Origin of the sequence: Cumulibacter manganitolerans, from assembly GCF_009602465.1 — a bacterium.
Lineage (GTDB): Bacteria > Actinomycetota > Actinomycetes > Mycobacteriales > Antricoccaceae > Cumulibacter > Cumulibacter manganitolerans.
Genome location: NZ_WBKP01000012.1, coordinates 1 through 55999 on the forward strand (window position 1 = coordinate 1; position 55999 = coordinate 55999).

55 protein-coding genes (1 of these 55 cut by a window edge) are annotated in these 55999 nt (G+C 72.2%); 38 read left to right on the forward strand and 17 right to left on the reverse strand.

Features of this window, described 5'->3' with window-relative positions:
- The coding region (locus F8A92_RS06495) for an AAA-type ATPase lid domain-containing protein (RefSeq protein ID WP_323368426.1) at positions 1 to 874 on the forward strand (874 nt) is incomplete at its 5' end.
- 332 nt (positions 875 to 1206) lie between these two features.
- Positions 1207 to 1602 carry a RidA family protein gene (locus F8A92_RS06500; RefSeq protein WP_153504350.1) on the forward strand — a complete coding sequence of 132 codons (396 nt, stop codon included), beginning with the start codon at positions 1207 to 1209 and terminating at the stop codon, positions 1600 to 1602.
- 34 nt (positions 1603 to 1636) lie between these two features.
- Here F8A92_RS06500 and F8A92_RS06505 read toward each other — a convergent pair whose 3' ends face one another.
- Genes F8A92_RS06505 through F8A92_RS06515 form a run of 3 tightly spaced genes read right to left on the reverse strand, consistent with a single transcriptional unit; the run spans position 1637 to position 3953 of the window.
- On the reverse strand, positions 1637 to 2737 hold the full coding sequence (locus tag F8A92_RS06505) for a DNA glycosylase AlkZ-like family protein (protein WP_153504351.1): 1101 nt from the start codon (positions 2735 to 2737) through the stop codon (positions 1637 to 1639).
- Between the two features lie 20 nt (positions 2738 to 2757).
- Positions 2758 to 3051 (reverse strand): AzlD domain-containing protein, encoded by a 294-nt coding sequence (locus F8A92_RS06510; RefSeq protein ID WP_228389260.1) that lies wholly within the window; start codon positions 3049 to 3051, stop codon positions 2758 to 2760.
- 11 nt (positions 3052 to 3062) lie between these two features.
- Positions 3063 to 3953 (reverse strand): AzlC family ABC transporter permease, encoded by an 891-nt coding sequence (locus F8A92_RS06515; RefSeq protein WP_228389261.1) that lies wholly within the window; start codon positions 3951 to 3953, stop codon positions 3063 to 3065.
- A gap of 308 nt (positions 3954 to 4261) precedes the next feature.
- Here F8A92_RS06515 and F8A92_RS06520 point away from each other — a divergent pair, with 308 nt between their 5' ends.
- A complete protein-coding gene (locus F8A92_RS06520; protein WP_153504353.1) occupies positions 4262 to 5794 on the forward strand; it encodes an ABC transporter substrate-binding protein in 1533 nt (510 codons plus the stop codon).
- A gap of 159 nt (positions 5795 to 5953) precedes the next feature.
- Here F8A92_RS06520 and F8A92_RS06525 read toward each other — a convergent pair whose 3' ends face one another.
- Positions 5954 to 6667 carry a trimeric intracellular cation channel family protein gene (locus F8A92_RS06525; RefSeq protein WP_153504354.1) on the reverse strand — a complete coding sequence of 238 codons (714 nt, stop codon included), beginning with the start codon at positions 6665 to 6667 and terminating at the stop codon, positions 5954 to 5956.
- A gap of 100 nt (positions 6668 to 6767) precedes the next feature.
- On the opposite strand from F8A92_RS06525, the gene bluB reads away from it, so the two are divergent.
- The 8 genes from bluB to F8A92_RS06565 all read left to right on the forward strand — a co-directional run bounded on the left by bluB (position 6768) and on the right by F8A92_RS06565 (position 13624).
- Positions 6768 to 7409 (forward strand): 5,6-dimethylbenzimidazole synthase, encoded by a 642-nt coding sequence (bluB, locus tag F8A92_RS06530; RefSeq protein WP_153504355.1) that lies wholly within the window; start codon positions 6768 to 6770, stop codon positions 7407 to 7409.
- 64 nt (positions 7410 to 7473) lie between these two features.
- Positions 7474 to 8406 carry a lipoyl(octanoyl) transferase LipB gene (gene lipB, locus F8A92_RS06535; protein ID WP_228389262.1) on the forward strand — a complete coding sequence of 311 codons (933 nt, stop codon included), beginning with the start codon at positions 7474 to 7476 and terminating at the stop codon, positions 8404 to 8406.
- A 41-nt stretch (positions 8407 to 8447) separates the two neighbouring features.
- Entirely contained in the window at positions 8448 to 9383 is a 936-nt protein-coding gene (lipA, locus tag F8A92_RS06540; protein WP_153504356.1) for a lipoyl synthase, read from the forward strand.
- A gap of 76 nt (positions 9384 to 9459) precedes the next feature.
- Positions 9460 to 9654: a DUF5302 domain-containing protein gene (locus F8A92_RS06545; RefSeq protein WP_153504357.1), complete on the forward strand. Its 195-nt coding sequence runs from the start codon at positions 9460 to 9462 to the stop codon at positions 9652 to 9654.
- 119 nt (positions 9655 to 9773) lie between these two features.
- Positions 9774 to 10721 (forward strand): ABC transporter permease, encoded by a 948-nt coding sequence (locus tag F8A92_RS06550; RefSeq protein WP_153504358.1) that lies wholly within the window; start codon positions 9774 to 9776, stop codon positions 10719 to 10721.
- On the forward strand, positions 10718 to 11572 hold the full coding sequence (locus tag F8A92_RS06555; protein ID WP_153504359.1) for an ABC transporter permease: 855 nt from the start codon (positions 10718 to 10720) through the stop codon (positions 11570 to 11572). Before F8A92_RS06550 ends, F8A92_RS06555 begins: the two co-directional genes overlap by 4 nt.
- Positions 11569 to 12636, forward strand: a complete 1068-nt coding sequence (locus tag F8A92_RS06560; protein ID WP_153504360.1) for an ABC transporter ATP-binding protein — start codon at positions 11569 to 11571, stop codon at positions 12634 to 12636. Before F8A92_RS06555 ends, F8A92_RS06560 begins: the two co-directional genes overlap by 4 nt.
- Positions 12637 to 12787: 151 nt before the next feature.
- A complete protein-coding gene (locus tag F8A92_RS06565) occupies positions 12788 to 13624 on the forward strand; it encodes an ATP-binding cassette domain-containing protein (protein ID WP_228389263.1) in 837 nt (278 codons plus the stop codon).
- A gap of 111 nt (positions 13625 to 13735) precedes the next feature.
- Here F8A92_RS06565 and F8A92_RS06570 read toward each other — a convergent pair whose 3' ends face one another.
- From F8A92_RS06570 to F8A92_RS06585, 4 genes are read right to left on the reverse strand one after another with little or no spacing between them, the layout of a single operon-like run.
- A complete protein-coding gene (locus tag F8A92_RS06570) occupies positions 13736 to 14890 on the reverse strand; it encodes an acyl-CoA dehydrogenase family protein (RefSeq protein WP_153504361.1) in 1155 nt (384 codons plus the stop codon).
- A 26-nt stretch (positions 14891 to 14916) separates the two neighbouring features.
- Positions 14917 to 15693, reverse strand: a complete 777-nt coding sequence (locus tag F8A92_RS06575) for an enoyl-CoA hydratase-related protein (RefSeq protein WP_153504362.1) — start codon at positions 15691 to 15693, stop codon at positions 14917 to 14919.
- Between the two features lie 34 nt (positions 15694 to 15727).
- Positions 15728 to 17404, reverse strand: a complete 1677-nt coding sequence (locus tag F8A92_RS06580; RefSeq protein WP_153504363.1) for a long-chain-fatty-acid--CoA ligase — start codon at positions 17402 to 17404, stop codon at positions 15728 to 15730.
- Positions 17405 to 17408: 4 nt separating this feature from the next.
- The gene (locus F8A92_RS06585; RefSeq protein ID WP_153504364.1) at positions 17409 to 18578 is read right to left on the reverse strand and encodes a thiolase family protein; all 1170 of its coding nucleotides are present in this window, start codon (positions 18576 to 18578) and stop codon (positions 17409 to 17411) included.
- A 78-nt stretch (positions 18579 to 18656) separates the two neighbouring features.
- Here F8A92_RS06585 and F8A92_RS06590 point away from each other — a divergent pair, with 78 nt between their 5' ends.
- The 6 genes from F8A92_RS06590 (at position 18657) to F8A92_RS06615 (ending at position 23743) form a co-directional block, all read left to right on the forward strand.
- Entirely contained in the window at positions 18657 to 19232 is a 576-nt protein-coding gene (locus tag F8A92_RS06590) for a TetR/AcrR family transcriptional regulator (RefSeq protein WP_153504365.1), read from the forward strand.
- Positions 19233 to 19371: 139 nt separating this feature from the next.
- Positions 19372 to 20586 carry a M20 family metallopeptidase gene (locus tag F8A92_RS06595; RefSeq protein WP_153504366.1) on the forward strand — a complete coding sequence of 405 codons (1215 nt, stop codon included), beginning with the start codon at positions 19372 to 19374 and terminating at the stop codon, positions 20584 to 20586.
- Positions 20586 to 22028, forward strand: coding sequence for an aldehyde dehydrogenase family protein (locus tag F8A92_RS06600; protein WP_153504367.1), 1443 nt, complete (start codon positions 20586 to 20588; stop codon positions 22026 to 22028). The genes F8A92_RS06595 and F8A92_RS06600 overlap by 1 nt, the downstream gene beginning before the upstream one ends.
- A 41-nt stretch (positions 22029 to 22069) precedes the next feature.
- Positions 22070 to 22399 carry an ArsR/SmtB family transcription factor gene (locus F8A92_RS06605; protein ID WP_228389264.1) on the forward strand — a complete coding sequence of 110 codons (330 nt, stop codon included), beginning with the start codon at positions 22070 to 22072 and terminating at the stop codon, positions 22397 to 22399.
- Positions 22400 to 22403: 4 nt separating this feature from the next.
- Positions 22404 to 22934, forward strand: a complete 531-nt coding sequence (locus F8A92_RS06610) for an SRPBCC family protein (RefSeq protein ID WP_153504368.1) — start codon at positions 22404 to 22406, stop codon at positions 22932 to 22934.
- A gap of 128 nt (positions 22935 to 23062) precedes the next feature.
- Positions 23063 to 23743 (forward strand): alpha/beta hydrolase, encoded by a 681-nt coding sequence (locus F8A92_RS06615; protein ID WP_153504369.1) that lies wholly within the window; start codon positions 23063 to 23065, stop codon positions 23741 to 23743.
- Between the two features lie 58 nt (positions 23744 to 23801).
- On the opposite strand, the gene F8A92_RS06620 is transcribed toward F8A92_RS06615, so the two are convergent.
- On the reverse strand, positions 23802 to 24983 hold the full coding sequence (locus tag F8A92_RS06620) for a M4 family metallopeptidase (RefSeq protein ID WP_153504370.1): 1182 nt from the start codon (positions 24981 to 24983) through the stop codon (positions 23802 to 23804).
- 60 nt (positions 24984 to 25043) lie between these two features.
- Positions 25044 to 26591, reverse strand: coding sequence for an acyl-CoA dehydrogenase family protein (locus tag F8A92_RS06625; protein WP_194291386.1), 1548 nt, complete (start codon positions 26589 to 26591; stop codon positions 25044 to 25046).
- 121 nt (positions 26592 to 26712) lie between these two features.
- On the opposite strand from F8A92_RS06625, the gene F8A92_RS06630 reads away from it, so the two are divergent.
- The 6 genes from F8A92_RS06630 to F8A92_RS06655 all read left to right on the forward strand — a co-directional run bounded on the left by F8A92_RS06630 (position 26713) and on the right by F8A92_RS06655 (position 31769).
- Positions 26713 to 27516: a class I SAM-dependent methyltransferase gene (locus tag F8A92_RS06630; RefSeq protein WP_153504372.1), complete on the forward strand. Its 804-nt coding sequence runs from the start codon at positions 26713 to 26715 to the stop codon at positions 27514 to 27516.
- Positions 27517 to 27630: 114 nt separating this feature from the next.
- Positions 27631 to 28809, forward strand: a complete 1179-nt coding sequence (locus F8A92_RS06635) for a winged helix DNA-binding domain-containing protein (RefSeq protein ID WP_153504373.1) — start codon at positions 27631 to 27633, stop codon at positions 28807 to 28809.
- A 93-nt stretch (positions 28810 to 28902) separates the two neighbouring features.
- Positions 28903 to 29826, forward strand: coding sequence for a homoserine O-acetyltransferase MetA (gene metA, locus F8A92_RS06640; protein ID WP_153504374.1), 924 nt, complete (start codon positions 28903 to 28905; stop codon positions 29824 to 29826).
- 49 nt (positions 29827 to 29875) lie between these two features.
- The gene (locus F8A92_RS06645) at positions 29876 to 30670 is read left to right on the forward strand and encodes an SDR family NAD(P)-dependent oxidoreductase (protein WP_153504375.1); all 795 of its coding nucleotides are present in this window, start codon (positions 29876 to 29878) and stop codon (positions 30668 to 30670) included.
- Between the two features lie 109 nt (positions 30671 to 30779).
- Positions 30780 to 31445: a GNAT family N-acetyltransferase gene (locus tag F8A92_RS06650; RefSeq protein WP_153504376.1), complete on the forward strand. Its 666-nt coding sequence runs from the start codon at positions 30780 to 30782 to the stop codon at positions 31443 to 31445.
- Between the two features lie 9 nt (positions 31446 to 31454).
- On the forward strand, positions 31455 to 31769 hold the full coding sequence (locus F8A92_RS06655; protein ID WP_153504377.1) for a hypothetical protein: 315 nt from the start codon (positions 31455 to 31457) through the stop codon (positions 31767 to 31769).
- Positions 31770 to 31819: 50 nt separating this feature from the next.
- Here the strand turns inward: F8A92_RS06655 and F8A92_RS06660 are convergent, their stop codons facing one another.
- Positions 31820 to 32533: a PaaI family thioesterase gene (locus F8A92_RS06660; RefSeq protein ID WP_153504378.1), complete on the reverse strand. Its 714-nt coding sequence runs from the start codon at positions 32531 to 32533 to the stop codon at positions 31820 to 31822.
- A gap of 90 nt (positions 32534 to 32623) precedes the next feature.
- Between F8A92_RS06660 and F8A92_RS06665 the strand changes: the two genes are divergently transcribed.
- Positions 32624 to 34879, forward strand: a complete 2256-nt coding sequence (locus F8A92_RS06665; protein WP_153504379.1) for a molybdopterin-dependent oxidoreductase — start codon at positions 32624 to 32626, stop codon at positions 34877 to 34879.
- Here F8A92_RS06665 and F8A92_RS06670 read toward each other — a convergent pair.
- Positions 34876 to 35769, reverse strand: coding sequence for a MerR family transcriptional regulator (locus tag F8A92_RS06670; protein ID WP_153504380.1), 894 nt, complete (start codon positions 35767 to 35769; stop codon positions 34876 to 34878). The two genes, F8A92_RS06665 and F8A92_RS06670, sit on opposite strands and share 4 nt — an antisense overlap.
- A 217-nt stretch (positions 35770 to 35986) precedes the next feature.
- Here F8A92_RS06670 and F8A92_RS06675 point away from each other — a divergent pair, with 217 nt between their 5' ends.
- The 6 genes from F8A92_RS06675 to F8A92_RS06700 are packed head-to-tail and all read left to right on the forward strand — an operon-like array spanning position 35987 to position 42326.
- Positions 35987 to 37261 (forward strand): NAD(P)/FAD-dependent oxidoreductase, encoded by a 1275-nt coding sequence (locus tag F8A92_RS06675; protein WP_153504381.1) that lies wholly within the window; start codon positions 35987 to 35989, stop codon positions 37259 to 37261.
- 11 nt (positions 37262 to 37272) lie between these two features.
- Positions 37273 to 38010 carry a DUF1365 domain-containing protein gene (locus tag F8A92_RS06680; protein WP_228389265.1) on the forward strand — a complete coding sequence of 246 codons (738 nt, stop codon included), beginning with the start codon at positions 37273 to 37275 and terminating at the stop codon, positions 38008 to 38010.
- On the forward strand, positions 38007 to 38771 hold the full coding sequence (locus F8A92_RS06685) for an SDR family NAD(P)-dependent oxidoreductase (protein WP_153504383.1): 765 nt from the start codon (positions 38007 to 38009) through the stop codon (positions 38769 to 38771). The genes F8A92_RS06680 and F8A92_RS06685 overlap by 4 nt, the downstream gene beginning before the upstream one ends.
- Positions 38768 to 40111 carry a cryptochrome/photolyase family protein gene (locus F8A92_RS06690; protein ID WP_153504384.1) on the forward strand — a complete coding sequence of 448 codons (1344 nt, stop codon included), beginning with the start codon at positions 38768 to 38770 and terminating at the stop codon, positions 40109 to 40111. Before F8A92_RS06685 ends, F8A92_RS06690 begins: the two co-directional genes overlap by 4 nt.
- Positions 40108 to 40833: a CPBP family intramembrane glutamic endopeptidase gene (locus tag F8A92_RS06695; RefSeq protein WP_153504385.1), complete on the forward strand. Its 726-nt coding sequence runs from the start codon at positions 40108 to 40110 to the stop codon at positions 40831 to 40833. Before F8A92_RS06690 ends, F8A92_RS06695 begins: the two co-directional genes overlap by 4 nt.
- Before the next feature lie 5 nt (positions 40834 to 40838).
- Positions 40839 to 42326, forward strand: coding sequence for a tryptophan-rich sensory protein (locus tag F8A92_RS06700; protein WP_153504386.1), 1488 nt, complete (start codon positions 40839 to 40841; stop codon positions 42324 to 42326).
- On the opposite strand, the gene F8A92_RS06705 is transcribed toward F8A92_RS06700, so the two are convergent.
- From F8A92_RS06705 to F8A92_RS06715, 3 genes are all read right to left on the reverse strand, one after another.
- Positions 42304 to 42753 carry a YsnF/AvaK domain-containing protein gene (locus F8A92_RS06705; RefSeq protein ID WP_153504387.1) on the reverse strand — a complete coding sequence of 150 codons (450 nt, stop codon included), beginning with the start codon at positions 42751 to 42753 and terminating at the stop codon, positions 42304 to 42306. The genes F8A92_RS06700 and F8A92_RS06705 overlap by 23 nt on opposite strands.
- An 81-nt stretch (positions 42754 to 42834) precedes the next feature.
- Complete coding sequence (locus F8A92_RS06710) at positions 42835 to 43659, reverse strand: DUF2382 domain-containing protein (RefSeq protein ID WP_153504388.1); 825 nt, start codon at positions 43657 to 43659, stop codon at positions 42835 to 42837.
- Between the two features lie 351 nt (positions 43660 to 44010).
- Positions 44011 to 44628 (reverse strand): YqgE/AlgH family protein, encoded by a 618-nt coding sequence (locus F8A92_RS06715; protein ID WP_194291387.1) that lies wholly within the window; start codon positions 44626 to 44628, stop codon positions 44011 to 44013.
- Between the two features lie 128 nt (positions 44629 to 44756).
- Between F8A92_RS06715 and F8A92_RS06720 the strand changes: the two genes are divergently transcribed.
- On the forward strand, positions 44757 to 46094 hold the full coding sequence (locus F8A92_RS06720; protein WP_194291388.1) for an MFS transporter: 1338 nt from the start codon (positions 44757 to 44759) through the stop codon (positions 46092 to 46094).
- A 78-nt stretch (positions 46095 to 46172) separates the two neighbouring features.
- On the opposite strand, the gene F8A92_RS06725 is transcribed toward F8A92_RS06720, so the two are convergent.
- Positions 46173 to 47606 carry a CCA tRNA nucleotidyltransferase gene (locus tag F8A92_RS06725; protein WP_153504391.1) on the reverse strand — a complete coding sequence of 478 codons (1434 nt, stop codon included), beginning with the start codon at positions 47604 to 47606 and terminating at the stop codon, positions 46173 to 46175.
- Positions 47606 to 48175 (reverse strand): hypothetical protein, encoded by a 570-nt coding sequence (locus F8A92_RS06730; RefSeq protein WP_153504392.1) that lies wholly within the window; start codon positions 48173 to 48175, stop codon positions 47606 to 47608. The genes F8A92_RS06725 and F8A92_RS06730 overlap by 1 nt, the downstream gene beginning before the upstream one ends.
- A 142-nt stretch (positions 48176 to 48317) precedes the next feature.
- On the opposite strand from F8A92_RS06730, the gene F8A92_RS06735 reads away from it, so the two are divergent.
- The 7 genes from F8A92_RS06735 to trxB form a co-directional block, all read left to right on the forward strand.
- Positions 48318 to 48920: an NUDIX hydrolase gene (locus F8A92_RS06735; protein WP_153504393.1), complete on the forward strand. Its 603-nt coding sequence runs from the start codon at positions 48318 to 48320 to the stop codon at positions 48918 to 48920.
- On the forward strand, positions 48917 to 51166 hold the full coding sequence (locus F8A92_RS06740) for a DUF6049 family protein (protein ID WP_153504394.1): 2250 nt from the start codon (positions 48917 to 48919) through the stop codon (positions 51164 to 51166). The genes F8A92_RS06735 and F8A92_RS06740 overlap by 4 nt, the downstream gene beginning before the upstream one ends.
- Entirely contained in the window at positions 51163 to 52797 is a 1635-nt protein-coding gene (gene murJ, locus F8A92_RS06745) for a murein biosynthesis integral membrane protein MurJ (protein ID WP_153504395.1), read from the forward strand. Before F8A92_RS06740 ends, murJ begins: the two co-directional genes overlap by 4 nt.
- A gap of 107 nt (positions 52798 to 52904) precedes the next feature.
- On the forward strand, positions 52905 to 53813 hold the full coding sequence (locus F8A92_RS06750) for a hypothetical protein (protein ID WP_153504396.1): 909 nt from the start codon (positions 52905 to 52907) through the stop codon (positions 53811 to 53813).
- 91 nt (positions 53814 to 53904) lie between these two features.
- Positions 53905 to 54477, forward strand: coding sequence for an RNA polymerase sigma factor SigM (gene sigM, locus F8A92_RS06755; protein ID WP_153504397.1), 573 nt, complete (start codon positions 53905 to 53907; stop codon positions 54475 to 54477).
- Positions 54478 to 54632: 155 nt separating this feature from the next.
- Positions 54633 to 55502, forward strand: coding sequence for an anti-sigma factor family protein (locus F8A92_RS06760; protein WP_153504398.1), 870 nt, complete (start codon positions 54633 to 54635; stop codon positions 55500 to 55502).
- A 114-nt stretch (positions 55503 to 55616) separates the two neighbouring features.
- A protein-coding gene (gene trxB / locus F8A92_RS06765) for a thioredoxin-disulfide reductase (protein ID WP_153504399.1) crosses the window boundary here: on the forward strand, positions 55617 to 55999 show its 5' portion. Its footprint extends 583 nt past the window's final position; only the first 383 of its 966 coding nucleotides appear in the window; the start codon lies at positions 55617 to 55619; the stop codon falls past the right edge of the window.

Sequence of the window (55999 nt, forward strand, 5' to 3'; positions counted from 1 at the left end):
GGGGTGGCGGGACACCGCCCGCGCTCGTTTCGCCGGCGCGCACGACAGCCCGCATGCCGATCCCGCCGAGCGTGCCGGCGTGCCGAACGGCGGCCACACCGCGCTCGGGGTGACGGGGAGGTCGCCGGCTGCGGCGCGGCTGCGGGAGGCGATGCTCCGCGCGAGCGGCCTGGGGCGTCCGGTGCTGGTCACCGGCGAGGAAGGCGCCGGACGTCGTCGTCTCGCCGGCACGCTGCTGGCCCGATGGTCACCGCAGCGACCGGTCGTCATCGACGGCACGGCGCCGGAATGGCTCCGCCGTCTCGACGCCGCGGTGGACGCCGGCGCACCGGTGCTGGTGACCGACCTGATCGCCTCCGATCCCGTCCCGCTCCGCGCAGCCGTCGCCCGAGCGCACCGGCAGCAGGTACCGCTGGTGGCGACGGCCGTCGACGCAGGTCGCCTCGCCGGCGTGTTCCCGTTCGGCATCGCCGTCCCACCGCTGCGCGAGCGGCGCGCCGACGTCCGCGACCTCACCGCCGAGCTGATCGCCAAGCTCGCGCCAGGGCGGTCGCTCGCGGCACACCCGCGCGCCCTGCTCACGCTCGAGGCGCATGCGTGGCCGGGCAACGTACGGGAGCTGCAGTACGTGCTGTCACTGGCGATCCAGGAGTGCATCGGCGAGGAGCTGCTCGAGCGGCATCTGCCGCTGAGCGGCACCGCGCGGGACCACGGGCTGACACCGATCGAGAGGGCCGAGCGGGACGCGATCGTCACGGCGCTCACCGAGCTCGGTGGCAACAAGGTCGCGGCGGCGGCCGCGCTCGGATTCGCCCGATCGACGCTCTACCGCAAGATGCGGGCGCTGCGCATCGACGACCGGGCGCCGTTCTAGAGCGGCCGCGGGCCGGACGTGCGGCATGCAGTGGGACCTGTGCCTCGCGAACGGAGTCGGGACACGCGAGCGGAGTCGGGACTCGGGATCGGGCTTGTGCCTCGGGACCGGACTCCAGACTCAGGGGCGGACTTGTGACCCGCGAGCGGACATGGGACTCGCGAGCGGACCGATCGGTCCGCTGCAGGGACACAACCCCGCTCGCCGGCCGTTGAGGGCGGCGTTCCCCGGCTGCCGAGCGCTCGCCAGCGGCGGACGAGCGGTCGCGTAGGGACGGTCCCGGACCATATGCTCGGGCTCCTGACGCCCGTCCACCATTGGAGGCCCCACCCATGACCGTGCAGACGATCTCCCCCGCCGGCTGGAAGCCCGCCCGCGGCTACTCGCACGCCGTCCGCGCCGGTGACCGCATCGCCGTCGCTGGACTCGTCGGATGCGACCCCGCCGTCGGGAGCGTTCCGGAAGGCGCCGACTTCGTCGCCCAGTGGAGCGCGATCTGGGACAACCTCTCGGCGCTGCTCGCCGGGGCGGGCAGCAGCCCCGGGCAGGTGTCGATGCTGCGGATCTACCTCACCGACCTCGACGCCTACCGGTCCGCCGGCCGCGCCCTCGGCGAGTCGTGGAAGAAGGCCTTCGGCGACCATCTGCCGGCGATCACCATGGTGGAGGTCACCGGTCTGCTCGACCCCAACGCGTTGCTCGAGGTGGACGCCGAGGCCGTGGTCTGATCTGCCGCGGGGCGGCCAAGCGCGGCGCGTCCGGTCAGCCGTCGACGAGTACGAGGCCGAGCGCGCCGGCCAGCGAGAGCAGCTCACGCCGTACGCCGTCCTCCAGCGCCCGGGACGGCGCCTCGTCGTAGTGCACCGCGTGCAGGTGCAGACGTCCGTCGAGGTGGTCCGCCTCGACGTCCACCTTGCCCACCAACCGGTCACCGTGCAGCACCGGCAACGCGAAGTAGCCCCACCTGCGCCGGGCGGCCGGCTTGTACATCTCGAGTGCGTAGTCGAACTCGAACAGCTCCGTCATCCGCTTGCGGTCGAAGACCAGCCGGTCGAGCGGCGAGAGCAGCGCCGTCCGCCCGCGGAAGGGGCCGGCATCCAGCAGCGCCGGGTCTGCGCGCCAGGTGCCGCGGACGCCGTCGACGGCGACCTGGACCCCCGTCGTGCCGACGTCCCACGGCTCGTCGGGTGCCTCCGCGGCCTTCGCGCGGGCGATGCCGAGCGCTCGCAGCCGGCGCTCGTTCCGAGCGGCAGCGGCCTGCGTCGCGGGGACTGCGGCGACGTCCGGGTAGATCCGCGACGCGAGGTCCCAATGCCGCTCGGCCCGCTCTCGGTGCGACACCGCCACCTCGCCGCGCGCCTCCAGCTGCTCGACGAGCATGGTGGTGTTCTTGCGGTTGTTCCAGCCCGAGGAGCGCCAGTCCACGTCGCAGCAGTCGGGGAGGTCGCGCACCGGCAGCGGGCCGTCGGTGCGGAGCACCTCGAGGATCTCCTCGGCGCATCCGCGGTTGAGGTCGTGCCACTCGGCCGTCGCCAGCCGCCAGTCCGAGGCGTCCGGCCCCGGCCACGCGGCCATGTCGGCGAGATACAACGCGATGTCCTCCGCGACTCTCAGCCAGCCGCGGAACTCGACGAGCCGCCGGTCGGTCTGCGCCGCGTCGAGCGCGGCGGCGTCGTACGCCGGTCCGAGCCGGCTGCACAGCACCAGCTCGACGTTGGGTGCGACGTACGCCGTTCCGTCGACCTTCGTCGCGGCGAGGTGCCGGACGACGTCCGTCAGCCCGGTCGGGCGGTTCGCGTCGAGCAGCTGGGCGCGGACGGCGATCCGCCGGGCGTCCTGCCGAGAGATGGTCCGTACCCCCATACCGCCATCCTGCCCGAGCGTTACGGCATGCCCAGCTGACGCGCGAGGACCGCGCCGAGCGCGGCGACGGCGACCACCGCTATGAACGGCGCCCTCAGTCTGATCGCCACGATCGCGAGGAAGACGCCGACCACCCGCGCGTCGACGACCAGCCGCTCACCCGTCCCGAACGTCTGGGTGGCGGCCAGCGCGGCGAGCAGGCCCACCGGCAGCAGCAACGCCACCCGGCGTACGGCCGCGGAGTCGAGGATCCGCTGCGGGATCGACATCCCGGCGTACTTCAGCGCGTAGCAGCCGACGCACGCGAGGAGCACCCCGAGCCACATCACCGACCGCCGCCGGGCGCGCCGTCGGGACCGTCGCTCTGCGGGACGTCGGTCGATCCGCCGCCGGGCGCGCCCTCGGGACCGTCGCTCTGCGGGACGTCGTGCGACCGGTCCCCGTGAGACCGGATCACCCCGTGCGCATCGTGCCCCGGCTCGCCCTCGGTCATCGGATCCGGGTCGGTCGCCGCGTGCGGGGTGCTCGGCGCGCCCACGCGGGCCAGCAGCGCGTAGCCGGCGACGGCCACGGCAGCCACGATCACCGGCAGCCCGGGCGGCACGAGCGGGACGACGCCGAGGGCGACGACCGCACCGACCGCCGCGGCGATCCACGCCTGCGCCGTCCGCAGCCGCGGCGCGAACAGGAACACGAAGGCGGCCGGGGCGACCGCGTCGAGCCCGAGGGCGCGCGGGTCCGGCAGCGCGCCCGCGGCCACCGCGCCGATCAGCGTCGAAGCGTTCCAGAAGACGAAGATGCCGATGCCGGTCGACCAGAAGGCGGTGAGCTGCAGCCGCTTCCCCGTCTCGCCCATCGCCATCGCCGTCGACTCGTCGATCACCAGCTGCGACGCAGCGAGCTTGCGGGCGCCGCGCACCCGCAGCAGCGGACCGACGGTCAGCCCGTACAGCATGTTGCGCGCGCCGAGCAGCGTCGCCGCGGCCGCGCCGGCGAGCGGCGAGCCGCCACCGGCGACGACCCCCACGAAGGCGAACTGGGAGCCGCCGGTGAACATCACCAGGGACAGGACGCAAGTCTGCAGGATGCTCAGGCCGGCTGCGACCCCGAGCGCGCCGAACGTCAGGCCGTAGGCACCCGTCGCCGCGCCCATCACCACGCCGTTGCGGACGACGCGTCGCCGCTCGGTGCGGTGGACGGAATCGGCGGCAGGCACGCTCGCACGGTACCGCCGCGCCCGGCGGGTGATGCGCGGTGCACGCGGCCGGGCCCGGGGTCGGCGCCGGGGCGACCGCCGCCGGCGCCCGGGAAGCGGGCATCGTCGTCCGAAGCGGGGAAACCAGCCCGCCTCGGCCCGCGAACCCCGCCCGGCCCTCCGCGTGGAGGCGTGACCGAATTGAGACGGTGACGTTGCGCATCGCGCTATTGACGATCCTTGTAGCGTCCCCCACAGTTCTCACAACTCGATCACGTCCGGCCGGTCGCCGTCCGACTCGCCCTCATCGACCAGGGAGCCACGCCCACATGAGTTCCACCCTCAAGCGACTGATCGTCGCGCTCATCGCGTCCACCCTCGCGGTCGCCGGCTGCTCGAGCAGCTCGAGCGGCGGTGGTTCGTCGGACAGCGGCAGCGGCACCAAGTTCGAGGGCGACAAGGTCACCCTCGGCCTCGTCGCCGAGCCTGCCAGCCTCGACTTCACGACCGCCGACGGCGCCGCGATCCCGCAGCTGCTGCTGGACAACGTCTACGAGACCCTGGTGAAGGTCGACGCGAAGGGCAAGTTCCGGCCCGCGCTCGCCAAGGAGTGGAAGATCAGCGACGACCGGCTGACCTACACCTTCACGCTGACCGACAAGGCCAAGTTCACCAACGGCAAGCCGTTCACCGCGGACGACGCGAAGTTCTCGATCGAGCGGGTCAAGACCGCGTGGACCACCAAGCTCGCGAAGCAGATGCAGGTCGTCGAGTCGGTGACCGCGAACAGCCCCACCGAGCTGGTGGTGAAGCTGGCGCACCCGTCCAACTCGTGGCTGTACTCCATGACTACCCGCATCGGCGCGATGTTCTCCAAGGACGGCGTCGCTGATCTGGCCAACTCCCCGATCGGCACCGGACCGTACAAGTTCACCGACTGGAAGCGCGGCGACCAGATCACCCTCGAGCGCAACGACGGCTACTGGGGCGACAAGCCGCACTTCAAGACCGTCGTCTGGAAGTACTTCAAGGACCCGACCTCGATGAACAACGCCCTCCTCGGCGGCACCATCGACGTGGTCACCACGGTCCAGGCGCCCGAAGCGCTCGACCAGTTCACCAGCGGACCGAAGGCCGCCGGCTTCCAGGTCATCGAGGGGACGACGAACGGTGAGGTCGTGCTGTCCTTCCACCAGACCCAGGGCCCGCTCGCGGACGTGAAGGTCCGCCAGGCGATCCGCTACGGCATCGACCACAAGAAGCTGCTGGAGAACTGCTGGGCGGGCAAGGGCAAGCTGATCGGCTCGATGGTCCCGCCGACCGACCCCTGGTACGAGGACCGCACCGGCGACTTCCCGTACGACCAGGCCAAGGCCAAGGAGCTGCTCGCGCAGTCCGGCCAGCAGAACACCACGCTGCGGCTGCGGATCCCGTCGCTGCCCTACGCGCAGGCGTGCGGGCCGGAGGTGCAGTCGCAGCTGTCGAAGATCGGCATCAACGTCGTCATCGACACCCTCGAGTTCCCCGCCGCCTGGGTCAAGACGGTCATGACCGACCAGGACTTCGACATGTCGATCGTGGCGCACGTCGAGCCGCGCGACCTGCCGGTGGTGTTCGGCAACCCGGCCTACTACACGTCGTACAACAACCCGAAGGTGCAGCAGCTCATCGCCGAGGCGGACGCCGGCTCGGAGCAGGACCAGATCAGCAAGATGAAGGAGGCGGCGAAGATCATCTCGCAGGACGCCGCGGCCGACTTCCTGTTCCTGCTGCCCAACCTCATCGTCGCCAAGGACGGCATCAAGGGGCTGCCCAAGAACGCCATCGGCGAGTCGCTGCGGGTCGCGGACCTCACCGCATAGCCGCTCCTCCCCGGATGCGGTGGGTATTACCCCGCTACAGCGCGAACAGCGGGGCGGAAGCCACCGCATCCGGGCAGAGCGGGGCGAAAGCCACCGCATGCGGCGCGGGAACCGCGCATAACCCGCGGCGGCACCGCGCTACTCGGCGGCGGCGGCGGGCTACTCGGCGGCGTCGTCGGCTGCGGCGGCGTCCTCGTCGGTGCCGCGGCGTCGGCGGTCCACGATGCGGCGCACCGGGGTCGCGCCCCAGTAGATGCGGTCCGGCAGGATCCAGCCGCGCCAGCGCGCCAGCAGCGTGATCGCCGCGCCGACGACGCTGGCCACGGGCGTCGCGATGCTCGGGTGGATGACGACGCTCAACGCGGCGAGCGTGCCGCCGGCCGCGAGCGCGGCCGTCGCGTAGAGGGTGTTCCCGCCCAGCACCGTCGGGATCTTGCCGAGCGCGATGTCGCGCACCGCGCCGCCGCCGACCGCGGTGATCGCGCCGAGCAACACGGACGGGACGACGCCCAGCCCGTGCGACAGCGCGCGTTGGGTGCCGACCGCGGCCCAGGTGCCGAGCGCGAGCGCGTCGACCCACGGGAAGATCCGATCCCACCACTTGGTGCCCTCGAACGTGATCAGGAAGGCGAGGCCGGCACCGACCAGCGCGGTGCCGAGATACCACGGGTCGGTGAGCGCGACCGGCGGCCCGGCCTGGATCAGGACGTCGCGCAGCATGCCGCCGCCGAGGCCGGAGAGCACCGCGAGTACGGCGAAGCCGACCGGGTCGAGACGGTGCTGCCGGGCCACCGCACCGCCCAGGAGCGCGTTGGCGAGCACGCCCGTCAGGTCGAGGACGTTGACGACCTGCGACAGCACCTGCGTCTCCATGCGCCCTCCGTTCCGACCGTCAGAGAGTACCGAGCGGGCGGTGAGGATCGGGCGGGTCCGCGTGACGAGCGCACAATCGCCGTCGGGCAGAGTAGGCGGCATGGATGTCTACGAGGCGATCGCGAGACGTCGCGACGTGCGGGCCGAGTTCACCGGCGAGCCGGTGGCGGACGACGTGCTGCTGCGGATGCTCGCCGCCGCCCATCGGGCGCCGAGCGTCGGACTGAGCAGCCCGTGGGACTTCGTCGTGGTCCGCGACCCGCAGCGGCTCGCCGCGATGGCGCAGCACGTCGCCGAGGCGCGGCAGCGGTTCGCCGACTCGCTGCCGGCGGATCGCCGCGAGACCTTCGACCCGATCAAGATCGAGGGCATCTGCGAGAGCGGCACCGGCGTCGTCGTCAGCTACGACCACTCCCGCGGCGGCGCGCACGTCCTCGGCCGGCACACGATCGCCGACACCGGCCTGCTGTCGGTGGCGCTGGCGATCGAGAACCTCTGGCTCGCCGGGGTCGCCGAGGGCGTCGGTGTCGGGTGGGTGTCGTTCTACGACGAGGACTTCCTCGCAGGGCTCGTCGGGCTGCCGGACGGCGTGCGCCCGGTGGCCTGGCTGTGCGTCGGCCCGGTGCATCACCTGGAGGAGACCCCCGACCTCGAACGCTTCGGTTGGCGCGGACGGCGACCGTTGGAGCAGGCGATCCACCACGAGACCTGGGGGTCTGTGGACGCCGTCCGGCCGCGCTAGTGCCGGACGCCGGGTGGCCCGGGCAGGCAGCCGGTGTCGCCACGGACCGGCGTAGCCTCGTCCCGTGAGCCAGTCCCCAATGGTGCCGCCGGCCGCCCCGCCCGCCGGCCATCCGGCGCTCGAGATCGAGCACCTCGGGCTCGCCGACGGCCGCCGCATCGACTACCAGTGGGCCTGGGACTACCAGCGGGAGGTGCACGCCCGGGTCGCCACCGGCGAGCTGCCCGCCCGGGTGCTGCTGCTCGAGCACGAACCGGTGTACACCGCCGGACGCCAGACCCTCCCCGAGGAGCGCCCGTTCGACGGCACGCCGGTCATCGACGTCGACCGCGGCGGGAAGATCACCTGGCACGGTCCGGGACAGCTCGTCGGCTACCCGATCGTCCGGCTGCCCTCGCGCGTCGGCGTCGTCGACCACGTCCGGCGCATGGAGCAGGCGGTCATCGACCTGCTGGCCGAGCTCGGCATCGCCGCCGGCCGCGTGGAGGGGCGCACCGGTGTCTGGCTGCCCGCCGTCCCGTCTCGTCCGGTGACCACGAGCGCCGCCGGGATCTGGGACGCCGACCCGGCCCGCGCCGAGCGCCCCGCGCCGGACGCCGCCGCCCGGCTGATCCCGGACGGCCGGCCCGCGCCCGCGGTCGACTCCGCTCCGGACCACCGCGCCGTCCCGGCCGCGGCACCGTCAGCCGCCCCGGTGCCGCCGTCGCTGCGCAATGTGATCGCCGCTCCGGCGCGGCCCGAGCGCAAGATCTGCGCGATCGGCATCCGGGTCGCCCGGCGTACGACGATGCACGGCTTCGCCGTCAACGTCACCAACTCGACCGCAGCCTTCGAGAACATCATCCCGTGCGGCATCAGCGACGCCGGCGTCACCTCGATCGCCGCCGAGCTCGGCGCGGCGCCCTCGCTGCCCGAGCTGGCGGCGCAGCTGACGCCGCACCTGCGCCGGTGCCTGGACTACGAGATCCCGCTGTCGGACGTCGTACGACGCGGATAGCGCGCTCCGACGGATCCGCCGTCCGGGAGTACCCTGGCCGCGTGACTGTCGCACCCGAAGGACGCCGCCTGCTGCGGGTCGAGGCCAAGAACGCGCAGAGCCCGATCGAGCGCAAGCCGGCGTGGATCAAGACGCGCGCCAAGATGGGCCCGGAGTACCGCGAGCTGCAGTCGCTGGTGAAGTCCGAGGGGCTGCACACCGTCTGCCAGGAGGCCGGCTGCCCGAACATCTTCGAGTGCTGGGAGGACCGCGAGGCGACGTTCCTCATCGGCGGCGACGCGTGCACGCGGCGCTGCGACTTCTGCCAGATCGAGTCGGCCAAGCCGACGTCGTACGACACCGGGGAGCCGCTGCGCGTCGCCGAGTCGGTGCGCACGATGGGGCTGCGTTACGCCACCGTGACCGGCGTCTGCCGCGACGACCTGCCCGACGAGGGCGCCTGGCTGTACGCCGAGACGATCCGGCAGATCCACGCGCTCAACCCCGGCACCGGCGTCGAGATGCTGGCGCCGGACTTCTCCGGCAAGCCCGAGCTGCTCGGGCAGCTGTTCGACGCGCGCCCCGAGGTGTTCGCGCACAACGTGGAGACGGTGCCGCGGATCTTCCGGCGGATCCGTCCCGGGTTTCGCTACGAGCGCTCGCTCGACGTCCTCACCCAGGCGCGGGACGCCGGGCTGGTCACGAAGTCCAACCTGATCCTCGGCATGGGCGAGACCCGCGACGAGGTCGGCGAGGCGCTGCGCCAGCTGCACGATGCCGGCTGCGACCTGGTCACCATCACGCAGTACCTGCGCCCGAACATCCGGCTGCTGCCGGTCGACCGGTGGGTCAAGCCCGAGGAGTTCGTCGAGCTGGCCGATGAGGCCCGCGCGATCGGGTTCGCCGGCGTGATGTCCGGGCCGCTGGTGCGGTCGTCGTACCGCGCCGGCCGGCTCTACCAGCAGGCCCTCGACGCGCGCGCGGCCCGCCCCGCGTGACCCAGCGGACGGCGAGCGGACGCCGACGCGCGAAAACCGCGTTGCGATGTCCGCCGCCGGATGCGACGGTGGAGCGATGAGCACCGAAAGCACCCAGGACCACTCCGGCGCGCCCGAGGACATCAAGGCCAAGTTCCGGGAGGCGCTGGAGAAGAAGCACCAGCGCAACCATCGGCACGAGGACGAGGCCGGCGCGCACGGCGACTCCAAGGCGCACGGCGAGCACCGGCGCTCCGGCAACGACAAGACGTTCCGCCGCAAGTCCGGCTGACGCGGCCGCGGCGTCCCGCCGCAAACCCGGCCGACGCGGCGGAGCCGCCTGCTCGGGCTGCGCGACCGAGCCGTCGCGGCGTCCCGCCCGGTAGCGACCCGTTCGGTACTGTTGCGCCCATGGCCGTGAAGATCCTGACGCGCGTCGGCATCTTCCTGCTCACGCTGATCGTCGCGTCGCTCGTCGTCTTCGCGTTCATGAACCTGCTGCCGGGCGACCCGGCCCGCACCGCGCTCGGGCTCAACGCCGACGACGCGTCGGTGGCCGCGCTGCGCGAGCGCTTCGGGCTCGACCGGCCGTGGCCCGTCCGGTACTTCGAATGGGTGGGCGGCATGCTGCACGGCGACTTCGGGCGTGCCTGGATCGGCGACTTCGACCTCACTCCCCAGATCTGGGAGAAGCTCTCGCGCACCCTCATCCTGGTGGTCTGCGGCATGATCGTCGCCCTGGTCGTCGCGGTGCCGTTCGGCGTGGTGATGGCCGTGCGCCACCGCCGGCCCAGCGGCGTCGCACTCTCGGTGCTCTCCCAGGTCGGCGTCGCGATCCCCGCCTTCGTGCTCGGCCTGATCTTCATCAACTACCTCGCCCTGCACCTGGACTGGTTCAAGGTCGGCGGGTACACCGCGCCGCAGGACGACTTCGTGCTGTTCCTGCGCCAGATCACCCTGCCGGCCCTCTCGCTCGGGCTCGTGCAAGGCGCGGTCCTCAGCCGGTACGTGCGTTCGGCGATGCTCGACGTCCTCGGCACCGACTACCTGCGGACCGCCCGGGCCAAGGGCCTCACGCCGTACCGCGCGATCATCCGGCACGGGCTGCGCAACGCGTCCATCCCGGTGGTCACCGTCCTCGGGCTGCAGCTGGCCACCCTGCTGGTCGGCGCCGTGGTCGTCGAACGGGTCTTCGTGATCCCGGGCCTGGGCGACATGCTGCTCAACGAGGTGGCCAACCGCGACCTCATCGGCGTGCAGTCGATCGTGATGGTGCTGGTCTTCATCACGCTGTTCATCACCCTCGTCGTCGAGCTGCTGTACGTCGTCCTCGACCCGCGCCTGCGGAGCAACCGGTGACCGCGCCGGCGCCGGCCGCGACGCGGCGCGGCCGGGGACGCAACCTGAACCTGATCATCGGTGGCGTGCTCGTCGGGCTCATCGTGCTGGTAGGGCTGGTGTCGGTGTTCTGGACGCCGTACCCGCCGAACCTCAACTCGGTCGCGCCGAAGTACTCCCCGTTCTCCGGCGACCACCTGCTCGGCGGCGACGTGTACGGGCGGGACGTCCTGAGCCGGATCATGGTCGGCGCTCGCACGACCCTGCTCGTCGGGGTCGTCGCGGTCGGCATCGCGGCCTGCGTCGGCGTCCCGCTGGGCATCTGGGCGGCGATGACGCCCCGCCGCTGGGTCAGCGAGCTGGTGATGCGCGGCAACGACCTGCTGCTGGCGTTCCCCGCGCTGCTGCTGGCGATCATGCTCAAGTCGATCTACGGCGCGTCGACGCTCATCGCGATGGTCGCGATCGGCATCGCGACGATCCCGTCGTTCGCGCGCGTCTCCCGCGCCGGCACCCTGCAGGTGATGCAGACCGACTTCGTGATGGCCGCGCGCGCCGCCGGGCACGGCTCGTGGGCGATCGCCGTACGGCACGTGCTGCGCAACGTCGCGAGCGTCATCATCGTCCAGGCGTCCGTCGCGTTCGCGATCGCGATCCTCGCCGAGGCCGGCCTGTCGTTCCTCGGGCTGGGCACCCCGCCGCCCAACGCGACGTGGGGCACGATGCTGTTCGACTCGCAGGCGGTGCTCTACAAGGCGCTGCGGCTCGGCTTCGTCCCCGGGTTCGCGATCGCGCTCGCGGTCATCGGGTTCAACCTGCTCGGCGACGGGCTGCGCGACCGGCTCGACGTCACCCTCTCGGAGGCGCGATGAGCACCCCTCGGCCCCCACACGGCACGTCGGACGACGCCGCGCCGCGCGTGGGCACCGCTGCGGTCCCGCCCGCGGCGGGACGGCGCGTCCTGGAGGTCACCGACCTCTGCATCGACGCGGCCAACTTCCGGCTGCTCGACGGGGTGTCGTTCACCATCGACGGCGACGAGCGAGTGGGCCTCATCGGCGAGTCGGGATCGGGAAAGTCGCTCACCTCGCTGTCGATCATCGGCGTGCTCCCGGACAACCTGACCGCCTCCGGCTCGGTCGACCTCGCCGGCACCGAGCTGATCGGGCGTCGCGAGCGCGACCTCGCCCGGCTGCGCGGCAAGGACGTCGCGATGGTGTTCCAGGAACCGATGACCGCGCTCAACCCCACGATGAAGATCGGCACCCAGATCGCCGAGGCGATGCTGCTGCACGGCACCCGGGCCTCGAAGAAGGACGCCGTCCGCGAGGCCGTCGGGCTGCTCGAGCAGGTCGGGCTGCCCGACCCCCAGGAGTCGGCCGAGAAGTACCCGCACCAGCTCTCCGGCGGCCAGCGGCAGCGCGTGGTGATCGCCATCGCGCTGGCCAACGACCCGGCACTGCTGATCTGCGACGAGCCGACGACCGCGCTCGACGTGACGGTCCAGGCGCAGGTGCTCGACCTGATCCGCACCGAGGTCGACGAGCACAACGCCGCGCTGCTGTTCATCACCCACGACCTCGCCGTCGTCGCGCTGATGTGCCACCGCGTGCTGGTGATGTACGGCGGACGGGTCGTCGAGGCGGGCCGCGTGCACGAGGTCTTCCAGGCCCCCCGCCACCCGTACACCGCCGGGCTGCTGGCGTCGTCCGACCTCGACCGGGTGGACGCCGACGGCAACCTGCCCACCATCCCCGGATCGGTCCCGCCCGCCGGCCGGTTCCCCGACGGCTGCGTCTTCCGCAACCGGTGCGATCGGGCGACCGCCGAGTGCGCCGCCGTACCGCCCTGGACCACCCGCGACGGAGCCGCGACGGACGTCGCCAGCGGCAACAGCGGGTACGCCTGCTTCCATCCGATCGGAGGGTCCTTATGACGGCCCGGACCTCCTCGACGGCACGGGGACCGCGCCCCGGCCGCTCCCGGACGCGGTGGCTTCCGCCCCGCTCTTCCCGGACGCGGTGGCTTCTGCCCCGCTATCGAGCATGTAGCGGGGCACAACCCACCGCGAGCGTGGGGACTCCGGCGTGAGGGCGGACGATGGCGGGCGCGAGCCGATGATCAGCGTGCGCGACCTGACGCGGTCCTACCCGCGGCGGCGAACCTCCCTGCTCGGCAAGCCCGGGCACACCCTCGGCCTCGACGGTGTCGGCTTCGACGTCGCCGCCGGCGAGCGGTTCGCCATCGTCGGGGAGTCCGGCTCGGGCAAGTCCACGCTGCTGCGGATCCTCGCCGGGCTCGACCAGCCGACGTCCGGCAGCGTCTCGGTCGCCGGTATCGACCTCACCCGGCACGGCAAGCACGTGCGGGCGCTGCGCCGGAAGCTGCAGATGGTCTTCCAGGACCCGATGAGCTCGCTCGACCCGCGGATGCGGGTGCGCGACATCGTCGCCGAGCCGCTCGTCGCACAGCGCATCAAGCACTCGCGCGCCGACATCGAGCAGCTGCTGCAGGACGTCGGGATCAATCCCGAGAGCGCCGACCGCTACCCGCACCAGTTCTCCGGGGGCCAGCGGCAGCGGATCTCGATCGCCCGCGCGCTGGCGCCGAACCCCAGCATCCTGATCGCCGACGAGCCGGTCTCCGCGCTCGACGTGTCGGTGCGCGCCCAGGTGCTCAACCTCATCAACACGCTGGTCCGCGAGCGCGAGCTCACCCTGGTGTTCGTCTCCCACGACCTGTCGGTGGTGCGGCACCTGTGCCAGCGGATCGCCGTCCTCAAGGACGGCAGGCTCATCGAGATCGGGGACACGGCGCAGGTGTACGACGACCCGCAGACGGAGTACACCAAGCGACTCGTGGCGGCGATCCCGACGCTCGCCAAGGCGCTGTCCGGCGCCGGCACCGGCGACCTGCTGACCTGAGGCGCTCCGACAGGACGTCGCCGATTCGGGGCCCTGTCCATCCGGGGTGGACAGGGCCCGTCCTGCGTGACGTTCTCCGGAGGTCTCCCCGCCGAAGCGGGCTGCTCCTGGCTACAGCGAGCGGGCGACGAGCTCCTTCATGATCTCGTTGGTGCCGCCGTAGATCTTCTGCACGCGGGCGTCGGCGTACATCCGGGCGATCGGGTACTCCCACATGAAGCCGTAGCCGCCGAACAGCTGCAGGCACCGGTCGACGACCTTGTTCTGCATGTCGGTGCTGAAGAACTTGGCCATGGAGGCGCCGGCCGTGTCGAGCTCGCCGCGCAGGTGCCGCTCGATGCAGTTGTCGACCATGGTGCGGGTGGCGAAGGCGTCGGCGACGCACTCGGCCAGCACGAACCGGGTGTTCTGCTGCTCGAGCAGCGTCTTGCCGAACGCCTTGCGCTGCTTGGCGTAGTCGATGGCCAGCCGGACGGCGGCCTCGCACGCGACCGCGGCACCGACCGCGATGGTCAGCCGCTCCTGCGGGAGGGCGCCCATCAGGTGCCGCATCCCGTAGCCCTCCTCGCCGCCGAGGATGTTGGCCGCGGGGACCCGCATGTCCTCGAAGAACAGCTCGCGGGTGTCCTGGCCGTGGGTGCCGAGCTTCTTCAGGGCGCGGCCGCGCTGGTAGCCCGGCAGGTCCTGCGTCTCGGCGACCAGCAGCGACAGGCCCTTGCCGCCAGGCTGGTCGCCGGTGCGGACGACGAGCACCATGAGGTCGGCGTGCGTGCCGTTGGAGATGAACGTCTTGGCGCCGTTGACGACGTACTCGTCACCGTCGCGGACGGCGCGGGTGGCGATCGCCTGCAGGTCCGATCCGGTGCCCGGCTCGGTCATCGCGATGCCGCACACGTACTCGCCCGACGCGAGCTTGGGCAGCCAGTTGCGCTTCTGCTCCTCGGTGCCGTACGAGGCGAAATAATGCGCGACGATCGTCGAGTGCACCGAGTTGGCCCACGCGGTGTCGTACACGTAGCCCTGCTCCTCGATGATCACCGCCTCGTGCGCGAAGGTGCCACCGCCGCCGCCGTACTCCTCGGGGATGCTGATGCACAGCAGGCCCTGCTCCCCCGCCTTGCGCCAGAAGTCGCGGTCGACCTGCTGCTGCTCGTCCCACCGCTCCTCGTGCGGGACCATCTCGCGCTCGAGGAAGGTGCGGGTCATCGCGCGGAGATCGGCCAGCTCCTCGGTCATCCAGGGCTTGGTGTACTCGTCCAGAATCATGCGGTCGTTCCTTCGTGTGTGGGCGGCTACTTGCCGGTGAACTCGGGCCGGCGCTTCTCCAGGAACGCCGCCTGCCCCTCGTGGCAGTCGTCGGAGGCGAGGGCGATCTTGAAGTTCCGCCGTTCGTACTCGAGGCCGGTGGCCAGCGGGACGTCGACGGAGGCGAGGGCGGCGTCCTTCGCGAGACCGACCGCGAGCGGCGAGTTGCCCGCGATCGTCGCGGCGATCCGCTTCGCCGCCTCCAGCGCACCGCCGCTCTCGGCCAGATCGCTGACCAGCCCGGCCCGTTCGGCGTCCTCTCCGGAGATCGGCTCGCCGGTCAGCAGCATCCGCATCGCCTTGGCCTTGCCGACGGCGGTGATCAGCCGCTGGGTGCCGCCGGCGCCGGGAATCACGCCCAGCTTGACCTCGGGGACGCCGATCTTCGCGTCGCGGGCCGCCACGACGATGTCGCACGCCAGCGCGAGCTCGCAGCCACCGCCCAGCGCGAGCCCCTCGACCGCCGCGATGACGGGGATCCGCAGCGCCGCGAGGGACTGCCACATGCTCAGGGTGTCCGATTGCGCGGACTCCATCACCGGGGACTCGCGCAGGCCCTCGAAGCCGGTGATGTCGGCTCCGGCGCAGAACGCACCTCCGGCCCCGGTGACGACGACGGCGCGGGCCCCGTCGCGCCGGGCCCGCGCGAATGCGTCGGCCAGGCCGGCGCTCACCGCGGGGTTCATCGCGTTCTTGCGCTCGGGCCGGTCGATGGTGACGACGGCGACCGCGTCGTCGAGCTCGTAGCGGACCTGCTCGGTCATCCTGCTCCTCGGCTGGGGGTGGGACGGCGGCCGGCTACTCGCCGGCGCCTCGGTAGCGATCGCCGTACGTCGCGCGCATCCGCTTCTTGTCGAGCTTGCCGACGCTGGTGCGCGGCAGCTCTTCGACGATCTCGATGTGGTCCGGCAGCTGCCACTTGGCGAAGCTCTTCGACAGCAGCTCGTGCACCTCCTCGAGCGTGACCGGGTCGGCGGGGTCGGTGACCACGACCGGCAGCGGACGCTCCTGCCACTGCGGGTGCGGGACGCCCACGACGCCGGCGTCCTTGATCTTCGGGTGGCTGATCAGCAGGTTCTCCATGTCGATGGAGGAGATCCACTCGCCGCCGCTCTTGACGACGTCCTTGATGCGGTCGGTGAGCTTCAGGTAGCCGGTCGGGTAGATCTTCCCGACGTCGCCGGAGCGCCAGTAGCCGTCCATGAACCGCGCGGCCGCCTCCTCCGGCGACTCCTCGAGCCGGTAGTAGCTGCTGATGATCCACGGCCCGCGCAGCAGGACCTCGCCCTGCGCCTCGCCGTCGAACGGCAGGTCGTTGCCGTCGGCGTCCACCAGCCGGAAGTCGACCCCGTTGAGCATGAGCCCCTGGTTGCGCTTGAGGTCCCACCGCTGGTCGTCGTCGAAGGCGTCGCCCAGCGTCGCCTTGACGCCGACGTTGGTGGCGACCATCGGGGTGGTCTCGGTCGCGCCGTACGCGTGGATGACGTCGGCGCCGGTGATCTCCTTGAAGTCCCGCATCAGCGACACCGGTGGCTCGGTCGCGCCGGACAGCAGCCGCGCCCGGCTGAAGTCGGGCTTCTCGTCCAGGGTCTTGATGTAGTTCATCATCGGCTGGAAGATCGCCGGCGCGCCGTTGGCGACGGTCACCTGCTCGTTGATCATGGCGTCGACGAGCACCGAGGTGTCGTCGGCCGTGTACCGGCCCGGAAGCACGACCTTGGCGGCGGCCAGCACGCTGGAGTGCACCAGTCCCCAGCAGTTGCCGTGGAACATCGGCGTGATCAGGCAGACGCTGTCCTCGGCGCTCATCCCGAGGTTGGTGGCCTGGCTCATGGTGTGCAGGTACATGCCGCGGTGCGAGTAGTAGACGCCCTTGGGCCGACCAGTCGTGCCGGTCGTGTAGCAGGCGCCGTACGCGGAGGTCTCGTCGATCATCGGCCAGTCGTACGTCGTGGGCTGCTGCGCGAGCAGGTCGTCGAGGTGCCGGACGTTCGGCAGCGTCGTGGAGAGGTCGCCCAGCGGCTTGTCGCTCATCACGATCCAGCCCTCGACGCCGGGCGCGTGCGGCGCGAGCTGCTCGGCGAGCGGAAGCAGCGACTCGTCGACGAGCACGAACCGGGCACCGGAGTGCGTCGTGACGTAGCCGAGGTCCTCGGTGCCCAGGCGCAGGTTCATCTGCAGCAGCACCGCGCCGACGGCGGGGATCGACCAGTAGAGCTCGAAGAACCGCCGGCTGTTCCAGTCGAGCACGCCGATGACGTCACCGGGGCGCACGCCGATCGCGTCGAAGAGGTTGGCCTGCTGCGCGATCCGCGCGAAGGCCTCCGCGTAGGTGTAGCGCTCCCAGTCCCCCTCCGCGGTGCGGTAGACGATCTGCTGCTCCGGGTAGGTGCGCGCCGCGTGCCGGATGAGGGTCGTGGTGTTGAGCTGGTAGTCGTCGCCGTGCGTGGACGGCCGGCCCTTGATGATGTCCATGTGGCTACACCCTCTCGATGATGGTCGCGTTGGCGGTCCCCGACGCCTCGCAGATGGTCTGCAGACCGTATCGCCCGCCCGAGCGCTCGAGCTCGTGCAGCAGGTCGGTCAGCATCCGCGCGCCGGTGGATCCGAGCGGGTGCCCGATCGCCACCGATCCGCCGTTGACGTTGAGCTTGTCGTCGGGCACGCCGAAGGTCTTCTGGAACATCAGCGGTACGCCGGCGAACGCCTCGTTGACCTCGAAGAGGTCGATGTCGTCGATCTCCAGCCCGGCCTGCTTCAGCGCCTTGCGGGTCGCGGGCAGCACCGCGGTGAACTGGATGATCGGGTCGTCGGCCGCGACCGCCAGGGCGCGCAGCCGGGCCCGCGGACGCAGGCCGTGGGCGGCGGCGTACTCCTCGCTGGTGATCAGCAGTGCGGCGGCGCCGTCGGAGATCTGCGAGGAGTTGCCGGCCGTCGTCGCGCCGTCCTCGGCGAACACCGCGCGCAGGGCGGCCATCTTCGCGGGGTCGAGCTCCCGGCGGATGCCCTCGTCGCGGTCGACCGCCGGGCTGGTCGGGTCGAGCGGGTCGGTGGTGATCGGCACCAGCTGCTCGCGGAACCGGCCGGCGTCGGTGGCCGCGAGCGCTCGCCGGTGGCTGCGGATCGAGTAGCCGTCGAGGGCCTCGCGGGAGAGCTCGAACCGGGTGTTCATCAGCTCGGACGACGCACCCTGGGCGAGCAGGCCGCCGTCGTAGCGGGCGAGCTCGAGCGGTGCGTACTGCGGACCGAGGGCGGCGCCGGGCTGGAAGGCGTTGGGCAGCGGCGTCTGCGACATCGACTCGACGCCGCAGGCGATGACGACGTCCATCGAGCCGGCCATGATCGCCTGCGCCGCGAAGCTGACCGCCTGCTGCCCCGAGCCGCACTGCCGGTCGAGGGTCACCGCCGGGACGGACTCGGGGAGGCCGGCCGACAGCACCGCGTGCCGGCCGAGGTTGCCCGACTGGTGCTCGTGCTGCATGGCGCAGCCGGCGATCACGTCCTCGATGTCGTCGGGGCGGATGCCGCTGCGCTCGACGAGGTACCGCAGGGTGTGGCCCAGCAGGTCGACGGGGTGCCACTTGGCGAGGGCGCCGCCCCGACGCCCCACCGGGGTCCGTACGGCGTCGACGATGACGGCTTCGGGCATCGGGCCTCCTACAGTGCGAGTCGTTGCCGGTACTATACATCTGTACAGCCCACTGGTCATGAGTACACTTGGCGGATCATGCAGACGCCCCAGGACGACCTCACCGCGAAGGCGCGGATCCGCAACGTGGCGCTCGAGCTGTTCGCCACCAGCGGGCTGGCCGGGGCCCCGCTGCGCGCGATCGCCGACCGGGCGGGCGTGACCGTCGGCCTGATCACCCATCACTTCGGGTCCAAGGACGGGTTGCGGGTCGCCGTCGACCAGTACGTCGTCGACACCTACCGGCACGCGCTCGAGGCGATCCCGCTGGACACCCCCGGCCTGGCGGCCGAGCGCGACCGCAGCGTCGCGCAGATGCTGCGTGCCGAGCCCGCGATCGCCGCGTACCTGCGCCGCGCGTACCTCGATCCGATCGACGGCGGCGTGCTCGACCGGCTCACCGACCTCACCCTGGAGGAGGTCCGCCGGCTGCGCGCCCGGAAGCTGGCCTCGGTCGCGCGCACCGAGCAGGTGCAGGCGACGCACGTCATCGTCCGGCAGCTCGGCGACCTCCTGCTGCAGCCGCTCGCGGACCGGGTCTGGCGGCGGCTCACCGGACAGGACGAGGCCGCACCTCGGGTCTCGACCGGCATCGGCGCGGCGTCCGGCTCGTGACGGCGCGCCGCGCTCGGCCGGCGCGGGCGGCGAGCGCCGGACCGCGGGCGGCGCGAGCGCCGGGTTGCGCGGCGTGTCAGGCTAGCCTCGAGATCAGCGGTCCGCCGCCGGCGTACCGCTTCGGACTCTAGGAGCACGCATGAGCCGTCGCTGGGCACTCGACGAGGACGAGCTGGTCGAGTACGTCCAGCAGCTGGTGAGGATCGCGAGCGTCTTCGACACCGGTCCGCCGTACTCGATCGAGCAGCCGCACACCGAGGCCGAGGCGGCGGAGGCCGTCGCGGCGAAGATGCGCGAGTGGGGCTGGGACCCCATCGTCGAGGAGGTCGTCCCCGGCCGGCCCAACGTGGTCGCCGTGCTCGACTGCGGCCTGCCCGGCCCGACCCTGATGTTCGAGGGGCACACCGACGTCGTGAGCGAGGGCGACCGCGCCGAGTGGTCCTTCGAGCCGTACGGCGCCGAGATCCGCGACGGGCGGCTGCTCGGCCGCGGATCGGCGGACATGAAGGCGGGGCTCGCCGCCGCGATGTACGCCGCCAGGGCGGTGCAGCAGGCCGGCGACTTCCCCGGCCGGATCGTCGTCGCGGCGCTGTGCGACGAGGAGGGGATGATGATCGGCGCGAAGCACTTCGCGCAGCAGCCGCTGGCGAAGCAGATCGACGGGGTCGTCGTGTGCGAGCCGGAGGACTACGAGGTGTGCGCCGTCAGCAAGGGCGCGATCCGCCTCAAGGTGACGGTGCACGGCAAGATGGCGCACGGCGCCATGCCGCAGCACGGGCGCAACCCGGTGCCCGTCGCCGCTCGGATCATCGTCGCGCTCACCGACCTGCAACGCCGGCTGCAGGAGCGCAACGGCACCCACGAGCACCTCGGCGACGACTACCTGACCACCACCGTGGTGCAGGGCGGCGACCCCGACCAGCTCAACGTCATCCCCCGCCAGGCGTACTTCCTCTGCGACATCCGCACCACACCGGCGGTCGACCACGAGGACCTGCTGTTCCAGATCCGGCAGATCGTCGAGGAGACCGCCCTCGCGGCCGACTGCAAGGCCGAGGCGGAGGTGATCGACAACCGGCCGCCCGTGGACACCCCGGTCGACACCCCGGTCGTCGCGGCGCTGGTGCAGGCGCACGTCAACGTCGTCGGCGCCCAGCCGGCGTACGGCGGGGTGCCCGGCACGACCGACGGCACCATCCTGGTGCGCGACGCGGCGCTGCACAGCGTGGTCTACGGCCCTGGGGACAAGTGGATCGCGCACCAGGCCGACGAGTGGGTCGGCGTCGAGGACATCAAGGTCTGCGCCCAGGTGTACGCCGAGACGGCATCGATTTTCCTGAATGGAGCGAAGTAATGGCGAACTACCCTGCCGGGCTGCCGATCGGGGACGAGTGGGTGCCGGTCGCGACGTACGACGACGTGCTGTTCCCGTACGACGGCGCGGTAGTCGGCCAGGCGCCCATCGGATCGAAGGAGCTCGCTTCGAAAGCTGTGGATATCGCTGTGGAGAACCGCGCGGCGATGGCCGCGCTGCCCTCCCACGTGCGGGCCCGCGCGCTACGCCTCGCACACGAGAGGTTCCTCGCCCACCAGGAGGAGATCGAGCAGCTGCTCGTGCAGGAGACCGGCAAGCCGCTGGTCGACTGCAAGGTCGAGACGGCGCGCTCGGCACTCACCCTCGCGACCGCGGCCGAGGAGGTCGCGCGGCTGCACGGCGAGACCGTGCCCCTCGACGTCATCCCCGCCGGCGAGGGGCTGATCGGGTTCTGGACCCGCAAGCCGATCGGGGTGGTCGTCGGCATCACCGGCTTCAACTATCCGGTGCTGCTGGCCTGCCACAAGCTCGCCCCGGCCGTCGCGGCCGGCTGCCCCGTCGTCGTGAAGCCGCCGCCGCAGGCGCCGCTGGCCACCTTGTGGCTCGTCCACCTCATGCGGGAGGCGCTCGTCGAGGCCGGCGGCCCGGCAGCCGGCATCCAGCTGGTGACCGGCGGGGTCGAGGTCGGCGAGGCGCTGACGACCGACCCGCGGATCGGCATGGTGTCGTTCACCGGGTCCGCGGCCGTCGGCCACCACATCGCGCGCGCGGCCGCGCCCCGCAAGGTGGTCCTGGAGCTCGGGTCGAACGCCGCGCTCGTCGTCGCCGCCGACGCCGACCTGGACGCCGCCGCCGACGCGGTGATCCGTGGCGGGTTCTACGCCAACGGACAGGCCTGCATCTCCGTGCAGCGAGTCCTCGTCGAGCAGGCCGTGGCCGATCGGTTCGCATCGAAGGTCGTCGATGCTCTGGACCGCGTGGTGGTGGGCGACCCCCGGTCGCCCGACACCCGGGTGGCGCCGCTGATCGACGCGGGCTCGACCGAGCGGGTGCAGGCGTGGGTGGACGCCGCAGTGGCGGCGGGCGCCACCGTCCTCGCCGGGGGTGCCACCGACGGCCGCACGGTGCAGCCCACCGTGCTGACGGACGTCCCCGAGGACGCCGACGTCTGGTGCGAGGAGATCTTCGGCCCCGTGGTCGCGCTGCGCGCCGTCCCCGACCTTCCCACCGCGTACGCGATGGTCAACAACTCCCGCTACGGCCTGCACTGCGCGGTGTACACCTCGTCCCTGGACACCGCGTTCGCCGCCATCGATGCGATCGAGGCCGGTGGGGTGGTCGTCAACGAGGTGCCGGGCTTCCGCTCCGACATCGCGCCGTACGGCGGAGTCAAGGACTCCGGCATCGGTCGCGAGGGTCCGCGCTTCGCGATCGAGGAGATGACGGTGACCCGGATGGCCACCATCCGGCCCCGGCCGTAGATGCCTTGACGGGCATATTCTTTCGGGGTTAACTAGGAGGCGTGCTGGATTCTGTCTGGACCGCCCTCGCCGAGCCGCGACGCAGAGAGCTGCTCGCCGCGATGAACGGTGCCGAACGCACCGTCACCGAGTTGGCGCGGCGCACCGGGCTGAGCCAGCCCGCGACGTCCAAGCACCTGAAGGTGCTGCGCGACGCCGGCCTGGTGACCGTGCGCCGGCATCGACAGACGCGGTGGCACTCGATCGACCCGGAGGTCTTCGACGACCTCGCGGGCTGGGTCGACCCGTACCGACGCCGCTGGAACGGCGCTCTCGACCGGCTCGACGAGCGGCTGGCCGAGACCTCCGGCGAGACGACCGAGGAGAGCTGAGGACATGAGCGAGATCCGTAATGACGGAACGTACGTCGAGGTCGGTGGGCGGCCCGCCGTCCGCTTCGAGCGGCGCTACCCGTACCCGGTCGAGCGGCTGTGGCAGGCGGTGACCGACCCCGGCGAGCTGCGGCACTGGTTTCCCAGCCCGAACGTCGAGTACGACCCCCGCGAGGGCGGCCGGATCTCGCTGACCGGCGATCCGTACGACCCCGAGGGCTCGGTGGGCACCGTCCTCATCTGGGACCCGCCGCACCGGTTCGCGTTCGAGTGGGGCGAGGACCAGCTGCACCTGACGATCGCGCCGGACGGCGACGGCTGCCGGCTCGAGCTGCTCGATCTGCTCGCCACCCGCGGCGGCGCGGCCCGCAACGGCACCGGCTGGGACTTCTGCCTCGCCGGCCTGGGCCGCCACCTCGCCGGAACCGACGGGGACGACGGTGACTTCCTGCCGGTGCTGCAGCAGTACATCGACGCCGGGCTGCCCGATGACGGCTGGCGCCCCGGCGACGGCACCCCGCCGCCTGGCACCTGAGCCGGTGGCACTCGACCCCACAGCGCCAGGGTCCGGTGGCAGCCCGAGCGGGATCCAGGGGCGGCGCGCGGCGGAACGGGCGCCGACCCGCGCCGGCGTACCGTCCCGAATGACGAGCGGAGGTCCGCATGGCGACATTCATCCTGATCCCGGGCGCCGGCGGCGCCGGCCTCGCCTACTGGGGCGACGTCGTCGCCGATCTGCGCCGGCGTGGGCATCTCGGGGTGCCGGTGGAGATCCAGGCGGACGACCCGGCCCTCGGGCTCCCGGAGTACGCCGCGATCACCGATGCCGCGATCGGCACGCATCGCGACGTGGTGCTCGTGGCTCAGTCGATGGGCGGGTTCACCGCTCCGATGGTCGCCCAGCGGGAGGCCGTGCGCCGCATCGTGCTGCTCAACGCGATGATCCCGCTGCCGGATGAGTCACCCGCCGACTGGTTCCAGACCACCGGCGCCGAGGCCGCCCGCCGCGCCGCGAACGCGGCGGCCGGGCTCCCGGCCGAGCTGAGCATCGAGGAGCTGTTCCTGCACGATCTGCCGCCGCAGGCCGTGGCGGAGATGCGCGGCGCCGACCGCGAGCCGGCCGCCACCCCGTTCGGGCAGCCGTGCACGTTCGAGGCGTGGCCGGACGTGCCGATCCACGTGCTCGTCGCCGCCGAGGACCGGATGTTCCCGGCGACCTTCCAGCAGCGCATCGCGCGCGACCGGCTCGGCATCACGGCCGACTTCATGCCCGGCGGCCATCTGGTGGCGCGCAGCCGCCCCCACGAGCTGGTCGACCGGCTCGTCGGCTACCTCGACGCCTGACCGCTCCGGGCCCGCGTGCCGGGCGCTTCCCGCCGGCCCGAAGGCTGAACCGCCTCGGCTAGGCCGGGCTCGGCGTCACGTCGACCTCCACCTCGCGCCAGGCCTTCTCGACCGCCCGGTACTGGGCGGACTCCGCGCCGTGCAGCGTCTGCGCCGCCGTGAGGGTGGCCGAGGCGAACCGGGCGAAGTCGGCGTCCTTCGGAAGGCCGCCCTCGAGGACGGCGTGGTACCAGATGGGCCCCGCTCCCTCCCACGAGGAGCCGCCGATGGCCGTCGCGGCCAGGTAGAACGCGCGATTGGGGATCCCGGAGTTGATGTGCACGCCGCCGTTGTCGTGCGCCTCGTCGTGCGGAAGATCGGCGTACCCGGACATCGAGGCCGGCTGCGGGTCCTTGCCCAGGTGCGGGTCGTCGTACGCGGTTCCGGGCGCCTTCATCGAGCGCAACGCGACGCCGTGCACCTTGGCGGTGAACAGCCCCTCGCCGATCAGCCAGTCGGCGTCATCGGCCTGCTGGCGCAGCACGCGTTGCTTGACCATCGAGCCGAAGCAGTCCGAGAGGGACTCGTTGAGCGCACCGGACTGCCCGACGTACGTGAACCCGGCGGTGTACTGGGTGAAGCCGTGGGTCAGCTCGTGCCCGATGACGTCGACGGAGTTGGTGAACGACTGGAAGTACACGCCGTCGCCGTCGCCGAACACCATCTGCTCGCCGTCCCAGTAGGCGTTGTCGAAGTCGCGGTCGAAGTGCACGCTGGCGATCAGCGGCAGCCCGCGGCCGTCGAGGGAATCACGCCCGTACACATCGTGGAACAGCCGCCACGTCGCTCCCAGGCCGTCGTAGGCCTCGTCGGCCGATTCGTCACCGGAGGGCGCCGCGCCTTCCGCGCGTACCAAGTGCCCGGGCAGGTCGGTCTTCTGCAGGGCGTCGTACACCGACCGCCGAGGAGTCGCGGGCGGACGGGTCGCCGTGGCCGGCTCGCCGCCGGCTCGGGGGCGCTCGGGGCTCACCCGGCGCTGCGCGCGCTCCTGCAGGTCCGGCGGGACGAGCCCGGCGGTCCGCGGCAGCCCGCGGCGGTCGGCCCGTGCGCCGCGGACCTCGCGGCGGCCGATCACCTCGATGCCGATCGCGAGGGTGCGCTGCGCCGCTCGGACGACCCGCTCGTCGTCCGACTCGGCCAGGCGCCGCAGGATGTGCGGCGGGATGATGCCGCAGACGTGCGGCGCCGGCGTGGTGTTCATCGCCCCAGCATGCACCCCGTCACCGACACCTCGCGACGCCGCGAACCGCCGCCGCAGGCCTCAGACGCCGGGCTTGAGGTACGGCATCCAGGAGGCCACGCCGAGCTGGGCCTCCGCCGGGCGCAACGCCAGGTCGTCGCGGAGCGCCGTGAGCCGCCCGCGGATCTCCTCACCCGCGGTGGCGGCTCCGGCGGCGACGTGGTCCGGCGGGAAGCCGCGCGTCGCGAGCTCGGCGAGCGCACCGAGGGCGTGCAACCGGCTGACGATGAAGCCGACGTCGACGATGCGGCGCTGGCTGGGGCGATCGGGCAGCGAGACGTCGAGCTCGGCGCCCAGCTTCGCGAGGTCGACGCCCTCCGGGTAGTCGGCGCGCAGCTGCGCCCCGAGGTCGCTGGTTCCGCGCTTGCGCATCTGGTCGGTGGTCTTCGCCCCGATCTGCGCGTAGAGCACGTCGTTGGAGCCCTCGAAGATCTGGAACGGTCGGGCGTCGACGACGCTGCGCCCGGCGATGTGGTCGGTGGCGTAGCCGCGGGCGCCGACCAGCTGCAGCAGCGACTGCGCGGCGTCGTGCATGTAGTCCGAGCACACCGTCTTGGCGGCGTTGGACGCGACGGCCGCCCGCGACAGGTCGACGTCCGCCGCGGCGTGCTCCGCGGCGTACAGGCTCAGCGCCGACACCAGCGCCAGCCGCCCCTGGATCCGCGCGACCCGCGCCTGCACCTGGTCGTAGCCGATCAGCGGCGAGCCGGAGACGGTGCGCTCGCGGGTGTGCCGCACGGCCTCGTCGGCGATCCGGCGCAGGAACCCGATCGCCATGCCGGGGAACTGCATGCGGCTGTGGTGCAGCATGTCGAGCATCATCCGCAGGCCGCCGCGGCCACCGTCGAGCCGGTGATCGAGCGGCACCCGGACGTCGACCTTGTTGCGCCCGTACGGCAGGCCGTAGAGCCCCAGGTTCGGGTAGCGGCTGATGACCTCGATGCGCTGGTCGGCGTGGTCCTGCTCGCAGATGAACAGGTCGACGCCCTGGCTCAGGCCGCCGTCCTCGTTCATCGGGCGCGCCATGACCAGCCAGTAGTCGGCCCAGCCGGTGAGCCCGGCCCAGTGCTTGGTGCCCTGGATGGTGTAGCTCTGGCCGTCCTGGCGCCAGGCGGTCTGCATGGACAGCGCGTCGGTGCCGAAGTCCGGCTCGGTGATCATCAGCCCGCCCATCGCGTGGCCGGCGGCCATCCGCTTGAGCACGCGGCGTCCGACCTGCTCGTCGGCGTACTTCGCGACCGGCTGGATGAAGAGGGCGCCGTTGATGCCCATCATCAGGCCGAGCGACATCGACTGGTAGGACATCACGTCGAGCATGCCCTGGATCGCGACCGGCGAGTCGCCGAAGCCGCCGTACTGGTCCGGGATGAACGCGGAGAGCGGCTTGGCGGCCATGATGTCCCGGAGCACGAACGGCGGCAGGCCGCGGTTGCTTTCCATGAAGTCGGCGTCGACACGGCCGCGCATCACGCGGTTCACCGTCTCGTCGAGGTTCGCGAGGAAGTCCGCGATCGCGCTGTCGCGCGCGGACGCGCTCGTGGTCAGGACTCGGTCGGCTGTCGCCGTCATCGCACTCCTAGGGGGTTTGGGAAGCTCGGGGCTCGGCATAACCTACGGTACCGTAGCCGTAGGTTACGGTGTCGTAAGTGTGATCCTGGTGATCAAGTCGCCCCCCGCGCATACTGAGCGCATGTCCGCCGACGACGTGTTCGCGGGATCCATCCCGCAGCTGTACGACTCGGTCCTCGTGCCGATGGTGTTCCTGGACTATGCCGAGGAAGTGGCGCGCGCCGCGAGCGCCGGCGAACCGCGTGACGTGCTGGAGACCGCGGCCGGGACGGGCGTGCTGACCCGCACGATCCACCGGGTGCTGCCCCAGGCGAGGATCACCGCCACCGACCTCAACCCCGCGATGCTCGCCCGCGCCGCGGAGAGGCTGCCGGAGTCCGACCGGGTGCGCTGGCGGCCGGCCAACGCCCAGTCGTTGCCGTTCGACGACAGGTCCTTCGACGCGGTGCTGTGCCAGTTCGGCGCGATGTTCTTCCCCGACCGCCCTGGCGCCTACGCCGAGGTCCGCCGGGTCCTGCGGCCGGGCGGCCGGTTCGTCACGGCGACCTGGGGCGCTCTGGAGGACAACGAGGTGGCGCTCGTCGTCGAGGATGCGCTGCGCGAGCTGTACCCGGACGACCCGCCGGTGTTCTTCCGCCGGGTCCCGTTCGGCTACACCGATGCCGGGCTGATCCGGCACGAGCTGGAGGGCGCCGGGCTGCGGGACGTCGAGGTCCGGGAGGTGCGCTACCGCAACGCCCCGGCGTCCGCCCGCGAGATCGCGCTCGCGCACTGCCAGGGCACGCCGATGGCCAACGTGCTCGCCGAGCGGGGGCTGTCCCTTCCCCAGGTCACCGACGCGGTCACCGCGCTGCTGGAGCAGCGGCTGGGTACCGCGCCGTACGAGGGCCGGATCCTGGCCAACATCGCGACGGCCACCGCCTGACCCGCCCCCGCGACGACACTCTGCGGGGCAGCGGCACACGCTAGCGCCCCGATACCGTCACCGGCTGCCCCGCAGAAGGGCTCGGCTGTCGGTGCGGACGGCGATACTGCAGGCATGCTCTTCAGCGACGAGGCCCGGCGGGCACGGCTGGCCCGCCGGCACGCGATCCACCCGCGGCATCGGCTCGGCTCCCCGGCGGCGGTCGCCGATGCGCTGGGCGCCCTGCACGCCACCGAGGCGCACGCCGTCCATCTCGCCGTCGCCGCCCGCACCGACGGCGTGTCCGCCGCGGACGTCGATCGCGCGCTGTACGTCGAGCGCAGCCTGGTCAAGCAGCTGGCGATGCGCCGCACGCTGTTCGCGTTCCCGCGCGACCTGCTGCCGGCGACGCTCGGCAGCGCCTCCGCCCGCGTCGCGGCCCAGCAGCGCGTGCTGATCGCGAAGGACGTCCAGAAGCACGGCGTCACCGACGACGGCCCGGCGTGGGTCGAGCGGGCGTGCGCCGCCGTCCTCGCCCGGCTCGCCGACGGCGAGGCGCTGACCGCCCGGGAGCTGCGCGAGCAGCTGCCCGAGCTCGACGGGCGTTCGGTGGCGGGAGCCCGGAAGTGGGACGTGTCGACGCCGTTCGCGCCGCGCGTGCTGACCCTCCTCGGCGCCGAGGGCCGCATCGTCCGCGGCGAGAACGACGGCCACTGGCGCACCTCCCGGCCGCGCTGGATGCTGACCGAGAGCTGGCTGGGCGAGCGTCCGGAACCGCTGGACGAACGCTGCGGCTACGCCGAGCTGGTACGCCGGTGGCTGGGCGCCTTCGGCCCCGGGACGGAGGCCGACCTGGCGTGGTGGCTCGGCGCGACGAAGGCCGCCGTCCGCGCCGCGCTCGCGGACGTCGCAGCCCAGACCGTCGAGCTGGAATCCGGCGCCACCGGCTACGTCCTGCCCGGGGACGACCAGCCCGACGAGCCGGACGGCGGCTGGGCGGCGCTGCTGCCGGTACTCGACCCGAGCACCATGGGCTGGAAGGTGCGCGACTTCTACCTGCCGCCGGCGTACGTCCCGGAGCTCTTCGACGGCAACGGCAACGCCGGCTCGACCGCCTGGCTCGACGGGCGCGTGGTGGGCTGCTGGGTGCAGGACGACGCGGGCCGCGTCCAGGTCGTCCCCGTCGAGCCGATCCCCGCCGCGGGCCGCCGGCTGCTCGAGGCCGAGGCCGAACGGCTCACCGCCTTCCTGGACGGCGTCGTCATCCGAAACATCTACAAGTCCCCGCTGACGCTGCGTTCCGCGGTGCAGTAGCGCACGCTATCCGCGCCCGATCGTGCACCACTGCCCCGCAGATCACCACACGGCGACGTTGCGCCGACCGCGCGGAGTGGGAAGATGTGTGGCATGCCTGTCAACATCCCTCGTGATCTCCCCGCGCGCGCCACGCTCGAGGCGGAGAACATCTTCGTGATGTCCGATGAGCAGGCCAGCCATCAGGACATCCGACCGCTGAAGATCGCGATCCTCAACCTGATGCCCCTCAAGATCGCCACCGAGACGCAGTTGCTGCGGATGCTCGGCAGCACCCCGCTGCAGGTGGAGGTCACCCTGCTGCACATGGCGACCCACGAGTCCCGCAACACCTCGCCGGCGCACCTCGACGCGTTCTACGCGACCTGGGAGGACGTCCAGGACGAGTACTTCGACGGACTGATCATCACCGGCGCGCCCATCGAGAAGCTGCCCTTCGAGGACGTCGGCTACTGGCCGGAGATGACGCAGATCCTCGACTGGAGCCGCGACCACGTCTTCTCGACCATGCACGTCTGCTGGGGAGCGCAGGCGGCGCTGTACCACCACTACGGCGTCGGCAAGCACGAGCTGCCGGAGAAGATCTTCGGGGTCTTCGACCACGAGGTGCTCAAGCCGCGCGCGAAGCTGCTCAGCGGGTTCGACGAGCGGTTCGTCGCGCCGCACTCGCGGCACACCGACGTCCGGGCGGACGAGATCGAGGCCACCGGCAAGATCGAGCTGCTGGCGATCAGCGAGGAGGCCGGCGTCTTCCTGGCCGCCACGCCCGACTGCCGGCAGGTGTTCGTCACCGGGCATCCGGAGTACGACAGCGACACGCTCGACCTGGAGTACCGGCGCGACCTCGCCAGCGGCCAGCAGATCGCGGTGCCCAAGCACTACTTCCCGAACGACGACCCCTCGCAGAAGCCGGTCATCCGGTGGCGAGGGCACGGCTTCCTGCTGTACGCCAACTGGCTGAACTACTGCGTGTACCAGGAGACGCCGTTCGACCGCAGGGCGATGCGCCGCGACTGAGCCGCGCCCACGCGACCCGGATCCACCGACCGAGAGGACACCCTCAGCGATGACCGACCCGACCGCGGCCCCGGCGAGCTACGCCTCCCTGTTCGACCTGACCGGCAAGCGCGCGATGGTGGTCGGGGGCGCGTCGGGCATCGGCCGCGAGGTCGCCCGGGGGCTGGCCGACCACCACGCCCAGGTCGTCGTCGCCGATCGCAACCTCGACGGCGCGCGGGAGACCGCGGCGCTGCTCGCCGACGGCACGGCCATCGAGCTCGACGTCCTGGACGTCACGCAGATCGACCGGGCGGCCGCCGAGCACCCCGACCTCGACGTGCTGGTCTTCACGGCCGCGACCAACGTGCGCAAGCGGGTCGTCGACTACTCGCCCGAGGAGCTGGACCGGGTCATCGACCTCAACCTCAAGGCGTCCTTCCACCTGGTCCGGGCGTTCGGGTCGGCGATGGCCCGGCGCCCGAACGGCGGCTCGATCATCGGCTTCTCGTCGATCCGGGCGGTGGCCGTCGAGCCCGGGCAGTCGGTGTACGCCGCCACCAAGGCCGGCGTCATCCAGCTGCTGCGCACCGCGGCGGCCGAGCTGGGCCCGCAGCGGGTGCGCTGCAACGCCATCGCCCCCGGCGTGGTCACCACCGCGCTGACCCAGCAGATCCGCGACGACAAGGCGTGGAACGACGCGTACGCGCAGAAGTCCGCGCTCGGCCGCTGGGCGGCGCCGCACGAGATGGTCGGCGCGGCGGTCTACCTCGCCAGCGACGCCGCGAGCTTCGTGACCGGCTCGGTGCTGTTCGTCGACGGCGGCTGGACCGCGATCGACGGCCGGTTCGAGCCACCCAACTAGCCCCTCACCGACGTCCACCCGCCCGCCGGCGGATCTGCGGGGCAGCCGGTGACGCTCGCCGCCCGATATCGTCACCCGCAGCCCCGCAGATCGTCGGAGAGGACGTGCCATGGGTGTACCGGCGAGGCCGGCCGACGATCCGGCCGCCTGGTTCACGCGCCCCACCCTGCGCGGCGGCCACGTCACGCTGCGTCCGCTGCGTCTCGCGGACGCCGAGGCGTGGCCGGCGCTGCTCGGCGACGAGGCCACGGCTCGGGAGGTGTGGGCGTGGATGACCGTCGCCCGGCCGCGCGATGCCGAGCAGGCGCGCGCGGTGGTGCGGGCGCACCTGCAGCGGCAGGACGATCGCCAGTCGGTGTGCTTCACGCAGACCACGCCGCGGGACGACGCGCCGATCGGGATGACCAGCTTCTACGACATCGATCCGGCCGTGCGCACCCTCGCGATCGGCTGGACGTGGATCGCCAAGCCGTACTGGGCGAGCGGTGTCAACACCGAGGCCAAGCTGCTGTTGCTGAGCCGGGCGTTCGACGAGCTGGGTGCGGCACGGGTGGTGTGGCACGTCGACATCAACAACGCCCGCTCGCAGGCAGCGGTGCGCGCGCTCGGCGCGGTGCAGGAGGGGATCCTGCGCAAGCACCGCATCCGCCCCGACGGCAGCTGGCGCGACACCGTGCAGTTCTGCATGACGGACGACGACTGGCCGGCCGCGCGTGCGGCGTTGCGCATTCGGCTGGCAGCGAAAGCCCGAACGGGGCCGCGCGAGGTTTCGTAGTGTGGAGCCATGTCTGATCTGTCCACGCCGAACGAGCTGCTCGAGCGGCTCGCCCAGCACACCGCCGACATCGAGCGCCGCGCCGCCGAGGATTCGGGCTTCGAGCCGTACGCCGTGCTCGGGCTGCACGCCGACGTCCGGCCCTACCTCGACAACTGGGCGTCGTACAACACCGAGCAACGCACCGTGATCGCCGAGACGGTCAACTACATCACGCAGGTCGCCGATCCGTTCGCGGACGCCGGCGCCGACGGCTACGACGACGACCGGGCGATGGTGGCCGAGCTCCCGGGGCGCATCAAGGCGCTGGCCGACCCGGAGTAGCGGACCCGCTCGGGGGGCGCGGCGGATGACGCCGGCGAGCATCGACCGCGCTATGCGCCGGCCCGCGGGTCGGTGTCCGTCGGGTCGTAGTCGGCGGCATCGCTCATCGGCACGCTGAGCGCGTCGCGGGCGAACCGGGGGACGATGAACAGGCCCGACGCCTCGACCGTCACCCGGCCCTCTGCGTCCAGCACCTGGCCGCGCACGTAGGTGCGCCAGCCTGCGACCCGCTCCAGCCAGGCCTCGGCGGTGAGATCCTGCTGCAGCGGCGACGGTCGCCGGTACGAGACCTCCAGGGACGCCGTCATGCCCGGCCGGCCGGCCAGCGGCGGGACCGACCCGAGCACCTGGTCGAGCACCAGCGCCAGGACGCCGCCGTGCACGTGCCGCGGCGGCCCCTCGTAGGCCGCGCCCAGGTTGAACCGGCAGGTCACCCGCTTGGCCGCCTTGTCCCGCTCCATCCGCAGCGGCGGCGCGAACGCGTTGCGGCGGCCGACCGCGGGATTGCCCGGGTCGCGCAGCCGCCCGTCGCTGCTGACCTGCAGCCCGACCGGTCCGTCGTGCGCGTCCGCGAGCAGCCGCCGGCCGACGGCACGGACCTCCGCCGTCAGCGCGTCGAGGTCGGCGACGTCGACGCGGGTGCGGATCGTCGCGTCGAGCAGCTCGCGGACCGCGTCCGCGAGCGCCTCGTGGGCGCGCTCCTTCTCGCGAAGCCCCTCCGGGTCCTCGACCTCGACAGTGACCGGCACGAATCCATCTGACACCCGCTCATTGTCCGCCAGCCGGGCGCGTCGGCGTCGCGCGGGGCGGCCACGGCCGGCTCCCGGGGTTGCCCGCCGGGCTACCCTCGGCGTATGGGAACGATCCACATCAGCCACTGGGGAACGTTCGAGGCAGAGGTGCAGGACGGGCGCATCACGGCCGTCACGCCGTACTCCGACGACCCCGACCCGCACCGCATCATCGAGAACGTCGTCGCGATGCAGGACCACCCGACGCGCATCGACCGGCCGTACGTGCGCCGCGGATGGCTCGAGAACGGCCCGGGGCCCAGCGAGCGGCGCGGCCGCGACGAGTTCGTGCCGGTCTCCTGGGACCGGGCGCTCGACCTCGTCGCCGCCGAGCTGCGCAGGCTGTACGACGGGCCCGGACCGGAGTCGATCTACGGCGGCTCCTACGGCTGGTCCAGCGCCGGCCGGTTCCACCACGCCCAGTCCCAGCTCAAGCGCTTCCTGTCCGCGGCCGGCGGCTACGTCGGGCACGTCAACAACTACAGCTTCGGCGCCTCGGCGCCGTTCCTGAGCCACGTCATCGCCACCGAGGCGCAGTGGGAGACGAAGGCGACGACCTGGAAGTCGATCGCGGAGAACGCCGAGCTCATCGTCGCCATCGGCGGTCTGGCCCGCAAGAACTCCGGCATCGCCAACGGCGGCGCCATTCGCCATGACCTGGTCGGCTGGCTGGAGCAGGCCCGCGCCAACGGGGCCGAGGTGGTCAGCCTCTCGCCGCTGCGGGACGACCTGCCGGTCGAGGGCCGCTGGATCCCGGTCCGTCCGGCCTCCGACGGCGCGCTGCTGCAGGCGGTGGCGCACACCCTCGTCGAGGAGGATCTGTACGACAAGGAGTTCATCGCCAACTACACGGTCGGCTTCGACCTGTTCGCCCAGTCCCTCGAGGGGCGCACCCCCGAGTGGGCGGCGGAGCAGTGCGGCGTGCCGGCCGAGCAGATCCGCGAGCTGGCCCGCGAGATGGCAGCCAAGCGCACGTTCCTGACGATGTCGTGGTCGATGCAGCGCCAGCAGTACGGCGAGCAGACGATGTGGCTCGGCGTGTGCGTGGCCGCGTTGCTCGGGCAGATCGGCCTGCCCGGTGGCGGCTTCGGGCACGGCTACGCGAGCACCAACCGGGTCGGGCACAGCGAGATGGCGCTGGGGCTGCCGACGTTCAGCAAGGGGCACAACCCGGTCCGGACGTTCATCCCCGTCAGCCGCATCTCCGACATGATGCTGCAGCCCGGCCGGCAGTACTCCTACGACGGCAAGACCCTCACCTACCCGGACATCAAGCTGGTCTATTGGGCCGGCGGCAACCCGTTCCACGCGCACCCGGACCTGAAGCGGCTGCGCGAAGCATTCAGCCGCATCGATACGTTCGTGGTCCAGGAGTCGGCGTGGACGGCCACCGCCCGGCACGCCGACATCGTGCTGCCGGCGACGCTCTCGATCGAGCGCGACGACCTCGGGGCCGCGGTCACCGAGGACAAGCTGGTCCCGATGCGCCAGATCGTCCAGCCGTACCGGGAGGCGCGCGACGACTACTGGATCCTCCAGCAGCTCGCGCGCAGGCTCGGCTGCGATGACGCGTTCTCCGAGGGCAAGACGGTCATCGAGTGGCTGCAGTGGATGTACGAGCGGTTCGTCGCGAAGTACGCCTCCCGGGGGCACGAGCTGCCGACGTGGGAGCAGTTCTGGGGCGGCGGCCGGCCCATCGACGTCCCCAAGTCCGATCCCGACCGCGTGATGCACAGCGAGTTCCGCGCCGATCCCACCGGCGCGCCGCTGCGCACCCCCAGCAAGCGCATCCACCTGCAGTCGGACGAGATCGAGGAGTTCGGCTACGACGACTGCCCGGGGACGCCGACCTGGAAGGCACCGGACGACTGGGCCAACCGCGCCGACTATCCGCTCGCCCTGATCGCCAACCAGCCCAAGACGCGGCTGCACAGCCAGCTCGATCCCGGCGGCTACTCGGCCGCGTCGAAGGTGGCCGGGCGCGAGCCGATCCGCCTGCATCCCGCGGACGCGGCCGAGCGGGGCATCGCCGACGGCGACGTCGTGAAGGTCTCGAGCCCGCGCGGCTTCTGCCTGGCGGGGGCCATGCTGTCCGAGGACCTGATGCGCGGTGTCGTACAGCTCTCGACGGGTGCCTGGTACGACCCCGACGACGACGGCAACTGCATGCACGGCAACCCCAACGTGCTGCTCAAGGACATCCCGACCTCGAAGTTCAGCCGCGGCAACGTCGGACAGCACGTGCAGGTGCAGGTCGAGAAGTACGCCGGCAGCCCGCCGCCGGTGACCGTGTGGTCGCCGCCGCGCATCGCCGGCTAGCCGGCTGCGCCGCCTTGCTCGGCCATCAGCCGGGCAAGCGCCTGGGAGGCCGCGCCGACCTCGTGACCGAGCGGCACGGTGGCGCCGCCCACGACGTCCTGCTGTGCCCCGCCGAGCGCCACCAGCGTGCCCGGGTGGGCGTGTTGGACGGCCTGGACGAGCTGCTGCGCGGCCGGCACGTCGCCCGCCCGTGGCACGGCCAGCACGATCGCCGTCGCCTCGCGGGCGGCGACCGCCGCCACCCAGTCGGCGACCGGCAGGTCGGCGCCGAGGTAGTCGACGGACAGGCCGCGTCGGCGGGCGGCGATCGCGAAGCTCAGCGCGCCGATCTCGTGCCGCGCGCCCGGCGGCAGGCCGACCAGCACGCGTGGCCCGGTCTCGTGCGCGCCGGCTGCCTCGAAGCCGACGGCCAGCCGGCGCATGACGGCGTTGGAGGCGAGATGCTCGCCGGCCACGCTGACCGAGCCGTCTGCCCACGCCTCACCGAGGGCTCTCATCGCCGGAAGGACGTGGGTGTCCGCGACGGTCTCGTGGCCGCCGGACGCGAACATCTCGTCCAGGCTGGCGGCGAGCCGCTCGGCGTCCAGCGCGGCCGCGGCCGCCAGCAGCTCCGCGCGGAGCTCGGGCCGGGGGGCCCGCGCGCCGGGCGGCGGATCGACGTCGGGTAGCCGCTCGACGCGGGCTCGCGCCTCGCTGGCCGCGAGACTCGGCGTCCAGCCGGCAGCGACCAGGCGCGCCATCTCGGCGAGCACGCGTAGGTCGGCCTCGTCGTAGAGCCGGTATCCGCCTTCGCTGCGCGTGGGGGTGACCACGCCGTACCGGCCCTCCCAGGCCCGCAGGGTGGCGGCGCTGATGCCCAGCCGGGCCGCGGCTGCCTTGATCGTCAGCACCGCGCCGCCCCCGCTGGGCGGGACCTCGCCGCGCGGTCCGTCATGTCGTCCGCACCATGGGCTGCGCCTCCAACTTTCGACAATCCTTTGACAAAGGTTACACGGACCTTCTACAGTTTGTCGAAGGTTCTCGCATACCAAACCGCATCCGGCGGCCGCGACGAACACCGGGCATGCGCAGGGCGCGCACGCACCGCCAGAGACCAGGAGGACGTCGATGTCCGTTCCCACCCGGCCGAGCGTCGCCGTGATCGGCGCCGGAGTGTCCGGCCTCAGCGCCGCCTACCTGCTGCGGCGCAACCACGACGTGACGCTCTTCGAGTCCGACGGCCGGGTCGGCGGGCACGCCCACACCCACGACGTGACCGGGTCGCGGTCCCAGCCGCTGCACATCGACACCGGCTTCATCGTGATGAACGACAAGACCTACCCCAACCTGCTGAGGCTGTTCGGTGAGCTCGGCGTGCAGACCCGCCCTGCCGAGATGAGCATGAGCATCTCGTGCCAGGAGTGCGGGCTCTCGTACGCCGGCGGCAGCGGCGTCGGCGGCATCCTGGCCCAGCCGGGACGGCTGCGGGACTCCCGGTTCCGCAGCCTGCTGGCCCAGGTGCCGCAGTTCCACCGCGACGCGCGCCGGCTGCTGGCCAGCACCCAGCAGGCGGACCTCGAGCTCACGTGGGGCCAGTTCCTGCAGCGGGGGGCGTACGGTGCCTACTTCGTCGAGCACTTCGCCATACCGCTGGTCTCCTGCGTGTGGTCGTGCGGGCACCAGGATGCCGAGAGCTATCCGGCACGGCACCTCTTCCAGTTCCTCGAGCACCACGGCATGCTGCGGATCACCGGCTCCCCCACCTGGCGCACCGTGGTCGGCGGCTCGCGCACCTACGTCTCGCGGATCGTCGAACGGCTCGACGACGTGCGGATCGGCTCCGCGGTGACGGCGGTGGAACGCCACGACGACGGCGTCGACGTCCGCTCGGCGAGCGGCCTGGAACGGTTCGACCGGGTCGTCGTGGCCACCCACGCCGATCAGGCCCTGGACCTGCTGGCGGACGCGACTCCGGACGAGAAGACCGACCTGATGGCGATCCGCTACTCCACGAACGAGACGTGGCTGCACACCGACGAGTCGGTGCTGCCGACGCTGCGGCGAGCGCGGGCCTCCTGGAACTACCGCCTCCCCACGTGCCGCGGCAACACCGACGACGTGACCGTGAGCTACTGGATGAACCGCCTGCAGGGACTGGACGACGACGTCGAGCACCTGGTGACGCTCGGCGCCAGCGGACGGGTCGACCCGGAGCGGGTGACGGCGAGAATGACGTACACCCACCCGATCTTCACCGCCGCGGCGGTGGCCGCGGCGGAGCGGCTGCGGGACTCCGGCGGCGACCGGCTGGCGTTCGCCGGCGCGCACCTCGGCTGGGGGTTCCACGAGGACGGCTGCCGCTCCGGGATCGCGGCGGCCGCGAAGTTCGGGGCGACGTGGTGAGAATCGCCAGCGTGCCCGAGGTTCCGGCGCTCGTCGTCGGCGAGGTGCGGCACACCCGGCGGCAGCCGATCCGCCACGGCTTCCGCAACCGGACCTACCAGTGGCTGGTGGACGTCGAGGACCTGCCGCGGCTGCCCCGGTGGATCCGGCCGCTGGCCCGCTTCGACGTGGCCGACCACCTCGACGGCGCGCGCCTCGGCGGCGGGATCCGTGGCGACCTCGCCCGCTTCCTGGCCGGCCGAGGGGTGTTCCTGGCAGCCGACGATCGCGTGCTGATGCTCGCGAACGCCCGGGTCCTCGGCCACGTCTTCGACCCGCTGACCGTGTTCTGGTGCCTGCGCCCCGACAACTCCGTGGTCGCCATCGTCTTCGAGGTGCACAACACCTACGGCGAGCGGCATGCCTACCTGCTGGACGTCGACGACGCAGGTCGCGCGCAGCTGCCGAAGACCTTCTATGTCTCGCCGTTCAACGACGTCACCGGCCACTACGACGTCCGCACCCGGTTGACCGATCAGGTCGTCTCGACCACGATCGCGCTCACCCGCGACGGCGAGGCCGCCTTCAGCGCCTCGACGCGCGGCACGCCGCGCCGAGCCACCGTCCCCGCGCTGCTGCGCGCGGCGCTCACCCACCCGCTCATGACCCAGCGGACGAGTGCGCTGATCCGCCTGCACGGAATCTGGCTATGGTTGCGACGACTGCCGATCATGCCCCGACCGCCGCACTCCCCGGAGGCCGTCCGATGAGCACAGTGACACTGCGCGACCGACGCTGCTGGATCGTCGGGGCCTCGAGCGGCATCGGGGCCGCACTCGCCACCGAACTGCGCGCCCGCGGAGCCCACGTCGCCATCAGCGCTCGCCGCGCGGATCGGCTCGAGGGGGTGTCGCGAGGGGACATGGTCACCGTTCCCTGCGACGTCACCGATCCCGCGGCGGTCGCCACGGCGGCGGCGAGCGTGGAGGCGCAGCTCGGTGGGATCGACCTGGTGGTCTGGAGTGCCGGGATGTGGGGGCAGCTGGACGCCCTGCAGTGGGACCGCGAGTCGTTCGCCGAGCACGTGGAGGTCAACCTCCTCGGCCTGAACAACGTGCTCGCCGCGGTGGTGCCGCAGATGGTGGCCCGCGGCGCCGGCCAGATCGTCGGAATCGCCTCGGTCGCCGGCTACCGCGGCCTGCCCGGCGCCGAGGCGTACGGCGCGACGAAGGCGGCCCAGCTGGTCCTGCTGGAGTCGCTGCGCGCCTCCTTGGCGAAGCGCAACGTCGCCGTCACGACCGTCGCGCCGGGCTTCGTGCGCACCGAGATGACGGAGTCCAACTCCTTCCCGATGCCGTTCATCATCGATCCCGACGAGGCGGCCCGCGCGATCGCCGACGGGCTCGAGAAGGGGCGGCACGAGATCGTCTTCCCGCTGCCGATGGCGGTGCTGATGAAGGTGGCCAGGCTGCTGCCGCAGCGCGCATGGGACGCGATCGCGGCCCGCTTCGCCGCAGGGAGGCGTCGATGAGCACCGCCCTGATGTGGTTTCGCCGGGACCTGCGCCTGAGTGATCACCCCGCGCTGCAGGCCGCGGCCGAGGTGGCCGGCGACGTCCTGCCGTTGTTCGTGCGCGATCCGGCGCTCACCTCCTCCGGCGGCGCGCGTACCGCCCGGCTCGAGGCGTCCCTGGGCGCGCTGCGCGGCGGCACCGACGACGCGCTGGTGATCCGGACCGGCGACCCGTCGCTCATCGTCCCGCAGGTCGCCGCCGAGGTGGGCGCCGAGCGGGTGTTCATCTCCGCGGAGACCACGCCGTACGGCCGCCGCCGCGATTGCGCGGTGCACCGAGCGCTCGCGGCGGACGGTCGCGAGCTGGTCGCCGTCGGCAGCCCGTACGCGGTCACCCCCGGCCGGGTGCGCAACGGCGACGACGGGCCGTACCGGGTCTTCACCGCCTTCCGGAAGGCGTGGTCCCGGCACGGCTGGCCGCAGCCTGCCGGCGACGCCCGACCCAGCTGGCGCACCGGGCTCGCCAGCGAGCCGCTGGACCCGATCGACGGCGTGGACGCCGGCGAGCGGGCGGCGTTGCGGCGCTGGCGCGAGTTCCTGGACACCGACCTGGCCTCCTACGACGAGGGACGGGACCGCCCCGACCTGCACGCGACGAGCCGGATGTCGGCCGCCCTCAAGTACGGCGAGATCCATCCGCGCACGCTGCTGGCCGACCTCGCCGACCTACGCGGCGAGCATCGCGAGGCCACCGACCGCTACGTCACCGAGCTGGCGTGGCGGGAGTTCTACGCGGACGTGCTGTTCCACGACCCCGGCTCCGCGTGGCGCGACTGGCGGCCGGAGCTGCGCAGTATCCGCTACGACCACGACGACGCGCTGGTCGAGGCGTGGCGCACGGGCCGCACCGGCTATCCGTTCGTCGACGCCGGCATGCGCCAGCTGCTGGCCGAGGGGTGGATGCACAACCGGCTGCGGATGGTGACGGCGAGCTTCCTCGTGAAGGACCTGCACGTGTGGTGGCCGGTGGGGGCCCGCTACTTCCTGCAGCACCTGCTGGACGGTGATCTCGCCTCGAACAACCACGGGTGGCAGTGGGTGGCCGGTACCGGCACCGATGCGGCGCCGTACTTCCGCGTCTTCAACCCGGTGCTGCAGGGCCAGCGCTTCGATCCGGACGGCGAGTACGTCCGGCGCTGGGTGCCCGAGCTCAGGCACCTCAAGGGCGCCGACGCGCATGAGCCGTGGCGTCACGACGACGGCTACCGCGACGGCTACCCCCAGCGCGTCGTCGACCACGCCGAGGAGCGGCGGGAGGCCCTGCAGCGCCTCGACGAGCTCAAGGCGCGGCGCCCTTGATCTCGCCGATCGCCGAGCTCCGCCGCTTCATCGCGGCGGCGCTCATCGTGCCGGTACGGCCCCGGCCGCCGGCGGTCGGACGCCGCGAGCTGACCCGCCGCCGCGTGATCGCCGGGCTGACCATCGTCGCCGGGGCCGTCCTGCTGACCCTCACGGTCCGCACCGAGCCCGGCAGCACCGCCTTCTTCGTCCTCGGGCTGGTGCTCGCCGCGGTGTGGCTGGTCGGCGCGGTGGCGTCGGGACCGCTGCGGCTGGGTACCGCGAGAACGCGTGCGGGCGGCCGGTCGCTCGCCGTCGTGCAGTCGCTGGCGCTGGCCGCCGCGCTGATCGCGCTGTTCCTGGCCGGCGCACTCGTCGTCGCGCAGCTGCCCGGGCTGCGCAACCCGGTGCTGGCGCTGCTCGAGCACAACACCGGCCCGCAGATCCTCGTCGTTCTGGTGACCGTCGTCAACGGGATCGCCGAAGAGGTGTTCTTCCGCGGCGCGCTCTACTCCGCAATCGGCGCCAGCGTCCCGGCCGTGGTGATCACGACGCTGCTCTACGGGCTGACCACCGTGGGCAGCGGGGTCCCGCTGCTGTCGCTCGCCGCGGTCATGCTCGGCGTGGTGACCGCCCTGCAGCGGCGGGTCACCGGAGGCGTGCTCGGCCCCATCATCACGCACGTGACCTGGTCGGTCGCGATGCTGCTGCTCCTGCCCCTAGTACTCGATCTCGCGAGGTGAGGCGAATGTCCCACGAGTCCACGCACCACGGCTCCCCCGATCCGGCGTCGTCGGCGGCCGCTCCTCGAGGCGGCCGCACGGCGCTCGTGACGGGCGCCACCGGCTACATCGGTGGCGCGCTGATACCGGTCCTCCTCGCCGACGGCTTCACCGTGCGAGTGCTCACGCGGGACGCGCACCGCCTGGACGGCACTGAGTGGCAGCGCCAGGTGGAGGTCGTCGAGGGCGACGGGGGGTCCGCCGCGGACCTCGATCGCGCGCTCGACGGCGTCGACGTGGCGTACTACCTCATCCACTCGATGGGCTCCAGCGAGGACTTCGTCGCCCGCGACCGCGCGCTGGCCACTGCATTCGCCGCCGCGGCCGACAGGGCCGGGGTCGGGCGCATCGTCTACCTCGGCGGCATCCATCCGCACGACGAGGAGCTGTCCGCGCACCTGGCGTCCCGTGCGGAGGTCGGTCGCATCCTGCTCGGCTCGAGCGTCCCGACGGCTGTCCTTCAGGCGGCCGTGATCCTCGGAACCGGTTCCGCGTCGTTCGACATGCTGCGCCACCTGGCGTCGAGACTGCCGGTGATGGTGGCACCGCGGTGGCTGCGCAACCGCGTCCAGCCGATCGCGATCGCCGACGTCGTGCGCTATCTGCGCGGTGCGGCGGACCTGCCGGCCGAGGTCAACCGGACCTTCGACATCGGCGGTCCCGACGTGCTGACGTACCGCGAGATGCTCGTGCGCTACGCGCGCCTGACCGGGCACGGGCGCCGGCTGATCGTCACGGTCCCGGTGCTCACCCCGCGGCTGGCGAGCCGCTGGATCGGCCTGGTGACCCCGCTGAACGTCCCGCTGGCCAGGGCGCTCATCGACAGCCTGGTGCACGAGGTGGTCTGTTCCGAGGACGACATCCGCGGCTACGTGCCGGACCCCGCGGGTGGTCTGGCGGGCTTCGACGAGGCGGTCGGCTCGACCCTGGGAAGCACCCCGACGGACGGCGGTCCCCGCAACCTGGCACTCACCTCGGCCGCGACGGTCGCGGCCGCCGCGGTCGGCTCGCTCGCCACCACCCCGGGTTCGCGCTGGTACCGGTCCCTGGACCTGCCGTCGTGGCAGCCGCCGACCATCGCGTTCCCGGTGGTGTGGACGGCGCTGTACGCCGACATCGCCGCCACGTCCGCGGTCGTGCTGACCGACCTGGAACGGCGGGAGAAGGCCTCCGAGGCAGCCGCGTACAAGCGGGCGCTGTGGGCGAACCTCGCGCTGAACGCGGGCTGGAGCGTGCTGTTCTGGCGGGTGCGCCGGCCGTGGCTGGCTGCGCTGGAGAGCGCCGTGCTCACCGCGAGCTCGGCCGATCTCGCCCGCCGGGCGGCCGCCTCGAGCCCGCAGCGCGGCGCCCGGTTGGCGCCCTACGCGGCGTGGACCGGTTTCGCCACCGCGCTGAGCACGGCGATCGCGCGCCGCAACCGACCCGCTGCGCTCAGGGGGCGCCGGAGTCGGTGACCGGGTCGATCTCCTGCAGCTCCAGGCTGCCGTCCGCGTCGACCTCGAGCACCTCGCGGCGGCGTTCCAGCGGCCCCGCGACGGTGGCGTGCTTGACCTGCCGGCCCCACAGCACGCGCTCGACCGGGACGACCCGCTTGTGCACGACCGGCTCCTCGCGGTACAGGATCAGCTCGGTGGGCTGCTCGTCGACGAACAGCGCTCCCGGCGCCGGTGTGGGGTCCACCGCGTCGTCGTACTCGACGTAGAACTCCTCCCGGCTCACGTCCACCTCGATGGTGATCGTCTCGGTCACGATCCGCTTGCCGATCCGGGCGGTCCCGTAGCGGCCGGGCAGCACCCTCGCGGTCTCGCGCTGCTCGTGCAGCACCAGTGCGGGCTCGCGCTCATGCCCGCCGGCCATGTCCTCGTCGGATAGCTCGCTCACTGCGGTACCTCCATACCCGCTCGATGAGAGGGACGCCGGGCGGAGCGCTGCTCCGCCCGGCGTCCCGAGGGCCGATCGCGACTAGAGCCGGTCGGTCCGGTCGTCGCGGACGCCGGTCTCCTCGATCTCCACCTGCTCCTTCTGGACGTCGGCCTGGACGTTCTCGGTGTCCTGCACGGTGCGCTTGTCCACGTCGATCCGCTCGACGGGCACGGTCTCCTTCTCGATGACCGGACGCTCTTCGTGCAGCGGCACCTCGACCTCCTCCTCGCTGAGGCTCGCGTTGCCGCCGCGGACCGTCTCGCCGTCCGCGATCGGGGTGCGCTCGACGCGCACCTCCTCGCGGCGCACCGGTACCTCGACGTTCTCCCGCTCGGTCACGACGTGCTTGCGCAGCCGCAGCCGTCCGGTCTCCCGCTCCTCGGTGCCCACGTCGAGACGCTCCTCGCGCCGCACCACGCCCTCGCCGGTGTCGCCGTCGTCGACGACGGCCTCGCGATCGCGGTCGATGCCCGAGTCGCGTCCGACGCGAGCGCCGTCCCCGACAGCAGCCCCGTCGTGCCGGATGCCGTCACCGCCGCGGGTGTAGTACTCGTAGAGCCGCCGTTCCTCGTCGAGGCTCAGGTGCTGATCGGCCGCCACGTTCGGCGCGTCCTTGACGTAGGACTTCTCGTACGGGACGTGGATCTCGTCGCCCGAGACCCGGGCCTCGCGCAGCGGCACGAAGGTCTCGTTCGTGCCGAACAGTCCGGTGTTCACCGTCACCCAGCTCGGACGGCCCGAGTCGTCGTCGGTGTACAGGGTTCCGACGCTGCCGATCTTGTCACCGTCGCGGTCGTAGACCTTGGCGTCGAGAAGCTCGTCGAAGCTGTCACGGGAGGTGAGGTCGTTACGGTCGTGTGCCATTGTTGCGCTCCTTGCATGTGATCGCGCGCGCAATGCCGCCGCGCGCGGTTCTGCGATGGGCGCCCGGCGCAACCCAGTGGGGGCGGGCGCCGGGCTCTGCTTTCTGCAGTGGCTGCCGGCGCTTCTTGTCGGCTGAGGCCGACACTAACCCCTGATGCGAGGACGGCGGGCGGAAATCTCGGGCCGCCTCACAAGGCGCTCACCTGGCCGAGGGCCGGGAGCGGGGAAACGGCTGCTGCCCGCACGCATGGAAGTGCCGATGTGGTGGCTTCTTCCCCAAGCCACCACACCGGCAGTGCCTATTAAAGCGCACCCGGGCGGGAGCGCGCCCGCAGACACGCCGCCCAACATCTAGTTGCGGGCGGGATTGTCGGGGCAGGCCCGCAGGAACGCGGCGCCGCCCACCTGCCGGGAGAGCACCGTGCGCCACAACGTGGCCGACACCGCAGACACCGCGTCGTCGGCCACGCTCGGCACGACGAGCCAGGCACCGAGCGCGATCTCGTACTCGAGCTGGCCCGGGTCCCAGCCGGCGTACCCGCGAAACAGCCGGACGCCGGCGACGGACGGCAGGATCACGTCGGGGTCGACGTCCCCCTCGACGCGATACAGGCTCTGGTGGCGGTACGCCTTGACCTCGACCAGCCCGGGGACGTCGAGGCCCTTGCGGCCGACCGCCAGGCACAGCACGAGCTCGGGATCGCACGGGCCGCCGCGGTGCAGCTTGCGCGGCGGCAGCGCCGAGCGCCACCAACGCGGCAGCGCGGTGCGCACGTCGTCGCGGGTGGGCTCGGAGAGGATCACGCCCTGGTAGCCGTCGTCGAAGTCGCCCACGATCAGCACCACCGTGCGCTCGAAGCCGGGGTCGCCGAGGGACGGCATCGCCACCAGGAGCGCGCCGACCTCTGGACGGTCGAGGCCCGCCGGCCCCACGCCGTCCAGCCAGTCGGTCACGTCGTCGCGGTGCATCCTTCTCATTGTCCCAGCCGCGCGGCCGGGCACCCTGCCGGGCACCCCGGCGCCCGAACCGACCGCCCCACGCACGCCGCACCCCCGTCTCAGCCAGCCCCGCACACAAGGGTCGTAGGCTGGTGCTCGTGAGCGAGCGGCTGGAGAAGACCTACCCGGCCCACGCACATCCGCATCTGGACGCCCTGCGCGGCTCGCACGCCGTGAAGGCGATCCTGGGCCTCCCGGGATTCCGCCGGCTGTACGGCGCCCGTCTCGCCTCCCAGTGGTCCGACGGGATGTTCCAGGCCAGCCTCGCCGGCACCGTGCTGTTCAATCCCCAGCACGCCGCCACCCCGGCGGACATGGCCGCCAGCTTCGCGGTGATGCTGCTGCCGTACTCGTTGATCGGCCCGTTCGTCGGCGTCCTGCTCGACCGGTACAGCCGGCGGCACCTGATGACCATCGCGCAGCTGCTGCGTGCGGTGGCCGTGGTGGCGACCTGCGTGCTGGTCTGGGCCGGCTACCAGGGCTTCGGCTTCTACGCGCTGGCCCTGGTGTCGCTGTCGCTGTCCCGGTTCTTCCTGTCCGGCCTGTCCGCGGCGCTGCCGCACGTCGTTCCCCGCAACACGCTGGTCACCGCCAACGCGTTCTCCACGACCAGCGGCACGGTCGTCTCGATCCTCGGCGGGGCCTGCTCCATCGCGCTGCTGAGCCTGACCGGCAAGAGCGACCACGGCTACGCGGTCGTGGCCGCGACCAGCCTGCTCGGACCGCTGCTGTCGGCGTGGCTGATGAGCCTGTTCGCGCCGGCCGCGATCGGCCCCGACCACGCCACCCGGCAGTCCGCGCAGCGGATCGTCGACGTGCTGCGGGGCGTCGTCGAGGGCGCCCGGCACATCTACGCGCACCGCGAGGTGGCCGGCGTGCTGACCTCCATCGCCGCACACCGGTTCATCTTCGGCGCGGTCGGTGTCTCGATCCTGCTGCAGTTCAAGAACCACGTCCCGGCCGGTGGCCTCGTCCCGCGGGACATCGCCGGCATCGGGATGGCGCTCGGCATCGGCGGTCTCGGCGCGCTCATCGCGGCGGCGATCACCCCGGCCGTGGCGCGCGCAATCGGGAAGAACGCCTGGATCGTGATCGCGTACGGCACGCTCGGCACGGCGTCCGGGCTGATCATGCTGATCGACCGGCCGTGGTCGATGATCGTCGCGTCGTTCTGCCTCGGCTTCGCCGGGCAGGCCGTGAAGGTGTGCGCCGACACGATCGCGCAGGAGACCATCGACGAGTCCTTCCAGGGCCGCACCTTCGCCGTCTACGACACGACCTTCAACGTGTCGTTCGTGATCGGTGTCGTGCTCGCGGCGTACGCGCTGCCGGGCTCCGGGCGCACCAGCTGGTTCTTCGTGTCGATCGCGGTCATGTACGCCGCGGTCGCCGCGCTGTACCGGCTGATCGCGCTCAAGCACGAGGTCCGCCGCTAGCCCCCGTTGTGTCGTGCCCACTTCGGGCGACGTCGCCCGGAGTCGTCACACGACAACGGGGGACGTCGACCGCGGGAGCTACAGGCCCTCGCGGGCGGCCCACGCGCGCAGCTCGGCGACCGCCTCGTCGTGATCCAGCGGACCGCGGTCCAGACGCAGCTCCTTGAGGAACTTCCACGCCCGGCCGACCGTGGGGCCGGGCGGCAGGCCCAGGATGCGCATGATCTCGTTGCCGTCGATGTCCGGGCGCACCGCCGCCAGATCCTCCGCCTGCCGCAGGTGCTCGATGCGCGCCTCCAGTGCGTCGTACGACGCGGACAGCCGCGCGGCGCGCCGCTTGTTGCGGGTGGTGGAGTCGGAGCGGACCAGCACGTGCAGCCGCGGGAGCAGGTCGCCGGCGTCGGTGACGTAGCGCCGGACGGCGGAGTCCGTCCACTGGCCGTCGCTGAAGCCGTGGAAGCGCAGGTGCAGGAACGTCAGGTTGCCGACGTCCTCGACGATCTGCTTCGAGTAGCGCAGCGCGCGCAGCCGCTTGCGGACCAGCTTGGCGCCGACCACCTCGTGGTGATGGAAGCTGACGCCGCCGGCCGGCTCGTGGCGACGGGTGGCTGGCTTGCCGACGTCGTGCAGCAGCGCCGCCAGCCGGATCACCAGGTCGGGCCCCGGGAGGCCGAGCCGCGGCTCCAGGTCGATCGCCTGGTCGAGCACGGTCAGCGAGTGCGTGTAGACGTCCTTGTGCTGGTGGTGCTCGTCGATCTCCATCCGCAGCGCGGCCAGCTCCGGCAGCACGACGTCCGCGATGCCCAGCTCGACCATCGCCTCGAGGCCAGGCCTGGGCCGGGCGGTGAGCAGCAGCTTGGTCAGCTCTCCCTGCAGCCGCTCGGCGGTGATCCGGCTGAGCTCCCCGGACATCCGGGCGGCGGCCGCAGCGGTCGCCGGGTCCGCCGCGAAGCCGAGCTGGGCGATGAACCGGACCAGCCGGAAGATCCGCAGCGGGTCGTCGGCGAATGACTCCTCGGGTGCGGCCGGCGTACGCAGCAGCCGGCGCCGGAGATCGCCCGCGCCGTCGTACGGGTCGTGGAAGGTCCCGTCGAGCAGGGAGACCGCCATCGCGTTGACGGTGAAGTCGCGCCGGGCGAGGTCCTCGGTGATCGAGTCACCGAAGGCCACCTCGGGGTTGCGGCTGATGCGGTCGTAGCGGTCGGCGCGGTAGGTGGTGATCTCGATCTGGAAGCCGCGATGAGTCAGCGCGACGGTCCCGAACTCGATGCCGGTGGTCCAGACCGCCTCGGCGTATCCCTCGATCAGCTCCAGCACCTGCTGCGGGTGCGCGGACGTCGTCATGTCGAGATCGGTCGAGCGCCGCAGGTCCAGGATGCCGAGCACGGCGTCGCGAACCGGGCCGCCGACGAGGGCCAGCTCGTGGCCGGCGTCCCGGAACCGGGTGACCAGCGGGCCCAGCACGGGTTGCAGCACGGCGACCAGCTGGGCGGTCTGCTCGGGGATAGTCATCACGGATGAGGGTACCGAGGGGTGGCCGGCTGGTATCCCGGCCGGCCGGGGTCGCCGGGATACGGCCGGGCGGTAGGGGCGGACCCGTGCGGCCACTGCGGACGTCCCGCCGGAGGTGCCCAGCGGTGCGGGACGGGCGCGTACGGCGGCTGCCCGCCGCGGCCGGCGATCGCCGCGATCTGGCGCATCCGCGCCCGGGCCGCGCCCCAGCCGGCCACCCGCTCGGCGTACCGGGCACCGGAGCCGTGCCGCACGTCCACCTCGACCGGGACCCATCCCGCCGCGCGGGCCAGCACGGCGAAGGGCAGCACCAGCCACTGCAGAATCGACTCGGCGAGGAAGAACGGGGTGATGAGCAGCGCCGGGATCATGAACGGCAGCGTGACGACGAGGACGATCAGCCCCAGGACGGCGGAGACCGGATCGTCGCCGAAACCGGTGCCCCAGTCGGGCACCAGCTGCCAGGCGCCGGTGAACGCGCGCCGGGTGGTGCTGCGCCACGGGAGCCAGCGGCGCCCGATGACGACCCTGACCGGCGTGGCCTCCGGCGGCGCCGCGAACCCGTCCACGCGCACGGCCGTCCTCCCCGAGCAGATCTGTCCCGATGCCGGCGAGAACGCTACCGCGTCCCGCAGCCACCGGCCGACCCCCGGTCCCCGTCGCCGCTGCTGCTTTCCGGAAATTGAACGGCGACTTGGTTAACGTAGGACCATGGCTCGTTCGCTTCCCCCGGATCAGGCAGTTGGTCCCGCCGATCCTCGTGATGCGCGCGGCGAGGCGGCCGAGGAGAAGCCCCGGGGACGCCGTCCGAGCCCGATCGACGTCATCGCGCACCGCAGCGGCAAGCAGCCGGGCCGCACCACGAAGCCCCGCCGCCACATGCCGCGTAGCGACGAGTTCTCCGCGGGCGGCCTCGTCGTACGGCGCAACGGCACCCCGCCGTCCGCCGCCATCATCGGCCGGACCGACCGTCGCGGCCGGTTGCTCTGGTCGCTGCCGAAGGGCCACATCGAGGCCGGGGAGACCGCCGCGCAGGCCGCCGTCCGCGAGGTCGAGGAGGAGACCGGCATCGTGGGAAGCGTCGTGGCGCACCTCGGTAAGATCGACTACTGGTTCGTGGCCGACGGACGCCGCGTGCACAAGACAGTCACCCACTTCCTGATGAACGCCATCGGTGGAGAGCTCAGTGACGAGGATGCCGAGGTGGTCGCGGTCGCATGGGTGCCACTCGACGACCTGGCACGCCGCCTGGCCTACGCCGACGAGCGGCGGATCGCGATCGACGCCATCCGGATGCTGGCCGATACCGCGTGAGCGGACCGGCCCGCCGTCCGCTGCCGAACCTGCTCATCGCGCTCTTCGCGGCGTTGCTGGCCGTCGGCGCGCAGCCCGGGTTCGCCGACCCGACGTCCGGCCCGCCGCGCAAGGAACCGCTGCCGGTCAAGGTCACGATCACCACCATCGCGCCGACGGTCTCCAAGGGGGACGAGCCGGTCCAGGTCACGGCCGAGGTCACCAACAACGGCGATCGCGCCATCACCGACATGTGGGCGCGGCTGCAGCGTGACAAGCGGGTCGTCGATCGGGCCGGTCTGCTGGCGCTGGACAAGCGCCAGCCCGCCTACGCCTCGGCGATCGGCCCGAACACCGACCTCGGCATCACGCTCGAGCCCGGCCAGACCAGGACCATCCAGCTGAGCGCAGCCCGCAGCGCCCTCGGGATCACCGATGCCGGCAGCTACCCGATCATGCTCAATCTGCAGGGCGCGATCGGCGGCACCGAGGGCCGCGTGGGACAGGCCGCGTTCACGCTGCCCCGCTCGCCGGTCGCCCCTGCCGCGCGCCTGCAGGTGGGATGGGTGCTGCCCCTGATCGACCGGCCGCATCGCTCCCGGTCGGCGACGGTGTTCACCGACGACGACCTGCGGCCGCTGATCGAGACCGGCGGCCGGCTGGAGAACATCCTCGCGGCGGCCGAGACGTACGGCGCGGCGGCGCAGGTGACCCTCGTGGTGGACCCCGAGCTCGTCGACGAGCTCAGCGCGATGGCGGCGGGATACCAGGTGAAGGGCAAGGGCGGCCCCACGACCGGCCCCGGCAAGGCCGTCGCCGCCGCGTTCCTCGAGCGTCTGACGAAGCTGGCCGAGACGACCCCCATCGTGAGCACGGCGTACGCCGACATCGACGTCGTCGCCACCGTCCGCGCGGGGCTCGGCGGCCTGCTCAAGCAGGCCCGGCAGCGCGGTGCGGAGGTCGTCAAGCAGGTTCTCGGCGTCCCGCCGGTCACCACGGTCGCGTGGCCCGCGGACGGCATCGTCACCGAGACCGCCCTCGGGGTGCTGCGCGACGACCAGGTCAGCGACGTCCTGCTCGGCGGCGCGTCCTTCGGCCAGGAGGACTACCTCGCCTCGGAGGACGACGTCACCGAGAGCGCGGCGACGGCGCTGCCGGGAATCCGGGCGACGGTGGCCGACCCCGCGCTGACCCGCATCCTCGGCCAGGGCTCGCAGTACGCCGGCGGCCCGGCCGCAGCGACCGAGCAGCTCGCCGCCGAGCTGATGGCCATCCTCGCGCAGGCGCCGAATCGGGCCCGCACCGTCCTGCTGCTCCCGCCCCGGCAGTGGCAGGTCTCCGCGGATCTCGCCGACCGGCTGATGACGCTCACCACCACCGCGCCGTGGCTGCAGCCGGTGCCGTTGGACGACGTCGTCTCCGGGCAGCCGCAAGACCGCGGGCCGCTGCAGTACCCCTCGACGATGTCCACCCAGGAGCTGCCCGCGTCCGCCCTCGCGCAGCTGCAGGGCCCGATCACCCAGGTCGGCGAGCTCGGCACCGCGTTCGACCCAGGGGCCGATCGCCAGGAGGTGCTCGGACCGATCGAGGAGATCATCTTCCGGGGCGCCAGCTCCGCCTGGCGCGGCGACGGCAAGCAGGTCACCGCGGGCGCGCTGGACGCCGGCGCGGCGCTCGACGACGTGCGCGACCAGATCCGCATCGTGACTCCGAACAACGGCTCCTACACGCTCTCCTCCAGCGACGCACCGCTGGTGCTCACCGTCGAGAACAACCTCGCCGTCCCCGTGCACTTCCGCATCGGTCTCGACCCGCGCCAGTCCTCGGGGCTGTCGCCGGCGGACATCGGCGTGCAATCGATCCCCGCGCGCTCGCGCGCCACCATCAAGCTGCCGACCAAGGTCGAGCGCTCCGGCACGTTCAGCGTCGTCGCGCAGATCAGCACGCCCGAGGGCAAGCCGCTCGGCAAGGACGTGATGGTGAAGGTGTCGTCGTCGGCCTACGGCACCGTCGCGCTCCTCGTCACCGGCGTCGCGTTCACCCTGCTCCTCGCGCTGATCGCCCGGCGCTGGTGGCGGCGACGCCAGTTCCAGGCCCAGGAACGCGCCCGCGAGTCCGGCCGGCTCCAGGGCGGCGAACCACCTCTGGACGGCGCGGCGCTGCCGGAGGCCGGGCACCTTCCGGAGGATGGCCGTCGTCCGGACGCCGAGCACCTCCCCGATGACGAGCTGCACCACACTCCCGGCACGAAGGACGAGACCCCATGAGCCAAGGCGGCTTGCTCCGCTCCGCAGGCCAGGTCGCCGCCGGCACCCTGATGTCGCGGATCACCGGCTTCGCGCGCACCCTGGCGCTGGCCGCACTGCTCGGGTCGACGCTCACCAACGACGCCTACAACGTCGCCAACACGCTGCCCAACATGGTCTTCGAGCTGCTCCTCGGCGGCGTCCTGACCTCGGTCATCGTGCCGCTTCTGGTGCGGGCGGAGAAGGACGCCGAGGAGCGCGGCGGCGACCCGAACGCCTACGCGCAACGGCTGTTCACCCTCGCCACGCTCGGGCTGACCGCTGCCACGGTCGTCGGCATGCTCGCCTCCGGGCTGCTGGTCACCATGATGGGTCTGGGCCCGTCCCGCCCGAACCACGGCACCGCCACCCTCATGGCGGTGTTGCTGCTGCCACAGATGATCTTCTACGGCATCGGGGCGCTCGCGGGCGCCGTCCTGAACACTCGCGAGTCGTATCGCGCGTTCGCGTGGGCTCCGGTGCTGAACAACATCGTGGTCATCCTCGTGGCCGTCGGCATGATCTGGCTGCGCCAGGACCGCGCCGAGCTGTCGACCACCGGCGTGGTCGTCCTGTCGGTGGGGACGACGCTGGGCATCGTGGCGCAGGCGCTCGTGCTCATCCCGAGCTGGCGCAAGGCCGGCTTCCGATGGAAGTGGCGGACCGACTTCCGCGGAGTGGGGCTCGGTGAGCTGCGCTCGCTCGCGGGCTGGGTGCTGGCGTACGTGGTCATCGGGCAGATCGGGTTCATCGTCGCGACCAACGTGGCCAACGTCGCGTCCGCCCGTCTCACGCCGGGCGAGCAGTCGAAGTGGACCTACGCCGCGCTGCTGTTCCAGCTGCCGTACGGCATCCTCGGCGTGTCGCTGCTGACCGCGCTGATGCCCAAGATGTCCCGCGCGGCGCGCGACCACGACTGGCCGCGCGTCAAGGAGTACCTCGCGGACGGCACCCGGCTCACCGGCCTCGGGCTGATCCCGGTGAGCGTCGCCTTCTGGCTGCTCGCCGTCCCGCTGACGGTGCTGTTCTTCGACGTCGGAGCGTTCGGCGGCGAGGCCGCCCGCTCGACCGGCCTGATCCTCGCGGCCGCCTCCTTCGGGCTGCTGCCGTACGCCGTCACCCTCCTGCAGCTGCGGGTGTTCTTCGCCGCGAAGGACGCGCGGACGCCGTCCCTCGTCATGGTCGGCATCGTCGCCGTGCGCATCGTGCTGAGCCTCGGGTGCCTCCTGCTCCCCGCTCGGTACATCGTGCTCGGCCTTGCGGTGGCCAACAGCGTCGCCTTCCTGGTGGGCGCGGTGGTCGGCGACGTCGTCCTGCGGCGCCGCTTCGGCCGGCTCGGCACCGGCGCGGTGCTGGCGCAGCTCGTGCGGATCACGGCGGCCGCCCTCGTCGGCGTGGCCCTCGCCACCCCGGTCTACCTGTGGCTCAGCACCCTGCTGTCCGGCGTCGACGCGTGGAACCTCGAGGGGCTCACCGGCGTACCCCTGCTGTCGATGAGCAAGCTGCAGATCGCGACAGTGCTGGCCGTCGCCGCTGCGGTCGGGCTCGTCGGGTTCGTCGCTGCCGGCATCGGTCTGCGCATTCCCGACCTGCGCAGGCTGGTCCGCCGGTAGCCGCCGCGATTGTGGCGGTGCCGACGGCTCGCCCGGCCCTTACCGGCGGCGCGGTAGTTTGGGTACGCCCACGCACCACGTGCACCCGACCCCGAGCGAACGAGGCCATGGCAGAGCGCACCGACCACGACCCCGATCGTGACCCCGTCGCGGCGTCCCCCGCGGGCGCGGAGCACCCCGCCGGCCACCTTCCGCCGGAGCCGACCGGCGACGACCGCGACTGGGTGCACGCCACCGCACCGATCCCGGCGTACCGCGAGGCACCCGCACCGACCGACTCGACCGAGCAGGAGGACGGCCCCGTGGTCGCCGACGAACCCGCCACCCGCACCGCGACCGCCGCCGCCGCCGCCGCGGGAGCATCGCCGGCACGGCCCCGGCGCAAGCGGGCGGCTCGCAACAAGTGGCAGGTGCTCGGCCTGGCCGCGCTCGCGCTGGTCGGGGCGCTGCTGCTCGGCTGGTTCGGCGGGCTGCTCGCCGGCAAGGCGTTCGGGCCGGAGCAGCCCAAGCCGAGCGCCGCCGCGACCAAGACCACCGACGCGAAGGCCACCGGCGAAGGCACCACGCCCGGCGAGTCGATCAAGATCACCGGCGCCAGCCTGTTCGACCCACCGCCGGGAGACGGGCAGGAGAACCCGGACCGGATCGCGCTGTCGTACGACGGGCAGCCCGGCACCACCTGGCCGACGCTGCAGTACAAGGGCTCGGCCAAGTTCGGCAACCTCAAGCCCGGCGTCGGAATCGTCTACGACCTGGGCGCCGAGAAGTCGGTCTCGAAGGTGCAGATCCGGACCACCCTGCCGGGTGCGACGGTCGAGATCCGCACCGGCGCCGCTTCCGGCGGCACCCTCGATCAGTTCCCGGCGGTCGCCGGGCCCGTGCAGCTGCAGGAGACCACCGACATCCCGCTGCCGGGTGGCACCAAGACCCGCTACGTGCTGGTGTGGATCACCCAGCTGGTCAACCAGCAGGGCTTCTACCAGGCCTCCCTGTCCGAGGTCGGCATCATCAGCTAGTTGAGCTACCAGCGAGAATGCCGGAAGATGACGGCACACCACGCCACGTGGCCGCCGCTGGCCGCGCCCGACGCCCCCGTAAGGTGATCGCGTGACCACATTCGCCGTCGACGACGACCCGCGCTCCGACAAGGAGCTGCTCGCCGACCATGTCACCGGCGATCCGTACGCGTTCGAGCGCATCGTCCAGCGGCACCGCAGCCGGTTGTACGCCGTGGCGCTGCGCACGATGCGCGACCCCGAGGATGCCGCCGACGCCTTGCAGGACGCCCTCATCTCGGCGTTCCGCGCGGCGTCGTCATTCCGCGCCGAGGCGCAGGTCACCACCTGGCTGCACCGCATCGTCGTCAACGCCTGCCTGGACCGCATCCGGCGCAAGCAGGCTCGCCCCACCTCGCCCCTTCCAGAAGAAGGCCCCGGCGAGCCCGCCGATCCGCGGGACGCCCTCGGTGAGCGTGACATGTCCATGCTCATTCAGGACGCGCTCATGAAGATTCCGGAGGATCAGCGCGCAGCGATCGTCCTCGTCGACGTCCAGGGCTATTCGGTCGCCGATGCGGCCGCCGTCCTCGACGTCCCCGAGGGCACCATCAAGAGCCGGTGTGCCCGGGGCCGTACCAAGCTCTCGGTAATTCTCGGGCACCTGCGGAACCGGGACGGCTGACCGTCCGTCCCACTGGCACCGCAGCCAGACCACCCACCGGCTCGCCTGGGGCAGCGCGCTGTCCTAGGCTAGTTAGTTGAACGTTCACCTTGCCTTTCGGCAGGGATGACGTCGCGGCCGGTCGAGCCGCGCCGTCATGCACCCAAGGAGACGTCATGACCCAGAACCCCCACGACGCGGGCGTGCCCGGGGCATGCCCGGACGTGGACACGCTGGCCGACCTGCATGCCGGCGTGCTCGATGACGTCACCGCGCGCACCCTGCGCGCGCACGCGGCCTCGTGCGAGGCGTGCACCGAGGTGCTGGCCGCGCTCGATGCGACGGTCGCGTCCCTGGGCTCGATGCCGTCGCCGCAGATCCCGCCCGACGTCGCGGCCCGGCTGGATCGAGCGCTGGCCATCGAGGCCGGTCGCGTCGACCCCGGCCACGGCGCCGGCGGGTTCTCGGCGCCACCCACCTCGGCCGACGTGCGCCGGCTCCCGGTCGACCGGTCCCGCGGCACCGCCTCGCCGACGGACGGCCCAGGGAGCGCGGTCGCCAGCCTCGCGGCGCACCGCGAGCGCCGCGCCGGCCGGGGAAGGCTGCTGATGGCCGCGGCGGCCGCGGCCGCCGTGCTGGGCATCGGAACGCTCGTCATCACGCAGAACGGCAACGGCTCCACGAGCACCCAGGCGGCGAGCCAGTCGACGGCGACCGACGCATCGCCGGGGCGCAGCGGAAACGGCACCGTACAGAGCTTCAGCTCTCCCAAGGACGTCCTCGAGCGGGGTGCGATCCAGAACGACCAGGTGGCGCCGGAGGTCGCCGGCAAGATGGCCGAGCTGGCCGAGCGCAACAAGTGCCTCAGCCAGATCATCCCGCGCCCGGCGGCGGCCCCGGAGGCCGTCGAGGCGGGCTCGCACAACGGCACCAAGGCGTACGCGTTCGTCTTTCCGACCAAGGACCCCGACATCGTCGAGATGATCATCGTCGACGCCGCCGACTGCTCGGTGCGCCTGGACACCGTCACCGGCCCCCGCAAGTAGCCGCCGCGCGCGGACGTGCTCCGGTGCCCGCGTTCGCCGGTGCACCCGGAATAGCCCGCCTACGATGTACGTTGCACCTACTCCGGTCAAACACATCGAGATGGGTTAACTGCGTTGAGCACAGACGTCCGTAACGTGATCATCATCGGCTCCGGCCCTGCGGGCTACACCGCTGCCATCTATACGGCCCGCGCCAACCTCCACCCATTGGTCTTCGAGGGCAGCCAGTACGGCGGCGCCCTGATGACCACGACCGAGGTCGAGAACTTTCCCGGCTTCGTCGAGGGCATCGACGGCCCGCTGCTCATGAGCAACCTACGCGGCCAGGCCGAGCGCTTCGGCGCCGACCTGCGCTCGGAGGACGTCACCGAGGTCGACCTCACGTCGTCCCCGAAGGTGGTCAAGGTGGGTGACGAGACCTATCTCGCGAACGCCGTCATCATCGCGACCGGCTCGAAGTACCGCTACATCGGCCTGCCCAACGAGGAGCGACTGCT

What these genes read in the sequence shown, in the direction of transcription:
- F8A92_RS06580 (WP_153504363.1), bottom strand. Translation starts at nt 17,404, where the DNA reads ATGGACATCATCAAGGGCCGGCCGTCCACGCACGGCGACGACTACCAG.
- F8A92_RS06685 (WP_153504383.1), top strand. Translation starts at nt 38,007, where the DNA reads ATGAGCACAGTGACACTGCGCGACCGACGCTGCTGGATCGTCGGGGCC.
- F8A92_RS06625 (WP_194291386.1), bottom strand. Translation starts at nt 26,591, where the DNA reads ATGACGGCGACAGCCGACCGAGTCCTGACCACGAGCGCGTCCGCGCGC.
- F8A92_RS06700 (WP_153504386.1), top strand. Translation starts at nt 40,839, where the DNA reads ATGTCCCACGAGTCCACGCACCACGGCTCCCCCGATCCGGCGTCGTCG.
- F8A92_RS06750 (WP_153504396.1), top strand. Translation starts at nt 52,905, where the DNA reads ATGGCAGAGCGCACCGACCACGACCCCGATCGTGACCCCGTCGCGGCG.
- bluB (WP_153504355.1), top strand. Translation starts at nt 6,768, where the DNA reads ATGGATGTCTACGAGGCGATCGCGAGACGTCGCGACGTGCGGGCCGAG.
- F8A92_RS06715 (WP_194291387.1), bottom strand. Translation starts at nt 44,628, where the DNA reads ATGCACCGCGACGACGTGACCGACTGGCTGGACGGCGTGGGGCCGGCG.
- F8A92_RS06690 (WP_153504384.1), top strand. Translation starts at nt 38,768, where the DNA reads ATGAGCACCGCCCTGATGTGGTTTCGCCGGGACCTGCGCCTGAGTGAT.
- F8A92_RS06665 (WP_153504379.1), top strand. Translation starts at nt 32,624, where the DNA reads ATGGGAACGATCCACATCAGCCACTGGGGAACGTTCGAGGCAGAGGTG.
- F8A92_RS06520 (WP_153504353.1), top strand. Translation starts at nt 4,262, where the DNA reads ATGAGTTCCACCCTCAAGCGACTGATCGTCGCGCTCATCGCGTCCACC.
- F8A92_RS06570 (WP_153504361.1), bottom strand. Translation starts at nt 14,890, where the DNA reads ATGATTCTGGACGAGTACACCAAGCCCTGGATGACCGAGGAGCTGGCC.
- F8A92_RS06615 (WP_153504369.1), top strand. Translation starts at nt 23,063, where the DNA reads ATGGCGACATTCATCCTGATCCCGGGCGCCGGCGGCGCCGGCCTCGCC.
- F8A92_RS06500 (WP_153504350.1), top strand. Translation starts at nt 1,207, where the DNA reads ATGACCGTGCAGACGATCTCCCCCGCCGGCTGGAAGCCCGCCCGCGGC.
- F8A92_RS06710 (WP_153504388.1), bottom strand. Translation starts at nt 43,659, where the DNA reads ATGGCACACGACCGTAACGACCTCACCTCCCGTGACAGCTTCGACGAG.
- F8A92_RS06725 (WP_153504391.1), bottom strand. Translation starts at nt 47,606, where the DNA reads ATGACTATCCCCGAGCAGACCGCCCAGCTGGTCGCCGTGCTGCAACCC.
- F8A92_RS06675 (WP_153504381.1), top strand. Translation starts at nt 35,987, where the DNA reads ATGTCCGTTCCCACCCGGCCGAGCGTCGCCGTGATCGGCGCCGGAGTG.
- F8A92_RS06595 (WP_153504366.1), top strand. Translation starts at nt 19,372, where the DNA reads ATGAGCCGTCGCTGGGCACTCGACGAGGACGAGCTGGTCGAGTACGTC.
- murJ (WP_153504395.1), top strand. Translation starts at nt 51,163, where the DNA reads ATGAGCCAAGGCGGCTTGCTCCGCTCCGCAGGCCAGGTCGCCGCCGGC.
- F8A92_RS06600 (WP_153504367.1), top strand. Translation starts at nt 20,586, where the DNA reads ATGGCGAACTACCCTGCCGGGCTGCCGATCGGGGACGAGTGGGTGCCG.
- F8A92_RS06620 (WP_153504370.1), bottom strand. Translation starts at nt 24,983, where the DNA reads ATGAACACCACGCCGGCGCCGCACGTCTGCGGCATCATCCCGCCGCAC.
- F8A92_RS06545 (WP_153504357.1), top strand. Translation starts at nt 9,460, where the DNA reads ATGAGCACCGAAAGCACCCAGGACCACTCCGGCGCGCCCGAGGACATC.
- F8A92_RS06590 (WP_153504365.1), top strand. Translation starts at nt 18,657, where the DNA reads ATGCAGACGCCCCAGGACGACCTCACCGCGAAGGCGCGGATCCGCAAC.
- F8A92_RS06525 (WP_153504354.1), bottom strand. Translation starts at nt 6,667, where the DNA reads ATGGAGACGCAGGTGCTGTCGCAGGTCGTCAACGTCCTCGACCTGACG.
- F8A92_RS06610 (WP_153504368.1), top strand. Translation starts at nt 22,404, where the DNA reads ATGAGCGAGATCCGTAATGACGGAACGTACGTCGAGGTCGGTGGGCGG.
- F8A92_RS06760 (WP_153504398.1), top strand. Translation starts at nt 54,633, where the DNA reads ATGACCCAGAACCCCCACGACGCGGGCGTGCCCGGGGCATGCCCGGAC.
- F8A92_RS06650 (WP_153504376.1), top strand. Translation starts at nt 30,780, where the DNA reads ATGGGTGTACCGGCGAGGCCGGCCGACGATCCGGCCGCCTGGTTCACG.
- F8A92_RS06735 (WP_153504393.1), top strand. Translation starts at nt 48,318, where the DNA reads ATGGCTCGTTCGCTTCCCCCGGATCAGGCAGTTGGTCCCGCCGATCCT.
- F8A92_RS06505 (WP_153504351.1), bottom strand. Translation starts at nt 2,737, where the DNA reads ATGGGGGTACGGACCATCTCTCGGCAGGACGCCCGGCGGATCGCCGTC.
- F8A92_RS06655 (WP_153504377.1), top strand. Translation starts at nt 31,455, where the DNA reads ATGTCTGATCTGTCCACGCCGAACGAGCTGCTCGAGCGGCTCGCCCAG.
- F8A92_RS06575 (WP_153504362.1), bottom strand. Translation starts at nt 15,693, where the DNA reads ATGACCGAGCAGGTCCGCTACGAGCTCGACGACGCGGTCGCCGTCGTC.
- F8A92_RS06585 (WP_153504364.1), bottom strand. Translation starts at nt 18,578, where the DNA reads ATGCCCGAAGCCGTCATCGTCGACGCCGTACGGACCCCGGTGGGGCGT.
- F8A92_RS06630 (WP_153504372.1), top strand. Translation starts at nt 26,713, where the DNA reads ATGTCCGCCGACGACGTGTTCGCGGGATCCATCCCGCAGCTGTACGAC.
- F8A92_RS06635 (WP_153504373.1), top strand. Translation starts at nt 27,631, where the DNA reads ATGCTCTTCAGCGACGAGGCCCGGCGGGCACGGCTGGCCCGCCGGCAC.
- F8A92_RS06550 (WP_153504358.1), top strand. Translation starts at nt 9,774, where the DNA reads ATGGCCGTGAAGATCCTGACGCGCGTCGGCATCTTCCTGCTCACGCTG.
- F8A92_RS06560 (WP_153504360.1), top strand. Translation starts at nt 11,569, where the DNA reads ATGAGCACCCCTCGGCCCCCACACGGCACGTCGGACGACGCCGCGCCG.
- metA (WP_153504374.1), top strand. Translation starts at nt 28,903, where the DNA reads ATGCCTGTCAACATCCCTCGTGATCTCCCCGCGCGCGCCACGCTCGAG.
- F8A92_RS06645 (WP_153504375.1), top strand. Translation starts at nt 29,876, where the DNA reads ATGACCGACCCGACCGCGGCCCCGGCGAGCTACGCCTCCCTGTTCGAC.